Here is a 56,588-nt window from a genome sequence, read left to right as displayed (position 1 = left end):
AATAGGCCCCGTAGGAAGCGAAGAGAGATATGACTTCTGCCGTAGAGACCAAGACCGCCGGTCGCGTGGTTCGCATCACCGGCCCGGTGGTGGATATCGAGTTCCCGCGCGGCTCGGTGCCCGAGCTGTTCAACGCTCTGCACGCCGACATCACCTTCGGTGCGCTGGCAAAGACTCTGACCCTCGAGGTTGCTCAGCACCTCGGTGACAACCTGGTGCGCTGCATCTCGATGCAGCCGACCGACGGCCTGGTGCGTGGCACCGAGGTCCGCGACACCGGCGCCTCCATCTCGGTGCCCGTCGGCGACGGTGTCAAGGGCCACGTGTTCAACGCCCTCGGCGACTGCCTGGACGAGCCCGGCTACGGCAAGGACTTCCAGCACTGGTCCATCCACCGCAAGCCGCCGGCCTTCGCCGACCTGGAGCCCCGCACCGAGATGCTGGAGACCGGTCTGAAGGTCGTCGACCTGCTGACCCCGTACGTGCGTGGTGGCAAGATCGCCCTGTTCGGTGGTGCCGGTGTCGGTAAGACGGTTCTGATCCAGGAAATGATCAACCGTATTGCCCGCAACTTCGGTGGTACCTCGGTGTTCGCCGGCGTCGGTGAGCGCACCCGTGAGGGCAACGACCTGTGGGTCGAGCTCGCGGACGCGAACGTGCTCAAGGACACCGCGCTTGTGTTCGGCCAGATGGACGAGCCGCCAGGCACCCGTATGCGCGTCGCCCTGTCGGCCCTGACCATGGCCGAGTACTTCCGCGACGAGCAGGGCCAGGACGTGCTGCTGTTCATCGACAACATCTTCCGGTTCACCCAGGCCGGTTCCGAGGTCTCGACCCTGCTGGGTCGTATGCCTTCGGCCGTGGGTTACCAGCCGACGCTGGCCGACGAGATGGGTGAGCTCCAGGAGCGCATCACCTCGACCCGTGGTCGTTCCATCACCTCGATGCAGGCCGTGTACGTGCCCGCCGACGACTACACCGACCCGGCCCCGGCCACCACGTTCGCCCACCTGGACGCCACCACCGAGCTTTCTCGTGCGGTGTTCTCCAAGGGCATCTTCCCGGCCGTGGACCCGCTGGCATCGTCCTCGACGATCCTGCACCCCAGCGTCGTCGGTGCCGAGCACTACCGGGTCGCTCAGGAAGTCATCCGAATCCTGCAGCGCTACAAGGACCTTCAGGACATCATCGCCATCCTCGGTATCGACGAACTGTCGGAAGAGGACAAGGTGCTGGTGTACCGCGCCCGTAAGATCGAGCGCTTCCTGAGCCAGAACATGATGGCCGCCGAGCAGTTCACCGGCCAGCCGGGTTCGACGGTGCCGCTGAAGGAGACCATCGAGGCGTTCGACCGCCTCGCCAAGGGCGACTTCGACCACCTGCCCGAGCAGGCGTTCTTCCTCATCGGTGGTCTCGACGACCTGGCGAAGAAGGCCGAAAGCCTCGGCGCCAAGCTGTGACCGTCGTAGTTACTCGAGCACGAAAGGTGGTGTGACATGGCCGAAATGGACGTCGAGATCGTCGCCGTCGAGCGCGCGCTGTGGACAGGTAAGGCCACATTCGTCTTCACTCGCACCACCGCCGGCGAGATCGGCATCCTGCCCCGGCACATCCCGTTGGTCGGCCAGCTGGTCGAGGACGCGATGGTCCGGGTCGAGCGCGAGGGCGAGGATGATCTGCGGATCGCAGTGTCCGGCGGGTTCCTCTCGGTGACCGAGGAGACTGTGCGGATTCTGGTGGAAGACGCGGCGCTGGAGTCGGAGATCGATGCGCATGCGGCCAAGGCCGATGCCGCGTCGGACGACGAGGCGACCGCTGCGTGGGGCCGGGCGCGTCTGCGCGCCGTAGGCCAGCTCGACTGATATCCCGATGAGCGCGTCCATGTTGATGATGGTCGCGCTCGTCGGTGTGTTGGTGCTGGCTGTAGCCGCACTGAGTTATCGGCTGTGGAAGTTGCGTCAGGTTGGCGGTACGGCCGCCATCCTGCGCGACTACCCGGCTGCCGGCGGCCACGGGTGGCGGCATGGAGTCATGCGCTACCGCGGTGGTGAGGCCGGCTTTTATCGTTTGTCGAGTCTGCGCTGGTGGCCCGACCGGACACTGTCCCGTCGTGGCCTGGAAGTCGTCGGGCGCCGTGCCCCACGGGGCGACGAATTCGACATCATGACCATCGAAACGGTCATTCTTGAGCTGCGCGACAACAGTCCCGAACGGCGCAGCGGTTACGAAATTGCTTTGGACCGTGGAGCTTTGACGGCTTTCACGTCGTGGCTGGAGGCCCGGCCGTCGCCGCGGTCGCGGCGCCGCGCGGTCTGATTTCTGCTACTGCATCCCGCCGCCGGGCTGCCACAGCACATCGCCATCCGGGTTCGCGACCCGCGACAGGATGAACAGCAGATCCGACAGCCGATTCAGATATTTGGCCGGCAGGATGCTGATGCCGTCGCCGTGTTCGTCGATCGCCTGCCAGGCAGCTCGCTCGGCCCGCCGCACCACGGTCCGGGCGACGTGCAGGTACGCCGACAGGGGAGTGCCGCCGGGCAGGATGAACGACGTCAGTTTCGGCAGCGGTTCGTTGAACTCGTCACACCACGCTTCGAGCCGATCGATGTACGGCTGGGTGATCCGCAGCGGCGGGTATTCCGGATTCTCGACCACCGGCGTCGAGAGGTCCGCGCCGGCATCGAAGAGATCGTTCTGAATCTGCAGGAGTACCAAGCGAATTCGTTCGTCGGGTGCGCCCGCGGAGACGGCGACGCCGATCGCGGCGTTGGCTTCGTCGCAGTCGGCGTACGCCGCCAGGCGCGAATCGTTCTTCGACACGCGGCTGAAATCGCTGAGTCCGGTCGACCCGTCGTCGCCGGTCCGGGTGTAGATACGGGTCAGGTGAACAGCCATGGTCAAACCGTACTCGCGGAGACTTCTTCGTGGCCTGACACCGGCCGACGCCGCTGTCTACACTTAGCCGCGTGAGCGAGCGTTTCGTGGTGACTGGGGGTAGCCGGTTGTCCGGCGAAGTTGCCGTGGGGGGCGCTAAGAACAGCGTGCTGAAGCTGATGGCCGCGGCACTGTTGGCCGAGGGCACCACCACGATCACCAACTGTCCGGACATCCTGGATGTGCCATTGATGGCCGAGGTACTGCGCGGTCTTGGGGCCACCGTCGAGCTCGAAGGTGACGTGGCCAGAATCACCTCACCTGACGAACCCAAGTACGACGCGGATTTCGCCGCGGTCCGGCAGTTCCGCGCTTCGGTGTGTGTGCTCGGGCCGTTGGTGGGCCGCTGCAAGAAGGCGAAAGTTGCGCTGCCCGGTGGTGACGCGATCGGGTCGCGGCCGCTGGACATGCATCAATCCGGTCTGCGGCAACTCGGTGCGCGATGCAACATCGAGCACGGTTGCGTGGTCGCTGAGGCCGATCACCTGCGTGGGGCCGAGATTCAGCTCGAGTTCCCGTCGGTGGGTGCGACCGAGAACATCCTGATGGCTGCCGTGCTCGCCGAGGGCGTGACGGTCATCCACAACGCGGCGCGTGAGCCGGACATCGTCGACATCTGCGACATGCTGAACCAGATGGGTGCCAAGGTCAGTGGGGGAGGGACCTCGACGCTGACCATCACCGGGGTGGACAAGCTGCATCCGACCGAGCACCGGGTGATCGGTGACCGGATCGTGGCAGCGACCTGGGGAATTGCCGCGGCGATGACGCGGGGCGATGTCGCCGTGACCGGGGTGGACCCGCAGCACCTGCAGCTGGTGCTGCACAAACTTCACGATGCCGGCGCGACCGTGACCCAGCACGACAACGGTTTCCGCGTCGTGCAGTACGAACGGCCGAAGGCCGTCAACGTCGCGACGCTGCCGTATCCCGGATTCCCGACCGACCTGCAGCCGATGGCCATCGGCTTGGCGTGCATCGCCGAAGGCACCTCGATGATCACCGAGAACGTGTTCGAAGCGCGGTTCCGGTTCGTCGAGGAGATGATCCGCCTGGGCGCCGATGCGCGGACCGACGGACACCATGCGGTGGTCCGCGGAATTCCGCTGTTGTCGAGTGCACCGGTATGGGCTTCGGATATTCGCGCCGGCGCCGGTTTGGTGTTGGCGGGATTGGTCGCCGACGGTGACACCGAGGTTCACGACGTTTTCCACATCGACCGGGGGTACCCGTTGTTCGTGGAGAACCTCGTAAGTCTGGGCGCGGAGATCGAACGGGTCAGTTGACGGGGATTGGCGTGTCGCACTGACCGTTCCGACGGACGGCTGTGCAACGCGTTTTCGCCGAAAAACCGCCCGTATGCAGCCGTTTTGTAAAATCAAGATCAGCCCGCTAATGTATTCCAAGTCAGCAGCGAGCGGGGCCGAAAAAGCCCAGAGCAAGAGCTTGACAGCCCGACCAAGAGGTAGTAGGTTGGTGGGGTTGCCCGAAAACGGCGTGTTGTTTGAGAACTCAATAGTGTGTTTGGTGGTTTTTGTTTGTTGTTTTTTGGCCATGCCTCTTGTTTTCCCGTTTGTGGGGTGTGGTTGTTTTTTTGATGCCAGTTTGTTTGGTGTCTTTTGTTTGTGATCGGATTTTTCTGATTCGGATTCCACCTGTCTTTGGATGGGTTGTTTTTGTTTGGAGAGTTTGATCCTGGCTCAGGACGAACGCTGGCGGCGTGCTTAACACATGCAAGTCGAACGGAAAGGCCCTTCGGGGTACTCGAGTGGCGAACGGGTGAGTAACACGTGGGTGATCTGCCCTGCACTTTGGGATAAGCCTGGGAAACTGGGTCTAATACCGAATATGACCGCGCTCTTCATGGGGTGTGGTGGAAAGCTTTTGCGGTGTGGGATGGGCCCGCGGCCTATCAGCTTGTTGGTGGGGTAATGGCCTACCAAGGCGACGACGGGTAGCCGGCCTGAGAGGGTGACCGGCCACACTGGGACTGAGATACGGCCCAGACTCCTACGGGAGGCAGCAGTGGGGAATATTGCACAATGGGCGCAAGCCTGATGCAGCGACGCCGCGTGAGGGATGACGGCCTTCGGGTTGTAAACCTCTTTCACCAGGGACGAAGCGCAAGTGACGGTACCTGGAGAAGAAGCACCGGCCAACTACGTGCCAGCAGCCGCGGTAATACGTAGGGTGCGAGCGTTGTCCGGAATTACTGGGCGTAAAGAGCTCGTAGGTGGTTTGTCGCGTTGTTCGTGAAAACTCACAGCTTAACTGTGGGCGTGCGGGCGATACGGGCAGACTAGAGTACTGCAGGGGAGACTGGAATTCCTGGTGTAGCGGTGGAATGCGCAGATATCAGGAGGAACACCGGTGGCGAAGGCGGGTCTCTGGGCAGTAACTGACGCTGAGGAGCGAAAGCGTGGGGAGCGAACAGGATTAGATACCCTGGTAGTCCACGCCGTAAACGGTGGGTACTAGGTGTGGGTTCCTTCCTTGGGATCCGTGCCGTAGCTAACGCATTAAGTACCCCGCCTGGGGAGTACGGCCGCAAGGCTAAAACTCAAAGGAATTGACGGGGGCCCGCACAAGCGGCGGAGCATGTGGATTAATTCGATGCAACGCGAAGAACCTTACCTGGGTTTGACATGCACAGGACGCTGGTAGAGATATCAGTTCCCTTGTGGCCTGTGTGCAGGTGGTGCATGGCTGTCGTCAGCTCGTGTCGTGAGATGTTGGGTTAAGTCCCGCAACGAGCGCAACCCCTATCTTATGTTGCCAGCGCGTTATGGCGGGGACTCGTAAGAGACTGCCGGGGTCAACTCGGAGGAAGGTGGGGATGACGTCAAGTCATCATGCCCCTTATGTCCAGGGCTTCACACATGCTACAATGGCCGGTACAAAGGGCTGCGAATCCGCGAGGTGGAGCGAATCCCTTGAAAGCCGGTCTCAGTTCGGATCGGGGTCTGCAACTCGACCCCGTGAAGTTGGAGTCGCTAGTAATCGCAGATCAGCAACGCTGCGGTGAATACGTTCCCGGGCCTTGTACACACCGCCCGTCACGTCATGAAAGTCGGTAACACCCGAAGCCGGTGGCCTAACCCCTCGTGGGAGGGAGCCGTCGAAGGTGGGATCGGCGATTGGGACGAAGTCGTAACAAGGTAGCCGTACCGGAAGGTGCGGCTGGATCACCTCCTTTCTAAGGAGCACCATTTATCGATTCCCCCGTGCCGGCAATAGTGTCGGGGTTCATGGTTGGGAGATGGCCGGCGCCTGTAGTGGGTGTGCTGGTGGGTGCATACAACAAACGTTCGTCCCGGTGGAAAGCCTGGGGCGTGAAGAATGGCCAGACACACTGTTGGGTCCTGAGACAACAGGCCCGTTGCTTCCCCCGTGTGGGTGGGAGACACCGCTCCGTTGGGGGTGGTGGGGGTTGTTGTTGCCTCACCGGTTTTGGTGGTGGGGTGTGGTGTTTGACTTGTGGATAGTGGTTGCGAGCATCTAACGCGCAAATGTGCACTCCGAATCTTCGGGTTCGGGGATGTTTTTTGTGTGTTGATGTGCAATTTTGATTCTTGTTTTCAATTGGTTTTTGTGCGTAAGTGTTTAAGGGCGCATGGTGGATGCCTTGGCATCAGAGGCCGATGAAGGACGTAGGAGGCTGCGATAAGCCTCGGGGAGCTGCCAACCGAGCGTTGATCCGAGGATGTCCGAATGGGGAAACCCAGCACGAGTTATGTCGTGTTACCCATGCCTGAATATATAGGGTGTGGGAGGTAACGCGGGGAAGTGAAACATCTCAGTACCCGTAGGAAGAGAAAACAATTGTGATTCCGTGAGTAGTGGCGAGCGAAAGCGGATGAGGCTAAACCGTATGCATGTGATACCGGGTAGGGGTTGTGTGTGCGGGGTTGTGGGACCTATCTTTTCAGCTCTATCCGGCTGGAGGGCAGTAAGAAAATGTCGTGGTTAACGGAAGTGGCTTGGGATGGCCTGCCGTAGAGGGTGAGAGTCCCGTACGTGAAAACCCGATGTCTGCCTTGATGGTGTTCCCGAGTAGCAGCGGGCCCGTGAAATCTGCTGTGAATCTGCCGAGACCACTCGGTAAGCCTAAATACCTTCTGATGACCGATAGCGGATTAGTACCGTGAGGGAATGGTGAAAAGTACCCCGGGAGGGGAGTGAAATAGTACCTGAAACCGTGTGCCTACAATCCGTCAGAGCCCTCCTTTTGGTGGGGTGATGGCGTGCCTTTTGAAGAATGAGCCTGCGAGTCAGGGACATGTCGCGAGGTTAACCCGTGGGGGGTAGCCGTAGCGAAAGCGAGTCTGAATAGGGCGTATCCCGTAAGGGTGTAGTGGCATGTTCTGGACCCGAAGCGGAGTGATCTACCCATGGCCAGGGTGAAGCGCGGGTAAGACCGCGTGGAGGCCCGAACCCACTTAGGTTGAAGACTGAGGGGATGAGTTGTGGGTAGGGGTGAAAGGCCAATCAAACTCCGTGATAGCTGGTTCTCCCCGAAATGCATTTAGGTGCAGCGTTGCGTGTTTCTTGCCGGAGGTAGAGCTACTGGATGGCCGATGGGCCTCACCAGGTTACTGACGTCAGCCAAACTCCGAATGCCGGTAAGACAAAAGCGTGGCAGTGAGACGGCGGGGGATAAGCTCCGTGCGTCGAGAGGGAAACAGCCCAGATCGCCGACTAAGGCCCCTAAGCGTGTGCTAAGTGGAAAAGGATGTGCAGTCGCGAAGACAACCAGGAGGTTGGCTTAGAAGCAGCCACCCTTGAAAGAGTGCGTAATAGCTCACTGGTCAAGTGATTGTGCGCCGATAATGTAGCGGGGCTCAAGCACACCGCCGAAGTCGCGGCATCCGCAAGGATGGGTAGGGGAGCGTCCTGCATCCGGTGAAGCAGCCTAGTGATGGAGCTGTGGAGGGTGTGGGAGTGAGAATGCAGGCATGAGTAGCGAATAGGCAAGTGAGAACCTTGCCCGCCGAAAGACCAAGGGTTCCTGGGGCAGGCCAGTCCGCCCAGGGTGAGTCGGGACCTAAGGCGAGGCCGACAGGCGTAGTCGATGGACAACGGGTTGATATTCCCGTACCCGTGTGTGTGCGTCCGTGATGAATCCATTGTGCTAACCATCCAAATGGCACGTGATGATCCTTTCGGGGATCACGTGTTGCCGGCTGCGTGGGACCCTGGTGGGTAGTAGTCAAGCGACGGGGTGACGCAGGAAGGTAGCCGTACCGGTCAGTGGTAATACCGGGGTAAGCCTGTAGGACGAACGATAGGCAAATCCGTCGTTCATATGTCTGAGAGGTGATGCATAGCCGAGTGAGGCGAATTCGGTGATCCTATGCTGCCAAGAAAAGCCTCTAGCGAGTGCACACATGGCCCGTACCCCAAACCAACACAGGTGGTCAGGTAGAGAATACTAAGGCGTACGAGTTAACTATGGTTAAGGAACTCGGCAAAATACCTCCGTAACTTCGGGAGAAGGAGGACCCCTTACTGTCAACACCCTCGCGGTGGGCAGCGGTGGGGGGTGGCACAAACCAGTGAGAAGCGACTGTTTACTAAAAACACAGGTCCGTGCGAAGTCGCAAGACGATGTATACGGACTGACGCCTGCCCGGTGCTGGAAGGTTAAGAGGACCTGTTAACTCCTTCGGGGGTGAAGCGGAGAATTTAAGCCCCAGTAAACGGCGGTGGTAACTATAACCATCCTAAGGTAGCGAAATTCCTTGTCGGGTAAGTTCCGACCTGCACGAATGGCGTAACGACTTCTCAACTGTCTCAACCATAGACTCGGCGAAATTGCACTACGAGTAAAGATGCTCGTTACGCGCGGCAGGACGAAAAGACCCCGGGACCTTCACTACAACTTGGTATTGGAGTTCGGTACGGTTTGTGTAGGATAGGTGGGAGACTGTGAAGCGCACACGCCAGTGTGTGTGGAGTCGTTGTTGAAATACCACTCTGATCGTATTGGGCTTCTAACTTCGGACCGTATATCCGGTCCAGGGACAGTGCCTGGTGGGTAGTTTAACTGGGGCGGTTGCCTCCTAAAATGTAACGGAGGCGCCCAAAGGTTCCCTCAACCTGGACGGCAATCAGGTGTTGAGTGTAAGTGCACAAGGGAGCTTGACTGCGAGACCTACAAGTCGAGCAGGGACGAAAGTCGGGACTAGTGATCCGGCACCCCCGAGTGGAAGGGGTGTCGCTCAACGGATAAAAGGTACCCCGGGGATAACAGGCTGATCTTCCCCAAGAGTCCATATCGACGGGATGGTTTGGCACCTCGATGTCGGCTCGTCGCATCCTGGGGCTGGAGCAGGTCCCAAGGGTTGGGCTGTTCGCCCATTAAAGCGGCACGCGAGCTGGGTTTAGAACGTCGTGAGACAGTTCGGTCTCTATCCGCCGCGCGCGTCAGAAACTTGAGGAAACCTGTCCCTAGTACGAGAGGACCGGGACGGACGAACCTCTGGTCTACCAGTTGTCCCACCAGGGGCACCGCTGGATAGCTACGTTCGGACAGGATAACCGCTGAAAGCATCTAAGCGGGAAACCTCTTCCAAGACCAGGTTTCTCACCCTTTTAGAGGGATAAGGCCCCCCGCAGACCACGGGATTGATAGGCCAGACCTGCACACCCAGCAATGGGTTCAGGGAACTGGTACTAACCGGCCGAAAACTTACACACACCAAAAAAACTCCAATTGTGTGTAAATCAAGAACATTGCACATCGTGCCCGCAACCACATCCACGACACAAAAGTCGAACAGACCACACCCCACCACCAAATAACACCCCCCCAAGGGTGCCAACAGGCCGGTGGAGGCGTAATTAAATAGAGTTACGGCGGCAACAGCGGCAGGGAAACGCCCGGTCCCATCCCGAACCCGGAAGCTAAGCCTGCCAGCGCCGATGATACTGCCCTGCACGGGCGGAAAAGTAGGACACCGCCGAACACAAATTGACCTCGACCCCCGATGAAAATCGGGGGTCGAGGCATTTTTGCGTTTTGACGCATTTCTATTTCGGCGCCGCGGAATTCCACGGCGCCGGCCGACGTCATCCCATTAATCGAACAGCGTCGGCTCCTCGGCTCCCGAACCGCTTCTCTCGAGATCGAGGAGCAATTTCTTACGATCCAATCCGCCGCCATATCCCGTCAGGCTGCCATTCGCCCCGATCACGCGATGGCAGGGCACGATGATGCCGACCGGATTGTGCCCGTTCGCCAATCCGACGGCCCGTGACGCTCCCGGCGATCCGACCTGCACGGCGATTTCGCCGTAGGAACGCGTTTCGCCGTACGGAATGGTCAACAGCGCACCCCAGACGCGGCGCTGGAACTCGGTGCCGATGAGGTCGAGCTCCAAGTCGAATTCCTGGAGGTCGCCAGCGAAGTACGCGGTTAGTTGGTCGACGGCCTCTGGAAATGCGGTCTCGTCGGGCTCCCAACCGTCATGACTGGGCTCATAGGTCTGATCGTCCATCCGTAGATGTCGTATCCGGCCGTCGTGGCCGGCGAGGGTGATGGTTCCGACCGGACTCTGCATGGTCCGGGTCTGCAAGGTGGCGTTCACGCCTGCTCCTGTCGGGGTGATGGTGTCGTCAGCGGCGGCCATTGGTTGACCGCATGATCCAGTGAGGTCCATAGGTGTTGCGTGGCGTAGGCGCGCCACGGGCGCCACTGCGCACTGTGTTCGATCAATTTGCGTGGATTATCCGGCAGCCCAGCTTGTTTGGCCGCGGCCTGGACCCCGAGATCGCTGGCAGGAAAAGCATCAGGATCACCGAGCCCCCGCATCGCGATCACCTCGGCTGTCCACGGCCCGATCCCGGGGAGTTCGGCCAACTGGGTACGGGCCTGTAGCCAGTCCGATCCGGCATCGAGCTCAAGGGTGCCGGCGGCGAGTGCACCGATCAGTGCGGTAACGGTCCGTCGGCGGGACTCCGGGAAGGCGAGGTGGCTCGGATCGATCTCGGCCAGCTGCGAGACGGAGGGGAAGACATGCGTCAAGCCTCCCTCCGGGTCGTTGATGGTCGAGCCGTAGGCCACCGCCAGCCGGCGGGTATGCGTCGCCGCCGCCTTCATCGACACCTGCTGGCCGATCACCACCCGCAGTGCCAACTCGTTCTCGTCGACCGTCCGGGGGATGCGCTGCCCAGGTGCCTTGGCAACGATGGGTGCAAGGTGTCGGTCGGTGTTGAGGACGTCGATGACGGCCTCGGGGTCGGCATCGAGGTCGAGGAGTCGCCGGCATCGGGCGATGGCGGTGGCCAGGTCGCGGAAGTCGTCGAGGATCAGCGTGCACTGGACGTGGTCGACGCTCGGCGACAGTCCGACGATGCCAGTGCCGTTCGGGAGCCGGAGGGTGCGGCGGAAAGTGCCGTCGCGGACTTCTTCGACGCCAGGTACCGCACCGGCCGCAAGATGGCCGAACACCCCTTCGTAGGCGAATGGCGTCCGAACGGGTAGTCGGACGGAAAGGGTCCCCGTGCCGGGGTTTTCGTTGGTTTGGAACCGGGTTTGAGCTCGTTGACGGAGTTCGGTCGGCGTCAGTGCGCTCACTTCGCGAATGGTGTCGTTGAACTGGCGGATGCTGGAGAAGCCGGCAGCGAACGCGACGTCGCCGAAAGGCAGTTTCGTGGTCTCGATAAGGACGCGGGCGGTCTGGCTCCGTTGGGCGCGGGCGAGTGCCAAGGGGTTTGCGCCGACCTCGGCCTGGAGCAGCCGCTCGAGCTGTCGGGTGGTGTAGCCGAGCCTGGCGGCCAGCCCTGTGACGCCCTCGCGGTCGACGGTGCCGTCGGCGATCAGGCGCATCGCGCGGGCGACCACGTCGGTGCGAATGTTCCACTCCGGCGATCCCGGTGACGCGTCGGGCCGGCAGCGCTTGCAGGCCCGGAAGCCGGCCCGCTGCGCTGCCGCGGCGGTTGGGTAGAAGCGGACATTACGTGCGAATGGTGGCCGGACCGGGCAACTGGGACGGCAGTAAATGCCCGTGGTGAGGACGGCTGTGACGAACCAACCGTCGAACCGGGCGTCCTTGGATTGGACTGCCCGATAGCAGCGGTCGAAGTCGTCGTACATGCCTTCGACAATGGCATGCGCCTCGGCCGAGTACTAGCGGAAAACCGACATCAACGTGGCTCGCGAGACAATTTTAATCATTTGTCTCGTTTTCTGCTGACTTGTGTGTTGGGCTTTGTTATAACTGGAACGCGTTCTAGTCGGGGTCGAGGGGAAGCACATGCCAATGAACAGTCGTGAGCAGTTGCCAACTGGCGCAGCCAGATTCGTCGGCCGGGTTGGTGCATTGGCAGTCGCACTGGGAATCGGCGTGGCCGTGGCAAGTAGCCCAGGCGTGGCGCTTGCGGCCCCGAGCGACGCCGGGGGTTCCTCGTCGGATAGTCATACCAAGGGCGAGAGCCATGCCAAGGGCGAGAGCGACGCCAAGGGTGACGGCGACAAAGCCGACGCGAGCAAGCCGAAAACCGACAAAGGGGAGAAGCGTCCGGGTGTCCTGAATTCGGGGAAGAAGTCGTCGAAGCGGCCGTCGGGGAAGACGGATGTCGCGAAGCCGTCGGCTGCGAAGGATGCCACCGACACAGACAAGGCATCCGGGCCTGACACCAAGCCCACCGCCAAGAAAGCCGCCAACACGCCGACTGTGACCGCGGCCAAGAAGCCCCCGACAGTGCAGGCGACCGTGGCGGCGAAGGAGGACGCGCCCACGCGCTCCGTGCCGCGCGTGCATGCCGTCGTGCCGGTCGCCGCAATCGGTGCGCCGGTCGCTGCGGCTACCGCGGCGGTGTCGCACGCGCTCGCGGCCGTGGGGCTGAACGGGACGGCGAACGCGTCCGGGAATCCGGTGGCACCGCTGCAGAACGCCGCCTTGTCCGCGCTGCTCGGCGCCACCCGTCGCGAGACCGCGTCCTCCTCGGCGACAACGACATTGGCGGCTGCGCCGACGTCGCTGCAGAGCACGCCCACTGTGCTCGGTACGGCACAGCAGCTGGCTGCCGAGAGGAAAGCCAACGCCATCGTGAACACGCTGCCGATGCAGTTCATGAAGGCGATCCTGAGGTTTGCGTTCCAGATGAATGCCAAGCAGCAGTACTCCCAGGTCGGTGGGCCCGACCAGGAGAACCTGGACCAACTGGGCCAGGCGGTCGACGAATACGCCCAACAGGCCGCCATGGAGTACCAGCTGCTCAACCCGATGCGACCGACGGTGCTGGAAATGGTTATGCCGCCGCATAATTGGTTCGGCCAGTCGATCACCGGTACCCGCATCCTGTACGACAACCCGGACACCATCTACCGGATGATGGCGGTCAACTCGACGTCGACGTACGTCATCAGCGGGAAGTTCGGCCCGGGGGAGCGCCCGGCGGAGACCACGTTCAGTGTGTTGACGGGCCTCGGTGGCAAGACCGCCGCGGTGCTCAATGCCAAGGACATGCAGATCAACCCGGACGGCACCTTCACCGTGACGGTGAGTTCCCGCCCGGCCGAAGCAGGACAGACCAACCATCTGCAGATCCCGACCGACACCACTTTGATCGTGGCTCGGAACACGTTGTCGGACTGGAACGCTCAGGAACCCATGAGCTTGTCCATTCAGCGGGTCAGTGGTCCACGGGACAGCCTGTTCGCACAGATCGGTGGCTTCGACATCCCCGGGCTGGGACCGGCCGTGTCCGGCAACCCGTTCCTGACGAACCTGGTCTCGCTCGTCCCGCCGCTGCCGGTGATGCCGCGGTTCCTGCAGGGCCTGGAAGCGTCGGTGATCCTCGCGCTCGGGCTGCGGATGGAACCGCAGTACATGGATGTGGCGACCAAGGATTCGTCGGGAAAGACGAAGGCGGCCAACGTCTTCACGGATCCCGAGAGCAATGCCACGTTCTTGTCGACCCAGTTGCAGAGCGCGGGGTACTTCCAGCTGGCTGACAACGAGGCGCTGGTGCTGACGATCAAGCCCGGCGATGCCGGCTATTTCGTCGTGCCGGTGACCAACGACTGGACCATCACCAAGAACTACTGGGATCAGCAGACGAGCCTGAACATCGCGCAGTCGCAGGTCAACCCGGACGGCAGCTACACCATCGTGGTGTCGCCGACCGATCCTGGTGTGGCCAACTGGGTGTCCACCGGCGGCCTGAACCAGGGCACGATCTCGATCCGTTTCCAGGACATCGACACGGCCGGCACCGATCTGCCGAAGGTGAGTTCACAGGTGGTGGCGCTCAGCGACCTCGGTACGGTCCTGCCGGCCGGGACGACGTATGTCACTGCGGCACAACGGCAAGCGGCCCTCGACGCGCGCAAGGCCGGATTCGACAAGAGGTTCGCGCCCTACCCGCAGGTGTGACTCACCATTCGTGGTTCGGGCATTGGACGTCGACATACACCGTCGCCGCGACCGGCCCGCCCGGTTTGAAGTTGCCGGGGTTGTTCACGCCGGTGACCCAGCAGACGCTGAGCGGCTTGACGTCGAAACCGTTGGTCCAGTTGATCTGCACGAGGTAGCCCTCGGCCTGGAGGTTGTTGATGACGTCGGCTGCCGAACCGCCGGTGTCGAGGGTGGGGTCGGCCGCGGCGAGCGGAGCGAGCGCCAGCGACACGGCGAGTGCGCCGGCGGCAGCAGCCATGACGGTGTGTCGCTTCATGATCACCATGATCCTCCGGATCTGTGTGAAGCAGATGTGAATTTCAGGCCAGGATGGCCAGTTGCGTCGGTTCGGACAGTCCGCGCAGGGTGACGGTGTCGCCCAAAGCCCAGTTCGCTCTTTCCGATTCGCTGACGGCGTCGAGCATGGCCGCGGCGGCGGCCAGATGGCCCGGCACGGACTTGGCGAGTTCGCACAGTCGCGCCGCCGCATTGACGGGCTCGCCGATCACGGTGTACTCGAACCGTTCCTTGGCCCCGACGTTGCCGGCCACCACGGTGCCGGCGGCGACGCCGAGGCCGGCCTTCAGCTCAGGCACCTCGTCGCGCAGCCGCGAGGCGATGGCCCGGGCGGCTGCCAGGGCGTCACCTTCGGTGCACTGCAACGACACCGGCGCCCCGAAGACCGCCAGCACCGCGTCGCCTTCGAATTTGTTGACGAACCCGTGGTGGCGGTCCACCTCGTCGACGATGACGGCGAAGAAGCGGTTCAGCAGGGCGACGACCTCGACGGCCGGGCGGCTGGTCACCAGTTGGGTCGAGCCGATGACATCGACGAAGATCACCGCCGCGTGCCGTTCTTCGCCGCCGAGTTGTGGTTTCTCCTGCTCGGCGAGGGCGGCGACTTCACGCCCCACATGCCGGCCGAAGAGATCGCGTACCCGTTCGCGTTCGCGCAGTCCGTGCACCATCGAGTTGAATCCGCGTTGCAGCTGGCCCAGTTCGGTGCCGTCGAAGACGACCAGATCCGTGGTCAGGTCGCCTTGCTCAACCCGGCTGAGTGCTTGTCGCACAATGCGAATCGGGCTGGCAGTCAGCCACGACACGATCCACATCAACAACGCGCCGAACACCAACGCGAACACCGCCAGGACCAGTACTGCGAAGGCGAACTGGGTTGGGGTGAGCGTGGATTGGGTCAGCGCGAACACCGCGGCCAACAGCACGCCGAGCATCGGCACGCCGGAACCGAACGCCCACACCACCATGGTGCGGCCCATGATTCCGGGTGCCAGCCGTGAGGGCGGTCGTCCGGCCTGGAGCGCGTCGGCGGCGACCGGGCGGAGCGCGAACTCGGTGTACAGGTTGCAACTGGTGGAGACGACGATGCCGGGCAAGGTGACACCCAGCAGCAGTTTGGGAATGAACTGAGTGTCGTGCAGGGCGTAGAGCGTGGTCAGCAATGCGGCGCCGGCGCCCCACAGGCAGAGCAACACGAGAGTGAGCTGGCCCGGCGCCCGGAAGGTGTTGCGCTGGTCCTCGATTGTCGGGGTGCGTCCTTCGATGGCCCATCGCACGCTTTGAATCACCCTGTTGGTCGCCCACACCACGCCGATCAGGAAGGCCAGCAAGATGTATGCGGGCGCCACGATCGTGGTGATCCACCAAACGTCAGCCCTGAAGACGTTTGGAGTCGGGAACAGTACGGTCTCGATGAGAATCGAGACGCCCACACCGATCATGTTGGCGACGATCACGAATGTGGTCAGGATCAGTTGGATGCGGATCCGGCGTCGGCGTTGGGATTCGGAGACGCGCCCCAGAATCCACGATCCATATTCGGGCGTGGTGGTACGGGGGGTTATGGCTTCCCGTATCCGTACCAGGCGCGTCGTCCCGGCTTGGTCCGCAGTCATTGGTCGTCAGCCTAGTTCGTGGGGCGAGTCCGAACGAGGATTCGCTGCCCCTAAGGTGGGTCGGGTGCGTCTCGTGATCGCCCAGTGCACTGTTGACTACGTCGGACGTCTGACCGCACATCTGCCGTCGGCGCGTCGCCTGCTGTTGTTCAAGGCTGACGGGTCGGTGAGCGTGCACGCCGATGACCGCGCCTACAAGCCGCTGAACTGGATGACGCCGCCGTGCTGGATCACCGAGGAGGCTGAAGAGGGTCTCGTCTGGGTCGTCGAGAACAAGGCCGGCGAGCAGCTGCGGATCACCGTCGAGGACATCGAGCACGACTCCAGCCACGAGCTGGGGGTCGATCCTGGTCTGGTGAAGGACGGTGTGGAGGCCCACCTGCAGGAGCTCCTCGCCGAGCACGTGGAGCTGCTCGGGGTCGGCTACACGTTGGTGCGCCGGGAGTACCCGACGCCGATCGGTCCGGTGGACCTGTTGTGCCGGGATGAGACCGGTGGGTCGGTCGCGGTGGAGATCAAGCGGCGCGGCGAGATCGACGGCGTCGAGCAGCTGACGCGCTACCTCGACCTGCTCAACCGCGACAGCGTGCTGGCGCCGGTGGCCGGGGTGTTCGCTGCCCAGCAGATCAAGCCGCAGGCGCGCACGCTCGCTACCGACCGTGGAATCCGTTGCGTGACTTTGGACTACGACAAGATGCGCGGCATGGACAACGACGAGTTCCGGTTGTTCTGATGCCTCGGCGACGTCCGGAGCGGCCTCGGCGGGACCCGCCGCCGCTGCTCGGGCTGTCGTCGCGCCGGGTGGAGATCGGACCTGACGGGTACGACTATGAGGTGCGGCCCGTGGCCGGTCCGCGCGCCGTCAAGACCTATCGGTGCCCGGGATGTGATCACGAAATTCGTCCGGGCACAGCGCATGTGGTGGTGCTACGGGTCGACGATGCCGAAGACCGCCGGCATTGGCACACGCCGTGCTGGGGGAATCGGGGGAACAGAGGACCGACCCGAAGGTGGTCCTAAACGAGGCTCAGTGCGCTGCGTCAGCCGCGGGCTCGACCAGCTCGATCAGCACGCCGCCGGCATCCTTCGGGTGGATGAAGTTGATGCGCGAGTTGGCCGTGCCGCGGCGCGGGGCTTCGTACAGCAGGCGGACGCCGTCGGCGCGCAGGCGCTCGGACAGGGCCTCGATGTCGCTGGTCCGGTAGGCCAGCTGCTGCAGGCCGGGGCCGCGGGTGTCGATGAACTTGGCGATGGTCGACTTCTCGTCGAGGGGCGCCAGCAGCTGAATCTGGGCGCTGCCGACCGCCGCGCCGCGGACCGAGAGCATGGCCTCGCGGACGCCCTGGTCCTCGTTGACCTCTTCGTGCAGGACGATCATGCCGAGATGGTCGTGGTACCAGCGAATGGCGACGTCCAGATCCGGCACGGCGATGCCGACATGATCGATAGCAGTCACCAGGGCGCTGGCCAGCGCGGGACGGGCATCGACGTGTTCGGTGGTCATAACGTAAAGGTAACCTGAGACGACCGAATTTGCGCCTGTGTGATCGGCCACATTAGCCGTTACAGATTTGTTGGAGGATGGAAATGACGACCTCGGTAATTGTTGCCGGAGCCCGCACTCCGGTGGGCAAGCTGATGGGTTCGCTGAAGGATTTCTCGGGTAGCGACCTGGGTGCCGTCGCGATCAAGGGCGCGCTGGCAAAGGCCTTCCCGAATGGTGAGGCCGACGCTTCCATCGTCGACTACGTGATCATGGGCCAGGTCCTGACCGCCGGTGCCGGCCAGATGCCGGCGCGTCAGTCGGCCGTCGGCGCGGGCATCGGCTGGGACGTGCCGGCGCTGACCATCAACAAGATGTGCCTGTCGGGCATCGATGCCATCGCCCTTGCTGACCAGCTGATTCGCGCCGGTGAATTCGAGGTCGTGGTGGCCGGTGGCCAGGAGTCCATGAGCCAGGCCCCGCATCTGCTGCCCAAGAGCCGTGAGGGCTACAAGTACGGCAACGTGACCGCACTCGACCACCTCGCCTACGACGGTCTGCACGACGTGTTCACCGACCAGCCGATGGGTGCCCTGACCGAGCAGCGCAACGATCAGGACAACTTCACCCGCGCCCAGCAGGACGAGTTCGCCGCACAGTCGCACCAGAAGGCCGCGGCTGCGTGGAAGGACGGCGTCTTTGCCGACGAGGTCGTGCCGGTGTCGATCCCGCAGCGCAAGGGCGACCCGATCGAGTTCTCCGAGGACGAGGGCATCCGCGGCAACACCACCGCCGAGTCGCTGGGCGGGCTGAAGCCGGCCTTCCGCAAGGACGGCACCATCACCGCCGGTTCGTCGTCGCAGATCTCGGACGGCGCGTGTGCCGTCGTGGTGATGAGCAAGGCCAAGGCCGAGTCGCTGGGTCTGACCTGGCTGTGTGAGATCGGCGCGCACGGCGTCGTCGCCGGCCCGGATTCGACGCTGCAGAGCCAGCCCGCCAACGCCATCAAGAAGGCCGTCGAGCGTGAGGGCATCACGATCGATCAGCTCGACGTCATCGAGATCAACGAAGCCTTCGCGGCGGTGTCGCTGGCCTCGACCAAGGAACTCGGCGTCGACGGAGCCAAGGTGAACGTCAACGGTGGCGCCATCGCCATCGGCCACCCGATCGGCATGTCCGGTGCCCGGATCACCCTGCATGCGGCGCTGGAACTGGCCCGCAAGGGTTCGGGTTACGCCGTCGCGGCACTTTGCGGCGCCGGTGGTCAGGGCGATGCCCTGATCCTGCGTCGTCCGTAGTGTGAACTACGCCTCGTAGTAGTCAGCCCGTCACTCGGGCACAATGGCGCCATGAACGCTGTTGTGCCCCGGGTGGCGGGCTGGTTTCGTTTGATCGCTCTGGCCGAGGCCCTTAGCTGGGTCGGGCTGCTGACCGGCATGTACTTCAAGTACCTCGGTACGCCCCGCACGGAGATCGGCGTGCAGATCTTCGGCATGGTCCACGGAATCGTGTTCCTGGCGTTCCTGGCCACCGGACTGATCGTCGGCTGGGCGGCGCGTTGGTCGCTGCTGACCTGGGTGTCGGCGGCGCTGGCCGGCATCGTGCCGCTGGCCAGTGTGATCTTCCTGCGCTGGGCCGAGCGCAACGGGGCCCTGGCTGTCGGGGCCGCTGCCGCCGAGGCCGAACCGGAGACGTCGGCCGTCGCGTGACAGACTGGACAGCGTGACTCGTCCGCGTCCTTTTGGTCCCGCGCTGTCTGGTGCGGTCGACCTGTCCGCGCTCAAGAACCGCCCCGCCGAAGGCGCTGCCGCGACTGGTGGCGCACCCGGTGGTGCTCCCGGCGGTATCGAAATCACCGAGGCCAATCTCGAAGCCGAGGTGCTGATCCGCTCCGGCGAGGTGCCCGTCGTCGTGCTGCTGTGGTCGCCGCGCAGCGACTCGAGCGTTCAACTGGGCCAGACGTTGTCCGCGTTGGCCGCCGAGGACGGTGGCACGTGGTCATTCGGCACGGTGAACGTCGACACGGCTCCGCGCATTGCGCAGATGTTCGGCATTCAGGGCGTCCCGACGGTCATCGCCCTGGCCGGGGGGCAGCCGATCACCAGCTTCGAGGGCGGCCAGCCGGCTGACCAGCTGCGGCGCTGGGTGGACTCGCTGTTGCAGGCGACCGCGGGCAAGCTGGGCGGTGGCGCCGAGGGCGAGGAGGAGCAGGTCGACCCCGCGGTCGCGCAGGCTCGAGAGCTCCTCGACAGTGGTGACTTCGACGGCGCCTTGGCCGCGTACCAGACGATCCTCGACGCCGATCCGGCGCACGTCGAGGCCAAGGGCGCCGTCCGGCAGATCGCGTTTCTGCAGCGCGCATCGGCACACCGTCCGGAGGCTGTACGCCTCGCCGACGCCTCACCCGACGACATCGACCTGGCCTTCGCCGCCGCCGACGTACAGCTGTTCCAGCGCGACATCGACGGCGCCTTCAACCGGCTGATCGCGCTCGTCAAGAAGACCGCGGGCGACGACCGCACCCGCGTGCGCACCCGGCTCGTCGAGTTGTTCGAGCTGTTCGACCCCGCCGACCCCGAGGTCATCGCCGGCCGGCGCAACCTCGCCAACGCGCTCTACTGATCTCTCGCGAGCAGACGCGAAAACCCCAAAATCAAGCCATTTTGGGGGTTTTCACGTCTGCTCGCGGAAGAATGCTAGGCGGGCTTGAGCCAGAGGGCCGACATCGGCGGGAGCACCAGGACGGCGGAGGCGGGACGGCCGTGCCAGGGCTCGTCGGTGGCCTCGACCGCGCCCATGTTGCCCGCGCCGGCACCGTTGTACACCGTGGCGTCGGTGTTCAGCAGCTCGTGCCAGGTCCCGGCGTGCGGCAGGCCCAGTCGGTACTGCGCATGCTCGCTGCCGGAGAAATTGAAGATGCAGGCGATGGACGACCCGTCGTCGCCGAACCGCAGGAAGCTCAGCACGTTGTTGTTGGAGTCGTTGGCGTCGATCCACGAATAGCCCTCGGGGCTGCTGTCGCGGGACCACAGCGCGCGGTTCGCGCGGTAGATGCCGTTGATGTCGCGGACCAGCTGTTGCACGCCGGTGGAGAAGCTGTGCTCGCCGAGCTGGAACCAGTCGAGCCCGCGTTCCTCCGACCACTCGGCGCGCTGGCCGAATTCCTGTCCCATGAACAGCAATTGCTTGCCCGGGTGTGCCCACTGATAGGCGAGCAGCTGACGTAGGCCGGCCGCTTTGGCGTGGTCGTCGCCGGGCATCCGGGTCCACAGCGTGCCCTTGCCGTGCACGACTTCGTCGTGGCTGATCGGCAGCACGTAATGCTCGCTGTAGGCGTACAGCATCGAGAACGTCATCTCGTGGTGGTGATAGCTGCGATGCACTGGATCGTGGCTGATGTAGTCCAGGGTGTCGTTCATCCACCCCATGTTCCACTTCATCGAGAAGCCAAGGCCGCCAAGGTTTGTCGGCCGGGTGACGCCGGGCCACGAGGTGGATTCCTCGGCGACGGTGACGATGCCGGGCACCAGCTTGTGGACGGTGGCGTTCATCTCCTGCAGGAACTGCACCGCCTCGAGGTTCTCGCGGCCGCCGTAGATGTTGGGGGTCCAACCGCCTTCGGGGCGGGAGTAGTCGAGGTACAGCATGGAGGCGACGGCGTCGACGCGCAGGCCGTCGATGTGGAACTCTTCGAGCCAGTACAACGCGTTGGCCACCAGGAAGTTGCGGACCTCGTTTCGGCCGAAGTCGAAAACGTAGGTGCCCCAGTCGAGTTGCTCGCCGCGGCGTGGGTCGGCGTGTTCGTACAGCGGGGTGCCGTCGAAGCGGCCCAGCGCCCACGAGTCCTTGGGGAAGTGCGCGGGCACCCAGTCCACGATCACGCCGATGCCGGCCTGGTGCAACGTGTCGACCAGGTACCGGAAGTCGTCGGGCGTGCCGAGCCGTGACGTCGGCGCGTAGTACGACGTCACCTGGTAACCCCAGGAGCCGCCGTACGGGTGCTCGGCCACCGGCAACAGCTCGACGTGCGTGAAGCCCTGCGCCACCACGTACTCGGTGAGCTCGACGGCCAGTTCCCGGTAGCTCAACCCTGGCCGCCAGGACATGAGATGCACCTCGTAGGTGCTCATGGGCTCGACGATCGGGTTGAACGTGGCGCGGGCGGTCATCCAGGCGTCGTCGTGCCAGACATAGGAACTGATAAAGGTTTTCGACGCGGTCAGCGGCGGTACCTCGGTGCTGAAGGCCATCGGGTCGGCGCGATCGGTGACGGCGCCGTTGGTGCCGTTGCCGCCGTGGATCCGGAACTTGTAGAGGCTGTCCGCCTCGAATCCGGGCCAGAACAGCTCCCACACCCCGGACGAGCCCAGTGCCCGCATCGGAGCCTCGCTGCCGTCCCAGTGATTGAAGTCGCCGATCAGGTTGACGCCCTTGGCGTTCGGCGCCCACACCGCGAACGAGAATCCCTCGACCACGCCGTCGGGTGTGGTGAACGAACGAGGTTGTGCGCCAAGGATTTCCCACAGCCGTTCGTGGCGGCCCTCGGCAAGCAGGTGCAGGTCCATGTCGCCGAGCGTCGGCAGGAAGCGGTAGGGGTCGGCCGTGGCATGTACGACGTCGCCCGGGTATTCGACCTCGAAGCGGTAGTCGGCCAACTTGGTGAACGGCACCTCGACCGCGAACAGGCCGCCCTCGATGGCCGTCATCGGATAGCGCTTCTTGCCGACCAGCGCCGTGACTCCGGTGGCGTGCGGCCGCAGCGCCCGGATGACGGTGTTCTTGCCGTACTCATGTGCACCCAGAACCGAATGCGGGTCGTGGTGCTCGCCGGCCAGCAGACGGGCCAGCTCGGCGACGGGTGGCCGGAGATGGCTCGTCACGGTTGCCTCCGCAGGAGGTTCAGCCGTTTGTCGTACGGGATTTGCGGCATGTTCAGTACGTGGGCTACCGCCTTGCCCGGGTCCAGTCGCACGTAATTCGATGCGCCCCATTGGTATTCCTCACCGGTGATCTCGTCGCGTACCCAGAACCGGTCGTGCTCGTCCATGCCGAGGGCGCCCATGTCCAGCCACAGCGTGGCCTGCTCGGGGCCGAATGCGTTGAGCGTCAACACCACAAGGACGGTGTCGCCGGTGACGGGGTCGAACTTGCTGTACGCCAACATCAAGTCGTTGTCGACGTGATGGAACTTGATGGTCCGCAACTGGCTGAGCGCCGGGTGCACCCGCCGGATCTCGTTGAGCCGGGTCAGCAGCGGCTCAAGGGACCGGCCGCCGGCCAGAGCGGCCTCGAATTCGCGTGGCCGCAACTGGTATTTCTCGGAGTCCAGGTACTCCTCGCTGCCCTCGCGAAGTGCCAGGTGCTCGAACAGTTCGTAGCCGGAGTAGACGCCCCAGGACGAGCTCAGGGTGGCGGCCAGCACCGCCCGGATCGCGAACATGCCGGGGCCGCAATGCTGCAGGCCGGCATGCAGGATGTCGGGGGTGTTGACGAACAGATTGGGCCGGTAGAAGTCGGCGTACTCGGCGATCTGCTGGCCGAATTCGGTGATCTCCCACTTGAAGTTGCGCCAGGTGAAGTACGTATACGACTGCGTGAAGCCGAGTTTCGCGAGCCCGTAGAGGCGGGCCGGGCGGGTGAACGCCTCGGACAGGAACAGCACGTCGGGGTCGATGTTCTTGGCTTGGGCGATCAGCCAGGCCCAGAAGTTCGCGGGCTTGGTGTGCGGGTTGTCGACGCGGAAGATCTTGACGCCGTGCGACATCCAGAACTTGACCACGCGCAGCACCTCGTCGTACAGGCCGGCCGGATCATTGTCGAAGTTCAGCGGGTAGATGTCCTGGTACTTCTTCGGCGGATTCTCGGCGTACGCGATGGTGCCGTCGGGCAGTACGGTGAACCACTCCGGGTGGTCCTTGGCCCACGGGTGATCGGGCGCGCATTGCAGCGCCAGGTCGAGCGCCACCTCCAAGCCGTTGTCGCGGGCAGCAGCGACCATGTCGTCGAACTCGGCGATGGTGCCCAGATCCGGGTGCACCGCGTCGTGGCCGCCTTCGTCGCTGCCGATCGCCCAGGGAGAGCCGACGTCGCCGGGCGCCGCGGTCACGTTGTTGTTCGGGCCCTTGCGGTGCACTTTGCCGATCGGGTGCACCGGCGGCAGGTACAGCACGTCGAAACCCATTGCGGCAACCCGTGGAATGGCCTTGGCGGTCGTGGCGAACGTGCCGTGGACGGGCTGACCGTCGGCATCCCAGCCGCCGGTGGAGCGGGGGAAGAGCTCGTACCAGGCACTGAACCGGGCCCGCGGCCGGTCGACCCAGATGCCGTATTGCTCTCCGCGAGTGACCAATTCACGCAATGGGTACTTGCGCAGCAGGTCGGTGACATCTGGTGCAAGGGCCGCTCCGGCGCGGATGAACGGGTCGCCATCCTCCCGGAGCCGACGCGCGGCGGCGAGCAGCGGGGCGCGGTCGTCCTGCGGGACGGCCGTGGCGGCGCGCTCCAGCAGCCCCGCACCGATCAGCAGGTCATTGGACAGCTCGGCCTCACTCTGGCCGGCCTCGAGCTTGGCGGTGATGGCGTGGCGCCACGTCGCGATGGGGTCGCCCCAGCCGTCGACGCGGAACGTCCACAGGCCGACGGCATCGGGCGCGAACTGACCGTGGAACACGTCGGGCGTATAGCCCGGCGCCATGGGCATGCGGGTCGGCTTGACCTTGGCCCGCGGCGGGGCCGGCGCCGGCGTCGCGCCCGGCGGGGTCTCGGCGAGCTGCGGGTAGACCGGGCCGTGGTAGCGCACCACCAGCGTTGCGGCGACGGCGTCGTGGCCTTCGCGCCACACGGTCGCGCTGATCGGAACCACTTCGCCGACCACGGCCTTGGCGGGATATCGACCTGCGGACACCACTGGTGCGACGTCGTCGATCTCGATCCGACCGGCCACCAAATCACTCCTTACCCGGGACTACGGGACTATGCATACCCACCGTAGTAGCCCGTGACACCAGATGGGCAGTGACCAGTTGGATGGGCGTCTGGGCTGTCACCGAACTGACCCTGCACGTGGAAAAAATGTCAGTAAGGTTGGCTCGTGTGAAAGCCCTCCGTCGGTTCACCGTCCGTGCCCACCTGCCCGAACGCCTCGCCGCCCTGGAGCGGTTGTCCATCAACCTGCGCTGGTCCTGGCACACGCCGACTCAGGAGCTGTTCGCGGAGATCGATCCGGCGCTGTGGGAACAGGTCGGCGCCGACCCTGTGGCGTTGCTCGGGGCGGTCAGCCCGGCGCGTCTCGATGAGCTGGCGGCCGACGACGACTTCGTCGGCCGGGTGAACCACCGGGCCACCGATCTGGACAGCTATTTGAGCCGGCCGCTGTGGTACCAGGAGCAGGCCGACAACGCGCTGGACGGCGGTCCTGCGATGCCAAAGGGCATCGCGTACTTCTCCATGGAGTTCGGCGTCGCGGAGGTCCTGCCGAACTACTCGGGCGGTCTGGGCATCCTCGCGGGCGATCACCTCAAGTCGGCGTCGGACCTCGGGCTGCCGCTGATCGCGGTGGGGCTGTACTACCGGTCCGGCTATTTCAAGCAGTCGCTGACGGCCGACGGCTGGCAGAACGAGAACTATCCGTCGTTCGATCCGCAGGGTCTGCCGCTGCGGCTGCTGACGTGGGCCGACGGCCAGCCGGCGCTGGTGTCGCTGAACCTGCCGGAATCGCAGGTGCTGCGGGCTCGGGTATGGGTGGCGCAGGTCGGACGAGTTCCGTTGCTGCTGCTCGATTCTGACATCCCCGAGAACGATCATGAGCTGCGCTCGGTCACCGACCGGCTCTACGGCGGCGACCAGGAACACCGGATCAAGCAGGAGCTGCTCGCCGGCATCGGCGGCATCCGCGCGATCCGGGCGTTCACCGAGATCGAGGGCATCGACGCGCCCGAGGTTTACCACATGAACGAAGGCCACGCGGGTTTCCTTGGCGTGGAACGCATTCGGGAGTACATCAGCGGGTCCGGGCTGGATTTCGAGACCGCGTGGACGGTGGTGCGGTCGTCGACGGTCTTCACTACCCACACCCCGGTGCCGGCCGGTATCGACCGGTTCCCGGTGCAGATGGTGCGCAGGTACTTCGACGACACCGTCGCCTCGCCGCTGCTGCCTGAGGTGCCGCTGTACCGGGTGGTCGCGTTCGGCGCGGAGGACGACCCGGAGAAATTCAACATGGCGCACATGGGTTTACGGCTCGCGCAGCGGGCCAACGGGGTGTCACTGCTGCACGGCAGGGTCAGCCGCGGCATGTTCAACGAGCTGTGGCCGGGCTTCGACCAGTCGGAGGTGCCGATCGGGTCGATCACCAACGGGGTGCATGCGCCGACCTGGGCAGCGCCGCAATGGCTGGAGTTGGGCCGCGAGCTGGTCGGCGTGGAAGGGATGGCGGCGGTTGACCAGGCGGCAGGGGAGCCGCAGTTGTGGCAGCGGTTGCACGACGTCGATCCCGGCCACCTGTGGTGGATCCGGTCCCAGCTGCGCGAGATGCTCGTCGCGGACGTGCGGGCCCGGCTGCGCCGCTCGTGGCTCGAGCGCGGTGCCACCGAGGCCGAACTCGGTTGGATTGCAAACGCTTTCGATCCCTCGGTGTTGACCATCGGCTTCGCCCGCCGGGTGCCCACCTACAAGCGGCTGACGTTGATGCTGCGTGATCCGGAGCGGCTGGAGCGGCTGCTGCTGGACGAGTCGCGGCCGCTGCAGTTGATCGTCGCGGGCAAGTCGCACCCGGCCGACGAGGGCGGCAAGGCGCTGATCCAGCAGGTGGTGAAGTTCGCCGACCGGCCCGAGGTGCGGCACCGCATCGCCTTCCTGCCGGACTACGACATGTCGATGGCGCGGCTGCTGTACTGGGGCTGCGATGTGTGGCTCAACAACCCGCTGCGTCCGCTGGAGGCGTGTGGCACGTCGGGTATGAAGAGCGCGCTCAACGGCGGGCTGAACCTCTCGATCCGTGACGGCTGGTGGGATGAGTGGTACGACGGCGAAAACGGTTGGGAAATCCCGACTGCCGACGGCGTCACCGACGAGACGCGCCGCGACGACCTCGAGGCCGCGGCGTTGTACGACCTGATGCAGAACTCGGTGGCACCCAAGTTCTACGAGCGCGACGAGCACGGCGTGCCGATGCGCTGGGTGGAGATGGTGCGGCACACGCTGCAGTCCCTGGGGCCCAAGGTGCTGGCATCGCGGATGGTGCGCGACTACACCGAGAAGTACTACGCCCCTGCGGCACAGTCGTTCCGGCGCACGGTGGAGCCGGTCGACGGCGTGCCGTACGGTGCGGCCCGCTCGCTGGCGGCCTATCGGCAACGGGTGACGGAGGCCTGGCCGAAGATTCAGATCACCGATGTGGACAGCTACGGGTTGCCCGATACGCCGCTGCTGGGTTCGGAGTTGTCGCTGACTGCCACCGTGCAGCTGGCGGGGCTGCGCACCGATGAGGTTGTGGTGCAAGCGGTTCTGGGTCGGGTCGATGCCGGCGACCAGTTGGTGGACCCGGTGACGGTGCCGATGGCGCACACCAGTTCCGGCGACGGCGGCGTCGAGGTGTTCTCCGCGACCACGCCGCTGCCGGTGGCGGGTCCGGTCGGGTACACCGTGCGAGTGTTGCCGCACAACGCATTACTGGCCGCTGACAACGAGCTCGGGCTGGTCACGCTGGCGTGAGTGCACTGACTGTTGCGGTCGATGGCGGACCGTACGCGCTGGCGGCTGGTCCGGACGGCGCGATGTGGGTGACATTGGTGTCGGCGGGTTCGGTGGCTCGGATCGACGCGCGCGGTGAGGTACGGGTGTTCGAGGTCGGTGCCGACAGCCGGCCGATGCAGATCTGCGCGGGACCCGACGGGGCCATGTGGTTCACCTGCTCCGGCACAGACCAGCTGGGCCGGATCGCTGGGAACGGTGCGCTGACATTCGTCGAATTGGATTCGGGCAGTGCACCGTTCGGTATCGCTGTGGGACCCGACGACGCGGTGTGGTTCACCGCCATGGACGCCGGAACGGTGGGCCGGGTCGGGGCCGACGGCGCGGTCGAGGTGGTTGCCGTGCCCCGCGGGATGCCGTCGATGATCGCTGCCGGCGGTGACGGTGCGCTGTGGTTCACGCTGAATCAGAAGTCCGCCATCGGGCGACTGACGGTCGCCGGTGATCTGTCGATCCGGCCGACACCGACACCGTCGGCGGGGCCGGTCGGCATCTGCGCCACTCACGATGACGCGGTGTGGTTCACCGCAATCGGCGCCGACAAGCTGGGCCGCATCCCGCTCAACGACGCCATCCAGGAACTCGATCTGCCGGGCAAGCCGCACGCGGTGGTCGCCGATGAGGCCGATGGGGTGTGGGTGAGCCTGTGGGGTGCGGACGGTATCGCACGGGTCACCGCCGATGGCGAGGTCTCGACGTTCGATCTGCCGCCGGGCAGCGAGCCGCACGGGTTGGCCGTCGACCGTGATGGCGCGCTGTGGGTGGCGTTGGAGTCGGGGTTCGTGGTGCGGTTGCCGGTCTAGGCGGGTACCGGCTGGACGCTGCTGTCGAAGTCGATGTGGTGACCCTGTAGCCACATCATCGAGCGGCCACCATCTTTCGCGCCCTGCCGGAGTACCACCGGCAGGATCAGGTCACGCAGGAACCGTCCGATCGGCCCCGCCGCCTTGCTGTTGGCCGACCGGTGGCCGTGCCGGACGATCTTCTCCACCCGGTGCCGGCGCAATGATTCGAATGTCGTGAAAGCCGTTGGGATGTCGCGGCAATCGCGCAGGCACTGCGCGAGAATCACGGCGTCCTCGACGGACATCGATGCACCCTGGCCCGCTGACGGTGCGGTGGCGTGGGCGGCGTCGCCGATGATGATCTGATTGCGGTGGTTGTGCCACCGTTTCACCACCGGCAGGTCGTAGGTGGCCCACCCGACCATCGGACCGGGCGCGGCGTCGATGATCTCGTGAGCCGGCCCGACGTCGTCGGACATCAACTGGTGCAGCCAGTTTCGCCAGTCGGCATCGGTCATGCCAGACAGCGCGCCGCGTTCGGGTTCGCGGGCCATCGGCGGATTGGCGAACCAGACAGTGCCGCCGTCCGGGGTGGGGAACCAGGCGAAGAAGCAGCGGGTGCCGAACTGCATCCGGAATTCCTGGGGCGGCACATCGACGGAGAAGTTCGGGATGTAGCCGCCGACGTTGAGTACCGGCACGTAGCGCGGAGCCCGTGCGCTGGGGTCGATCACGCGGCGTACCGCGGAATGCACACCGTCACAGCCGATCAGCAGATCTCCGGATGCGGTACTGCCGTCGGCAAACTGCGCGTGGACGCGGCCGTCGGAAGTTGTTGTTGCGGAGACGAATTCCTTGCCGTAGCTGTACCGGGCACCACGGGCTGTGGCGAGCGTGTTCAGTTCGCGGTAGAGGTCGGCTCGACGCATCATGATCGACAGCTGGCCATCCGGGCGTTGTGCGGCCATCGGGATACGCCCCAGTTTCTTGCCGCTGCCGGTGCTGAAGCTGATGGTGTCGTTCGGGTAGCCCAGGTTCTCGAGCGGCCCTGCGGCATCGACGGCACGCAGGGCGTCCATGCCGTTGGCCTGAAAGTTCAGCCAGGCACCGCGGAGATCGGCGCCGGACGGGGAGCGTTCATAGATGTGGGCATCGATACCGACGCGTTGTAGCGCGATGGCCAGGACGGGGCCGGTCACGCCGGCGCCGATGATGAGCGCTTTGGTCATGCGTGTTCCTTGGTTTGTCGCCAGATGGCTCGACGATCAGATAACTTGATTGTCAAGCAATATCCTGAAAGGTGGATCGCTCGATTGTCAAGCGAAAATCCGATGTCTGACCGTCTTGGCGCGGCGGTGCAGGGCTACCAGGCCGCGGTCGACGACTTCGACCGCGAGGTCGCGCGCCTGCTCGGCATCAACGCGACGGACGCGCGGTGCCTGGAGATTCTGCTCCAGGAAGCCGCCGACGGCGTCACGCCGCGGGAGCTGGCCGACCAGTTGGGCCTCACCACCGGCAGCGCCACGACAATGCTCGACCGGTTGGAGAAGGTCGGCTACGTGACGCGCTCAGCGCATCCCAGTGACCGGCGCAAGCTCCTGGTCCACGCCACCGCTACCGCGCGAGAGCGTGCTTTCGCTCTCATCGGTCCATTGGTGGCCGAGGGGGAACGCACCCTGCTGAGTCGCTACAACGCCAAACAGCTGGAGCTGATCACCGAATTCCTCACGCGGGCAGCCGAACTGCAGCGCGAACATGTCGCGCGGTTGCGCGGGATGTGAACAACGTCGGGCGTGTCGGCTTTCTCCAGGACATGTGTGGCCCGGACCCGTCACCATGCGATGACATTGTCAGCACATGGTGACAATGTCAGCCTCAGCTGACAGCTCCCAGCGCGATGTGGTGGGCAGAGAGCTCCAGCAGCCGCGTCGACGGCGGGCCCGTCAGCTCGACGCCGCCAGCCGCTCCAGCGCGCTGCGCACCCGAACCGGATCGGTGGTCGACCAGTACGGCGGCAGCGACGACTGCAGGAAGCCGCCGTAGCGCGCCGTCGCCATCCGGGAATCCAGGATCGCGATGACCCCGCGGTCGTTGACGCTGCGCAGGAGGCGCCCGGCGCCCTGCGCCAACAACAACGCGGCGTGGGACGCGGCCACCGCCATGAAGCCGTTGCCGCCGCGGGCCGCGATGGCGCGCTGCCGTGCGGTCAGCAGCGGATCGTCGGGGCGGGGGAACGGGATTCGGTCGATGATCACCAGGGACAGTGACGGCCCCGGCACGTCGACGCCCTGCCACAGCGACAGCGTGCCGAACAGTGACGTCTCGGCGTCTTCGGTGAAGCGGCTCACCAGAGTTGACGTGGAGTCCTCGCCCTGGCAGAGCACCGGGGTGTCCAGGCGCTCGCGCATGATCTCGGCGGTGGCCTTGGCAGCCCGCATCGACGAGAACAGTCCGAGGGTGCGGCCGCCGGCCGCGGTGATCAGCTCGTAGATTTCGTCGAGTTGTTCCGGAGCGGCGGCGTCACGGCCGGGCGCCGGTAGATGCTTGGCGACGTACAGAATGCCCGACTTGGCATGGGAGAAGGGCGATCCCACGTCCATGCCCTTCCATTTCGGTGGCGTCGCCGTGCTGTCCTCGGGCACCGACAAGCCCCACTGCCGGGCCATCGACTCGAAGCGCCCGCCGATGGTCAGCGTCGCCGATGTCAGCACCGCCGTCACCTCACCGAAGAGCCGCCCGCGCAGCAGCCCGGCCACTGACAGCGGGGCGACCCGCAGAATGTGTCGCACTGAGCCCCTGGACTCTTCGCGATCCAGCCACACCACGTCATATCGATCGGGGATCGCGGGCACGAACGAATCGATGATGCGGGACGCGGTGTCGCTCAGGTCGGTCAGCGAGGTGACGGCCTCGCTGCGCGCCGCGGCGGCGGTGGGGTCAGACGGTGCGGTATCGATCGCCATCTTGACCTTGTCCGTCGAGTCGCGGACCACCGTCAGGTAGGTGGCCAGCTCGTCGTCGAGTACGTCGATGCGTCCGGCTTCCATGTCGTGGATGGCCGACGACAGCGTGGCGATGGAGGCCTCAAGGCGTTCTGCCAGTTCGGGTTCCACCAGCCGGGCCGCCCGTCGAAGCGTCACGGCCATGGACGTCGCCGACAGTTCGCCGGTGGCCACGCTGGTCACTCGGTCCACCAGCTCGTGGGCTTCGTCGACCACCAGTAGTTGGTGCTCGGGCAGGACGTTGACCTCGGAGATCGCGTCGATGGCCAGCAGCGCGTGGTTGGTGACGATGACGTCGACCGCCCCTGCCTTGGCGCGGGCCTTCTCGGCGAAACAGTCTGTGCCATAAGGGCATCGGGTAGCGCCGATGCATTCGCGCGCGCCCACGCTGACCTGCGACCAGGCTCGGTCCAGCACGCCCGGCACCACCTCATCGCGGTCACCGCTCTCGGTGTCGGACGACCATTCGATGAGCCGCTTGACGTCGCGGCCCAGGGCCGAGGCGGCGACGGGGTTGAACAGTTCCTCCTGCGGGAGATCCTCGTCGGCCTGCGCTCCGCTGTGAACCTTGTTCAGGCACAGGTAGTTTCCGCGGCCTTTGAGCAACGCGAACTCGGGCCGGCGGGGCAGGTGCGGGGCCAGGGCGTCGGCCAGCCGGGGCAGGTCGCGGTCGACGAGCTGGCGTTGCAGGGCGATGGTGGCCGTCGACACCACGACCGGCTGATTCGACGCCACGGCGTGTGCGATCGATGGCACCAGGTACGCCAACGACTTTCCGGTGCCGGTCCCAGCCTGTACCGCCAGGTGCTCGCCCTTGTCGAAGGCGTGGCCGACGGCTTCGGCCATCTCGATCTGCCCACTGCGCTCGGCACCGCCGAGGGCGGATACCGCGATGGACAGCAGGGCGGAAACGTCGGTGGGATCGGTCTTGCGGCTCACGCGCCCACCAGTCTGGTCGGGATGGCCGGCTCGCCGCGGGAGAGCTTGAGCCCGTCCCACGGCAGGCTGTGCAGTCCGGCCGCAACCCTTGCGCGGGCGTCGGCCAGCGACGAGTCGCACACGACGGAGCCTGAACGCACCAGTGGCACCGTCAAGACGCGCCCCTCACCAGTCGGCACCGAACCGGCCGGGTGCACCACCTCTTCGACGATGGTTCCCGACTCCTTCGCCAACCGCAGTGCAGCCTTGCGTCCACCGTGAGATTCCTTGTGGCTGCTGCGTTTTGCCACCGGCATGCCGTCGACCTCGACCAGCTTGTAGACCATCGACGCGGTCGGCGCACCAGAGCCGGTGACCACCGACGTCCCGACGCCGTAGACGTCGACGGGGGCTGCGGCCAGTCCGGAGATCGAGTACTCGTCGAGGTCGCCGGACACCACGATGCGGGTGCCGGTCGCGCCCAACCCGTCGAGCTGATCGCGGACCTGGCGGGCCATCACGCCGAGGTCGCCGGAGTCGATGCGCACCGCGCCGAGTTCCGGCCCGGCGACGGCGATGGCGTTGGCCACGCCCTGGGTGATGTCGTAGGTATCGACGAGCAGCGTCGTCCCGACGCCCAACGCGTCGACCTGGGCCCGGAACGCGGCCACCTCGTCGGGACCGGTGGTCGCGGTGTGCACCAGGGTGAAGGCGTGCGCGCTGGTCCCCAGCGCGGGGACGCCGAACGACCGCTGCGCCTCCAGGTTCGAGGTGCCGGTGAACCCGGCGATGTACGCGGCGCGCGCGGAGGCGACCGCCGCCTGCTCATGAGTGCGCCGCGAGCCCATCTCGATCAGCGGCCGGCCGACCGCCGCGCTGACCATGCGAGCGGCCGCCGAGGCGATCGCGGTGTCGTGATTGAAGATCGAGAGCACCAGCGTCTCGAGGATCACGCACTCGGCGAACGTGCCGTGGATCGACAGCACCGGCGAATCGGGGAAGTACAGCTCGCCCTCGGGGTAGCCGTCGATGTCGCCACGGAACTCGTAGTCGGCCAACCAGCGCAGCGTCTCGGCATCCAGGAAGTCGAGCGAGGCCAGCGCGTCGTCGTCGAACCGGAACTCGGCGAGCGCCGACAGGAACCGGGCGGTGCCGGCGACCACGCCGTACCGGCGCCCGAACGGCAGTCTCCTGGCAAACACCTCGAATGACGCGCGGCGGTGTGCGGTGCCGTCGCGCAGCGCAGCGGCGAGCATGGTGAGCTCGTATTTGTCGGTCAGCAGAGCTGCGGTCACAGAGCTCACCGTACTGGTTCTGCGACTGGCAACCACCCGGCTATTCTGGGCTCATGGTTCTGGGTGCCCCGGTCGCGCGGACAAGCCCGGCGACTGACGTCGAAGAGGCGGCGAGCCTCGACAGTCCGTGGGTGACCATCGTCTGGGACGACCCGGTGAATCTGATGACCTACGTGACCTACGTCTTCCAGAAGCTGTTCGGCTACAGCGAGGTGCGCGCCACCGAGCTGATGATGCAGGTGCACACCGAGGGCAGGGCCGTCGTCTCGGCGGGCAGCCGGGAGTCGATGGAGGTCGACGTCACCAAACTGCACGCGGCCGGACTGTGGGCAACCATGCAGCAGGACCACTGACCGATGCGCAAGTGGAAGCGGGTCAACACGTCGTCGGGTGTGCGCATCAAGTCCGGCCTCGAAGCGCACGAAGTCATGATGCTGCGCAACTTGGTCGGTTCGCTGGTCGAGATGCTCGACGATCGCGAATCCGCTTCACCGCGTGACGAACTCGCCGAGCTGACCGGCATGAAGATCGGGCCGTCGCAAGCTCCCGATGACGACACCATGCGCCGGCTCCTGCCGGACTTCTACCACGATCCGGCCACGCACCCGGATGGCCGCGCCGCCGGTGAGAGCCTCAACGGTGCACTGCGCAGCCTGCACGAGCCGACCATTGTCGACGCCAAACGGCAAGCTGCCCAACGGCTTCTGGATTCGCTGCCGGAACCGGCCGGCAAGTTCGAGCTGACCGAGGAGCAGGCGGAGGGCTGGGCGTCCGCGATCAACGATGTGCGGCTGGCGCTCGGCGCGATGCTCGACATCGGACCCGATGGGCCGCAACGTCTTTCGCCGGACGATCCGATGGCGGGGCATCTGGAGGTGTATCAGTGGCTGACGTATCTGCAGGAGTACCTGGTGCTGAGCCTGCTGGACGAGCGGTGACGGGCTCCATCACCAACGTCGCCGACATCCTGGTCGGCAATCACCACCGCATCGAAGACGCCACCCTGGGCGGCGGCTGGGCCACCGGCACCACCGTCGTGCTGGCCCCACCCGGAACCACCGGCGCAGTCGACGTCCGCGGGGGAGCGCCCGGCACCCGCGAGACCGACCTGCTCGACCCGTCCAACAGCGTGCAGCACGTCGACGCGATCGTGCTCACCGGCGGCAGCGCATACGGGCTCGCCTCGGCCGACGGCGTCATGACCTGGCTCGAAGAACACGACCGCGGAGTGAAGATGCCCGGTGGACGGGTGCCGATCGTGCCGGGCGCGGTGATCTTCGATCTGCCGGTGGGGGCGTGGGCCAACCGGCCGACGGCCGAGTTCGGCTACCAGGCCGTCGCCCAGGCCGGCACCGAGGTGCCGACGGGCAACGTCGGCGCGGGCGCCGGTGCGCGGGCGGGCGCGCTCAAAGGTGGGCTCGGGACGGCGTCGGTGACGCTCGACAACGGCGTCACCGTCGGCGCGCTCGTCATCGTCAATGCGGCCGGCCACGTCGTCGACCCGCAGACGGGACTGCCGTGGTCGGCCGACCAGATCGCCCGGTTCGGGCTGCAGCCTCCGCCGCCCGACCAGATCGAGGCGTACCGCACCCGGGTGAAAGATCCGAAGCCGCTCAACACGACCATCGCCGTCGTCGCGACCGATGCCGCGCTCAGCCCGGCCGGCTGTAAGAAGGTGGCCGTCGCCGCGCACAACGGGCTGGCCCACACCATCCGTCCGGCGCACACCGCCGTCGACGGCGACACCGTCTTCGCGCTCGCGACCGGACGGGTCCATATCGAGCCGGACCCCGCGACACCGGAACAGATGAACCCCGAGACGCGACTCATCTCCGAGATCGGGGCGGCCGCTGCCGATGCGCTCGCCACCGCCGTGATGGTCGGGGTGCTGGCCGCCGAGTCGATCGCCGATATACCGACCTACCGCGACCTGCTGCCAGGAGCCTTCGGCTGAAGCGTTCCGCCGGTAGCCTGGGGGTATGACGTCAGCGAGTAGCGGAGCGGATCGCGCATGACTTCGGACCTGTCGACCACCTCATCCAAGCCGCAGCCGCCTGCGACGTGGAAGGTTGGCGGCGTCACCATCGTCGGCTTCGTCGGGCTGCTCTGGCTCATCGAAGGCTGGGATGCGCTGCATCAGCAGCGGCTGAATCAGGACGGCATCCGGCCGCTGGAGACCGATGGGCTCTGGGGCATCTTGTGGGCGCCGCTGCTGCACGCCGACTGGGCGCACCTGATCGCGAACACCGGCCCGGCCCTGGTGCTCGGGTTCCTGGTGACGCTCGCCGGCATGGGCCGGTTCCTCGGGGCGACGTTGATCATCTGGATTCTCGGCGGATTCGGCACCTGGCTGATCGGCAACATCGGCGCGCCGCGCGGTGTGGAGTCCGTCCACATCGGGGCGTCCGGGCTGATCTTCGGTTGGCTGACGTTCCTCATCGTGTTCGGGTTCTTCACCCGGCACGCGTGGCAGATCATCGTCGGCATCATCGTGTTGTTCGTCTACGGCGGTGTGCTGTGGGGCGCGCTGCCGGGCACATTCGGCGTGTCGTGGCAGGGCCATCTGTGCGGTGGCCTCGCCGGCGTACTTGCTGCGTATTTGCTGAGCAGTCCGGAAAGAGAAGCGCGCGAACGGCGTAAGGGTTCAGCCCTGCCGTCGATTCCGACGTAATTTGCTGAATTTGGAATTCGCCGCGCGCGGTGATGCCCGAAGCGTGATCGGTATCGCTTTCGGGACCAATCGAGAAACTGGCCGCCTAAAGGTGCCGTCTTTTCGTCGCAGGACGTGTTGACGTGGCAAGCTAGGGGTGTGCGCCTCACCATTCTCGGTTGCTCCGGCAGCGTGGGTGGGCCGGATTCTCCGGCCTCGGGCTATCTGCTGACCGCTCCGGACACCACGCCGATGGTTATTGACTTCGGCGGCGGGGTACTCGGAGCACTGCAGCGGCATGCTGATCCGGGCGCCGTAAATATATTGCTGTCACATCTGCATGCCGACCATTGCTTGGACTTGCCCGGGCTGTTCGTCTGGCGTCGGTATCACCCGAATCCTCCCGTTGGTCGCGCCCTGATGTTCGGTCCTGCGGCCACCTGGCACCGGCTCGGTGCGGCGTCGTCGCCCGAGGGCGGCGAGATCGACGACATCACCGACATCTTCGACATCAAGGTCTGGGTCGACGGCGAAGACGTCGAGATCGGCTCGCTGACCGTGACGCCGCGACTGGTGTGCCATCCGACGGAGTCGTACGGCATGCGGTTCACCGATCCGTCCGGCGCGACGCTCGTCTACTCAGCTGACACCGGCTACTGCGACGCCTTGGTTGATCTCGCTCGCGGCGCCGATGTGTTCCTGTGCGAGGCGTCGTGGACCGACTCGCCCGACCGTCCGCCGAAGCTGCACCTGTCCGGCACCGAGGCGGGACGCGCCGCCCGCGAAGCCGGGGTCAAAGAGCTCCTGCTGACCCACATCCCGCCATGGACCTCCCGCGAGGACGTCATCAGCGAGGCCAAGGCCGAGTTCGACGGACCCGTGCACGGCGTCGTGTGCAACGAGTCGTTCGACATCACCCGCCGGTAAGACTTGGGCAAGTCGGGACCCCGCATTCGGCGGCCCGCTAGGGTTGTCGGGTGTCCAGACGAGAAGACGGTCGCCTTGACGACGAGCTCCGCCCGGTAAAGATCACCCGAGGATTCACCAAGCACCCGGCAGGGTCGGTCTTGGTGGAGTTCGGCGAGACGCGGGTCATGTGCACCGCCTCGGTGTCCGAAGGGGTGCCACGCTGGCGCAAGGGTTCCGGGTTGGGCTGGCTGACCGCCGAATACGCGATGCTGCCGGCCGCCACGCATGACCGCTCCGACCGCGAGTCGGTGAAGGGCCGCGTCGGCGGACGGACCCAGGAGATCAGCCGGTTGATCGGCCGCTCGCTGCGCGCGTGCATCGACCTCAGCGCCCTCGGCGAGAACACCATCGCCATCGACTGCGACGTGCTGCAGGCCGACGGTGGCACCCGCACCGCGGCGATCACCGGTGCGTACGTGGCGTTGTCCGACGCCGTCACCTACCTGGCCGCGGCCGGGCGCTTGAAGGATCCGCGCCCGCTGTCGTGTGCGATCGCCGCCGTGTCGGTCGGTGTGGTCGACGGCCGGGTCCGCACGGACCTGCCCTACACCGAGGACTCGCGCGCCGAGGTCGACATGAACGTCGTCGCCACGGACACCGGGACTCTCGTCGAGGTGCAGGGCACCGGCGAGGGTGCGACGTTCCCGCGGTCGACGCTGGACAAGCTGCTTGATGCCGCGCTGGCCGCGTGCGACCAGCTGTTCGCGCTGCAGCGCGAGGCGCTGGAGCTGCCGTACCCGGGCGTGCTGCCGGAGTCGTCCGGCCCGGCCAAGAAGACATTTGGTGCCTGACCTACTCGTTGCTTCCCGCAATGCGAAGAAGCTTGTGGAGTTGCAGCGCGTTCTCGATGCCGCGGGTGTCGTCGGTCTGAGGTTGTTGTCGTTGTCTGATGTGCCCGAGTATCCCGAGGCGCCCGAGACCGGGGCGACGTTCGAAGAGAATGCCTTGGCCAAGGCTCGTGATGGCTTTGCGGCCACCGGAATCGCTTGTATCGCAGATGATTCCGGGGTGTCGGTCGATGCGTTGAACGGCATGCCCGGGGTGCTGTCGGCCCGGTGGGCTGGGCGGCATGGGGATGATGCGGCGAACCTTTCGTTGCTTCTCGGCCAGATTCAGGATGTGCCGGATTCGCGGCGGGGCGCGGCGTTCGTGTCGTGCTGTGCGCTGGTTTCGGCTGCGGGCTCTGTTGTCGTTCGCGGTGAGTGGCCCGGTGCTATCGCGCGGGAGCCGCGGGGTTCGAGCGGGTTCGGGTATGACCCCGTGTTCGTCCCTGCCGGTGGTTCGGTATCCGCGGCGGAGCTGACTGCAGCCGAGAAGGACGCGGCGTCACATCGCGGGCGGGCGCTGGCGCAGTTGGTACCGGCGCTGAGGGAGTTGGCTGGTTCCTGAAGCGGGCTGGCGGTTTCGACCGGCGCACGGGAGGCGCCGTTGACCGCGAAACCAACTGCACGGCGGTTTTCGGGCCGAATTGCCGCCATGCAGTTGGTTTCGGCGGAGTTGTCCACAGCTGCCGGTGAATCAGACTGGCCGTGCCGATGGCTCACTGGGCACACTGCGGTGATGGGGGAGCCATTCATCGGGAGTGAGGCGGTAGCGGCAGGGCGCCTGACTCGTCATCAGCTGCGCGCGAATTTCGTGGCCGTGCACAAGGACGTTTACGTGCCGAGAGGTACCAGGCCGAGCGCGATCATGCGGGCGAAGGCCGCGTGGCTGCGTTCGAAGCGTCGGGGTGTACTCGCGGGCTTTTCGGCTGCGGCGTTGCATGGGGCCCGGTTCATCGGGCCTGAGGTACCCGCCTACGTTGTCGATCGCTATTGCCGACGGGTGCGGGGTGTCGTGGTGTGGGAAGACGCCTTATCTGACGACGAGGTGTGCACCATCGGTGAGATGCGGCTGACCGACCCGCTACGTACCGCTGTTGATCTGGCACGCAAGTTTCCGGAAGACGTCGCTGTTGCTGCAATTGACGCGTTGGCTCGTGCCGCGCGACTGAGGGTGGCTGACATCGAGGCGGCCGCGGAGCGTCAGCGAGGGCAGCGGGGCATTCGTCGGGCCCGGAAGACGATTGCACTTGTTGACCCGAAAGCCGAGTCACCCCGAGAAACGGCATTGCGGCTGTTGATCATTCGGGCTGGGCTGCCAAAGCCGGAGAGTCAGTATCCGATCGACAACGAGTACGGGGTGCTGATCGGAATTGTCGATTTCGCTTGGCCGGAGTTGAAGATTGCCATCGAGTACGAGGGTGCGCACCACACCGACCCGGACATGGTTCGCAAGGACATCGCGAGGATCGAGAGCATGGTTGAGCTGGGTTGGCTCGTTATCCGGGTGACCGCGCGCGACCCCGCTGGGGTGGTGTTGCGTCGGCTCATCAATGGACGCGCATCGCGAGGCGCGGTTGATGACGTTGCCTGGCGTTTCCCGCGGGACGAGGCGGAAAGGCTGTGGCCCACTGCGATGCGAGCGTCGTAACGTGTCGCCGGCGTCATCGAGACCAACTGCATGGCGGTTTTCGGGGCTGTTGACCGCCGCCCAGTTGGTCTCGAGGGTCGAGACCGTCAGCGATAACTCGGGTCGGTCAGGTAGCCGTCGATGAAGGCGTGCAGCGCGGGTGCGAGGTGTGCGACGCCGGAATCGTTGAGCTTGGCCAGCAGGATGACGCCCTGATATTGCGCCAGCAGCGCGTGGGCGAGCTGCTCGGGATCGGTGCCCGGCCGCAGGGTGCCGTCGGCCAGCGCTTCCTGGCAGATGAGTGCCAGGTGGTGCTGCATCGCGGCGAGCGTGTGCGCGAGATGGGCGCGGAGATCGTCGTCGGTGGTGGACAGTTCGGCGGCGAAGTTGCCGAACGGGCAGCCCACCGCCCGGCCGAACTGCGCTTCGAGCGAGGACTGGATGACGCCGATGGCGTCGGGCACGGCGTGCAGCTTTTCGGCGGGCGTCGCGGTGGGGGAGCCGGTCAGCTGACGCTGAAAGGCCTTGGCATGTAAGTCGATAACGGCCTTGCCGAGTTCCGATTTCGACGGAAAGTAGTGGTAGAAGCTGCCCTTCTTGATGTCGGTCGCGCGGCAGAGTTCGTCGACGCCGACGGCCTGGTAGCTGCGCTCGAGGAAGAGTCGGGCGGCGGTCGCCACGAGGCGCTCGCGGGCATCTGAACTTCGGGGCACCTGAGAATCGTAATTAATAGTTGACCGGTCGGTCAACTATGGCTAGCTTGACGACATGACCGCCACTACCACTGAGATTTTCCGCACCCCGGACGAACGCTTCGCGAATCTGCCGGGTTATGACTTCGCGCCGAACTACGTCGATATCGACGGGCTGCGGCTGCACTACCTCGACGAGGGACCGCGCGACGGCAAGCCCATCGTCTGTTTCCACGGCGAACCGACGTGGGCGTTCCTGTACCGCAAGATGATCGGCGCCTTTGTCGACGCCGGGCACCGCGTGATCGTGCCTGACTATGCGGGCTTCGGCCGCTCGGACAAGCCCACTGACCGGCGCTGGTACAGCTACGACCGGCACGTCGACTTGGTGACCCGGCTGCTGGGCAGTCTGGATCTGCACGACGCCACCGCCATCGTGCAGGACTGGGGCGGGCCGATCGGCCTGCGGTGGGCGACGGAGAACGCGGATCAGGTTGGGGCGCTGGCCATTTTCAACACCGGGCTGTTCACCGGCCGGGTATCGAAGGGCTTCATGGCCTGGCGCGCCTTCGCGGAGGCCAATCCGGATCTGCCCGTCGGTTTCGTGATCCAGGGCGCGACGACGACGGAGCTGTCACCCGAGATCGTCGCGGCCTATGACGCGCCGTTCCCCACCGCGGAGTCAAAGGCCGGCGCCGCGCAGTTCCCGCTGCTGGTGCCGATCACCGACGACGCAGTGGGTGCGACGGAGATGCGCGCGGTCACCGACGCACTGTCGCGCTGGGAGAAGCCCGCGCTGGTGGCGTTCTCCGATCAGGACCCGGTGTTCCCGTATCCGCGTGCGGGCGAGGCGTTCGTCGACCTGATCCCGACCGTGTCCGAGCAGGTGCGGATCGAAGGTGCGTCGCACTTCCTGCAGGAGGATCGGGGCGAGCAGCTGGCAGCCGAGGTCATCAAGCACCTCGGCTGAGACCGGTCAGAGGTCGAAGCGCTTCTTGACGTCTTCGGTGCGGAAGTGCTCGACGATGATGCCGAGCAGCGGGACCGTGCCGGCGAAGAGAGTGCCGATGGTCTGGCCCAGCGGCCAGCGGACCTTGACCGCCAGGTTGAACGTGCAGAGCAGGTAGATGAAGTACACCCAGCCGTGCACGATGCCGATCCAGTTCAGGCTCACGTCGTTGAAGACGTAGTGCGCGACCAGCTCGTAGCAGAGGGCGATGAGCCAGATACCGGTCGCCCAGGCCATCACGCGGTAGGCGGTCAGGGCCTTGCGGATGGTGTCTTTCGACAGGGTGGTCGGCTGCGACTCGGTCATGTGGTGGTCCTGTCCTGTTTGTCGTTCTCGGCCAATTCGGCGAGGTAGGCGTTGTATTCGTTGAGGGTCGGGTCCGCGGTGTCTTTGGCGGCTTTGGGGCGCTCGGGGAGCAGACCTTCGGGGATCTCGGTGGGCCCATCGGTCGACAGCGCGACGGGGCCTTCGTCTTCGTAGCGGACGAACTTGTAGTAGCCGTAGAAGCAAAATGCGCCGAACATCGGCCACTGCAGCGCGTAGCCCAGGTTCTGGAAGGTGCCGGCGCTGGACTGGAACCGCGACCACTGCCACCAGGCCAGGGCCATGCAGCCCAGGGCAGCGACGGTCACCAGCACGATGAGCGCCGGCCTCCTACGCCGTGTAGTGGACATAAGGCAACGGTACCGCGCGTGACGTGGGGTTTGCGATTCGCGGCCGGGCTACGACTCCGGGCGTTGGACACACGGCCACGGCACCGGCCGAGACTTTGGGCCGATGAATTCGTCGAGGCGAGCGGTGTCGGCTTTTCGGTAGATCGAGAGTTGCTTTCTCGACGATCGCCGCCAGTGGATGCTGAGTTGGTCGAGCGCGTCGGTAAACAGATTGGCGATGTCCTCGGACATATTCGAGAAGTGGTAGCGGACGCTCTGGACGCCGCGGTCGTTGGCGACGACGCGGCAGCCATCGCTGTGGATCAGGCCCAGGACGAATTCCTCGGTGGCCTGGTCGATGAAATCTCGTTGCCAGGCCTCAAGCGCAATACGACGATCGTGCTTCCTGCCTGGACCATGCTGCGGGAAGAAACACGGCCAATGTTTGGAGTACAAATACACCTCGATGCATCCCTCCTTCTGGACTGTCGCAGCGTGTTGGCCGGGCATCACGGCGTCGATTGCCTCGCGACAGCGCGTGATGATCGTGGGGTACTTCTCGTCGAGAGCGATCCGAAGTCTCCATATCTGTCTCGAGCGAGAGATGCATCCATCGCCGAGGTAGAGGCCCAACAGATATGCGTACGGCGCAGCAGGTAGCAAGACGAAATCGTGAAGAACCCCGCAAGGCGACGAGCGATCGTGTTTGACCAGCGTCGTTGGTGGCCGTAGTCGCCAATCGCGGACGGTTGAACGCGGGACGCCAGCCTCGCGTGAGATCGCGCAGTCGTTCATACCGGACGCGATGAGGGATTGAACGTGATCGAACTCGTCGAGGTTGCGCATCCGGCCTCCATCAATCGTTGGCATCAACATATGACGGCCATCCGACAAGTTCGTGGCTGTGCGGTACCGGTATCCTCGAGGTGCTGCGGGCGTGGCGCAATCGGTTGACGCGCGGGTTTTAGGTGCCCGTGTTCGAAAGAACGTGTGGGTTCGAGTCCCACCGCCCGCACTCTTGTGAGTCGCGCTATAGGCTCGGGCGACCCCGGCGGTTCTCGCCGGGGTCTTCCGTTTCTGCGCTTGACGTACCAGTGGGGCTTGATTTGGACTACCCGCCCGTGGCGGGTCTGCCAAACTCACCACGGGCCGCTACGGGCGACTGGCTCGACTGCCCGGCCACGCAGATGCCGACAACGTGCCGGCCGAGGCGCGGCGGAACTGGGCTAGCGGAATGTCGCCCGCAGCGACCGACCTGTACCAGCGGCCAGCCGCCGAAACCAGTTGGAAAATTGAGAAATTTGCGCAGACAGCTGGACGCCGACGCGGTGCAACTACCGCGTCCGGCGGCCAGGCTGTCGGTGACGCCCGACCAAAAGCGTTGGCCTGCTTTGTTGTTCCCTGTGTCAGCGCTTCTTGGAGTGCAGCACGCCTTCAACCGGTGCCGGGTCTGTCTTGGCGCGCTTTTCCGCGCGTTTCTCTTTGAGCGACTTGCCGGGCTTCTTGGACATACTCTGGCGCGGAGATTTGTCAGACATGACTGGCCCCTTTGTTCGGGGGCCTGGATGGTCCCTATCACCCGACCATACGCGCACCGTTGACAGGCAGGCAATGCACTGGTCAATGCCGTTGACGCCGCCATGTGGCGCGGTTGCGTGCTGGAGCATAGGCTGTTGGGTGACACACACCCTAGGTGGCCAAGACCCGCTGCCGCGCGTAGACGGACCGGGAATTCCTTTGCCTATCAATGATATTGCTGCGTACTCGCGGTTGACCGCAGCGGACGTCGAGGCGTTCGGGGCTGAACTGGACTCCATTCGCGCCGATGTCGAGGAGTCCCTCGGTGCAAAAGATGCGGCCTACATCCGTCGCGTCATCAGATTCCAGCGGATTCTGGACGTCGTGGCTCGGCTCCAGATCGCCCGGAGTCGGTCCAGGGTCGGTTGGGCGGTGGGCTCGGTGGCGTTGGCATACGCGAAAATCGTTGAGAATATGGAGATCGGCCACAACGTCTCGCACGGTCAATGGGACTGGATGAACGATCCGGAAATCCACTCAAGCACCTGGGAATGGGACATGGTGGGGCCGTCGGCGCAGTGGCGCTACTCGCACAACTACCGCCACCATGTGTTCACCAACGTGGTCGGGGTTGATGACGACCTGGGATTCGGGGTACTGCGGGTGACCCGCGATCAACCCTGGAAGCCCGCATATCTGTGGCAGCCGCTGCGAAACATGTTGTTGGCCTTGGTCTTCGAATGGGGCATCGCGCGCCACGGATATCACTCCGAAACGGAACGGGCCGGCACCGAGGACGCGAGGCAGGTGGTGAAGAAGGCGATGCTGATCAAGATCGCCCGGCAGACCGCCAAGGACTACCTGCTCGTGCCCGCGCTCAGTCTGCGCCGCTGGCGCCGAACGCTGGCGGCCAATGCGACCGCCAACCTGCTGCGCAACCTGTGGTCGTACGTGGTGATCTTCTGCGGGCATTTTCCCGATGGCGTGCAGACGTTCGCCCCGGAGGTCCTGCGGTCCGAGACCAGAGCGGAGTGGTATCTGCGTCAGATGCTGGGAGCCGCGGACTTCAAAGCCGGTCGGGTGCTGGCATTTTCGAGCGGAAACCTGTGCTACCAGATCGAACATCACCTGTTTCCGGATCTGCCGAGCAATCGGTTGGCGCAGGTCAGTGTTCGGGTGCGTCAGCTATGTGACAAGTACGACCTGCCCTACACCACCGGCTCGCTGACTCGGCAGTACCTGCAGACCGTGCGGACCATCTGCCGGCTGGCATTCCCGGATGGCGCAACGGCTGTCAGTCACGGATGACCGACGAGGACCGGCAATGCGTCAAACGTCGAAGGCCCGTTGGATTTTGGCCCGCATCTGTCCGGTGTCGGCGGAGGCTTGATGTGCCTGTCCGTCGTCGTACGGTCCGTTGTTGCCGACGCTGAAGCCGAAGTAGCTCTTGGTGGCGTCTGACGCACGTTTTGCTTTGCGGGCCATGGTTTTTGCGAATTTCATGTTCGGTCTTTCTATTGTCAGTTCAGTGCAGCGCGTTGGTCCGCGCTGAGTTTCAGGTCCGGTTTGTCAGGCACAGCCGAATTACGTTGTCGCCATGGGCTACTCGGCGGCAACGGGCTCAGGCGCATTGGCGTAACACGTTGTATGCCTTCGGTTCTGGCATTCGGCCGCCCAGACGGGCATGTCGGCAAGTTGTCGGCCATGGCGATCCGAAGGCATCAAGGGTCACCGATACGTTGGGCTCGAACAACTGGAGTTCTGTCCGCCTATCACACTACACCCGTTTGCTGCCGTGAACTGCAACGACTGGTCAACAGGGCCGCTGCTCGCTCCGCTCGGAGGGGCTCGGGGGTGTAGCGTGGAAGAGGTTGGGAACCCAGTCAGTGCGGGCGTAGTCAGCCTTTTGCCGCTTGCATTCCCCCGAGCAGCCGCTCGCGCCGGACACGCCTCGGTGACAACCACGTGACGGGATCACCATGAAATCGCAAGCCAGTCTTCAATTTTCAGAAACATCGGTACTGAGTCACCAGAGTGCCGGCCTGCCGACCTTCGGGATTCTGAGCACCTATCCACCGACACGATGCGGCCTGGCAACCTTCAGCGCCGCACTGAGCCGCGGGTTGGCCGCCAACGGCGCTGATGTCAGTGTGGTTCGCGTCGCAGACGGGTCATCCACCAGTGACGGTCGTGTCGTCGGCGAACTGACCAACGGATCGGCGGCGTCAGCGGCAGCGGCGGTGGATTTGCTCAGCCAGAGCGATGTCGCGGTGATCCAGCACGAGTACGGCATCTACGGCGGCCCCGACGGCGATGAAGTCGTCGACATCATCGGCGCGCTGCAGGTCCCGTCGATCGTTGTCGCGCATACGATTCCGAAACATCCGACGCGGCACCAGCGTTCGGTGCTCGAGGCCATTGTGACGCTCGCCGACCAGGTGGTGGTGCTGTCCGACGCCGCGAGCGCGCAATTGCGTCACGGGTTCGATGTAGAGCGACGGAAGATCAGCACGATTCCGCACGGTGCGACCGTTCCGGTTCACGGCTACACCAAGCGCGGCGGCCGGCCGACGCTGCTGACCTGGGGCCTGCTGGGGCCGGGCAAAGGGGTCGAGCGCGTCATCGATGCGATGGGCGGGCTACACCAGCTCAACAGCCGGCCGCGTTACGTGGTCGCCGGCGAGACCCATCCAAAGGTGATCGCCGCCGACGGCGAGGCCTACCGCGACGCCCGGATCGAGCAGGCACGGTGCACCGGGGTGGCCGATGCGGTGCACTTCGATGCCGGCTACCGCGACATCCCGTCGTTGATCGCGCTGATGCTGTCCGCAGCAGTGGTTGTGCTGCCGTATGACTCCACCGATCAGACCACGTCCGGCGTCTTGGTCGACACCATCGCCAGTGGTCGGCCGGTTGTCGCCACGGCCTTCCCGCATGCGGTCGAGCTGCTGTCGACCGGCGCCGGCATCGTGGTGGCGCACGACGATCCCGACGCACTCCGCACGGCGCTGCGCACGGTACTGACCGAGCCTCGGTTGGCCGGCGCGATGTCGGCAGAGGCGCGCCGGCTGGCACCGTCGATGGCCTGGCCGATCATCGCCAGGTCGTATCAAGCTCTGGCACAACGGATTCTGAGCAAGCGACCGGAGCGGACGTGGCTGCAATAGTGCCGTCCCCGAAGTTCGACCATCTGCTCGCATTGACCGACCGGCATGGCACCTTCGAGCATGCGTGTGGCGCCGAGCCGCGCCTGGAACACGGTTACTGCACGGACGACATGGCCAGAGTTCTGGTCGTTGCCAGTCGCGAACCTGACGCCGGGGACGCCGTGCATGCACTGGCCAGGTTGGCCGTGAAGTTCCTCAACGAGGCGCAGGCGTTCGCCGGCGGCTGCCGTAACCGGATGGACCGCCACGGTCGCTGGACCGACGACTTCGCGTTCGAGGACTGCTGGGGACGCTGCCTGTGGGGCTTGGGCACGGCCGCCGCGCACAGCGATGTCGGTCTGGTCCGCAGTCTGTCGGTGGTCCAGTTCGAGCGAGCCGCACACGGCCGGTCGGTATGGCCGCGCGCGATGGCGTTCGCGGCGCTGGGCGCCGCCGAGTTACTCAGCGTCGACCCTGACCATGCGGCGGCGCGTCACCTCATCGATGACTACGCCGCGGGTGTGGCCGAGCCGAACGGCGACCGCGATTGGCCATGGCCCGAGGCGCGGCTGTCTTACGCCAACGCGTTGCTGCCCGAGGCGATGATCGCGGCCGGCGTCGCCCGGGACGACTCGGAGCTGTGCCAGCACGGCCTGGACCTGCTGGAATGGCTGATCGATGGCGAGACCGTCGACGGGCACCTGTCGGTGAGCCCGGCCGGGGGCTGGGCGGCAGGCGATCCTCGGCCCGGATTCGACCAGCAACCCATCGAGGTGGCCACGCTGGCCGATGCGTGCGCCCGCGCCTCCGACGTGGATGCCAGCGCGCTCTGGCCGAACACCGTCCGGGCTGCCGCGGCCTGGTTCCAAGGCACCAACGATGTCGGAGCGACGATGTGGAATCCGGCAACCGGCGGCGGATTCGACGGACTGCAGGCCGACGGGGTCAACCTCAACCAGGGCGCCGAGTCGACGCTCGCGGTGCTGTCCACGTTCCAGCAGGCCCGCCGCCTGGTCGCGGTGTCCCAATGACCGCGGTGCGGTCGGGGCTGGTCACACGAAGCAGGCTGCGGTTGACCGCAGACCCGGCACGGGTGATCACCCGGCTATTCGTTCCTGGGCAGGAAGGCTTCGAGCTCCAGGATTCCCGCGCCGGTGCCGTGCTGGAGCGGGTGCTGGCGCTGGACGAGGCCGACGTGCGGGCAGCGCTCGACAGTGTCGTCCGTCGGTTCGACCACCGCCATCGTGATCTGGCGGGCACCTTTCGGCGCCATGCGCGCGAGCTCGCTGATCGACTGGAACCCGGTAGGAAGTTCTCCGAGGCTCGAATGTTGTTGGTGGGTGCGACATTTACCAGTGAGTTCGCGATCGAGGGTGCGGCACTGTGCAATCCGAGCATCGTCGCGCACCCTGATCAGACGGGTGTGGCGGCGGGCAGTCTGCGATTTGTGCTGAGTGTCAGGGGAATCGGGGAGGGGCATCGGTCCTCGATCGGGTTTCGGACGGGCACCGTGGACCATGCGGGCTGCGTCACGATCGACGATCGAGCTCCGGTCGCCACCGTCGGCACCGTGGTACCGACACTGCTCGACGCGGTGGTGTTTCGCAGCGAGCTGGCCCGATTGGACGACGCCGGCGAGGCCGCCGACTATGTGCTCGACGCGCTGGGCGACCAGTTCACCCGCACCGACCTCGATGAACAGTTGGACAAGCTGCTGCTCCACCGCAGCACCCGCAAGCATGCGCCGGCGACCATCGCGCTGATCCGGGATATCGCGGATCGGTCGTATGCTGTTGAATTCTCCTCAGCCACAGACATTTCCGAGCATGTGCTCTGGCCGGCAACTGGTGCCGAGGCGGCCGGCATGGAAGACGCGCGCTTCGTCCGCTTCGTCGACGACGACGGCACCGCCACTTACCACGCCACCTACACGGCGTACAGCGGATCGCAGATCCGCCAGCAGTTGTTGACGACCGATGACTTCCGGTCGTTCACGTCGATGCCGATGGTCGGCGCGGCGGCCGCGAACAAGGGCCTGGCGCTGTTTCCCCGCCGGATATCCGGACGGTTCGCAGCGATGTCCCGGTCGGACCGGGAATCGAACACCGTGGCCTACTCCGACCACCTTTCGGTGTGGAGCGATGCGTCGACCTGCCAACGTCCGGTAGAGGCCTGGGAGACACTGCAATTGGGCAACTGCGGGGCGCCCATCGAGACCGACGCGGGCTGGCTCATGCTCACTCATGGTGTCGGTCCGATGCGGACGTATTCGATCGGCGCGATTCTGCTCGACCTCGATGACCCGACCCGGATCATCGGTCGGTTACCGGAGCCTCTGCTGAGCCCCGAGAGCGACGAGCAGGACGGCTATGTGCCGAACGTGGTGTATTCGTGTGGCGCCGTGGTGCACGGCGACACCCTGGTGCTGCCCTACGGCATCGGCGATGCCGCAATCGGTTTCGCCACCGTGCCGCTGCCGGAGCTGCTCGCGGTGCTGCGCCTCTAGGCGGCCTATTGCGGGACGTGCAGCCGCACCATCCGCGTCGTCGAACTCTCGTCCAGCTCGACGACGTCGGTACGCGAGCGCAGGAAATCGCTGAAAGACCTGAATCCCAAGGACTTTTCGCTGAACGACGGGTCCATCCGCTTCATCTGCGCCTTGACCGCCGAGTTGTGCAGCCACTCGACGTCGTCTTTTTCCAGCCCGATCTGCAGCGCGCGGGTCAGCAGGGCGGTCGCCGAGATCTGGGGGTCCGGGGGTTCGGGCTCGGTGGGCTCAGCGGTGCGGCGGGCGCGTTTCGGCGGCGCTGGTTCAGCGGGCGACTCGAGTGCCGGGACGCCGGGCAGCGCGTCGTAGCTGACGAACTCGTCGCAGGCCGCCGCGAGCGCTCGGCTCGATGACCCGGCCACCCCGATGCCCACCACGTACCGGCCGAGGCGCTTGCAGCGCTGGGCCAGCGGAATGTAGTCGGAATCGCCGGCGGCGATGACGACATGGGTGAGGTCGGGCAGCCGGAACATGTCTTCGACCGTGTCGACGGCCAGCCGGATATCGGCGCCGTTCTTGCCGTATGCCGCGGCGGGGAAGAGCTGCACCAGGTCCACGGCGCGGCCGACGAGCTGCTGCCGGTAACCGGCGTTGACGTCGGCGGACCAGTCCGCGTAGGCGCGGGTGAGCACCAACGTGCCGAACGACGACGCGAAATCCAGCACCGCCCCGACGTCGACGGTGGCCTGGGTCAGCTTGTCCGGTTCGAGGCCCTTGGCCTTGTCCTTCTGAAACGAGTTGCGGCCGTGGACCTGGTCGTACCGCGATATCACGATGTTGTCGAAGTCGAGGTAGACCGCTACGCGGCTGGCAGCGGTATCCGTCATGGGTCCAGTGTGGTCTATCCCGGCGAGTAATCGCTCCGAACCCCACTCGGGCGCCCTTTTTACGCGCGAATGCATAGCCTGTCGGGATGCTCACCGAACTGATTGCCCTCAGCGGCGGGTCGTACCGCATGGGTTCGCAGGACTTCTACCCCGAAGAAGCGCCGGTGCACGACGTGACGGTCGCGCCGTTCTCGATCGAGCGGCACCCGGTCACCAACGGACAGTTCGCCGAGTTCGTCTCCGACACCGGATATGTCACCGTCGCCGAGCAACAACTGGATCCGGCTGCGTTTCCGGGTGTGCCTGCCGAAGACCTCATCCCCGGCGCGCTGGTGTTCCATCCCACCGCGGGCCCGGTGGATCTGCGCAACTGGCGGCAATGGTGGACGTGGGTTCCCGGCGCGTGCTGGAAGCATCCCTTCGGCCCCGAGTCGTCGATCGCCGATCGGCTCGAGCACCCGGTGGTCCAGGTCGCCTACCCGGACGCGGCGGCGTATGCGGCGTGGGCGGGCCGGCGGCTGCCGAGCGAACAGCAGTGGGAGTACGCCGCCCGGGCGGGCGCGACGACGGCCTACGCCTGGGGTGACGACGTGCGGCCCGGCGGGCAGCTGATGGCCAACACCTGGCAGGGGCAGTTTCCGTACCACAACACGGGTGCGCTGGGCTGGGTTGGGACGGCGCCCGTTGGCACATTCCCGCCCAACGGTTTTGGTTTGGTCGACATGATCGGCAACGTGTGGGAGTGGACCACCACCAGGTACGCGCCGCGGCATCAGAACAGTCCCGAGGTTTCGGGGTGCTGCCCGGCGCCGTCCGGCGACCCGGCGATCATGCAAACCCTGAAGGGCGGTTCGCACCTGTGTGCGCCGGAGTACTGCCATCGGTACCGGCCGGCGGCGCGGTCGTCGCAGTCACAGGACAGCGCGACGTCGCATATCGGGTTCCGCTGCATCGCCGATTGAGGTGGCGAAAGCGGTCTTTAAACGCCGCTTTGTAGCCCGTGGCCTAGGGCGTTACGTAGCGACAGGTGGCGTAACACGGCACGTATCGCCACCAGGGGTCGTCGGTGGCACAGTGAGTGCATGACCAGGCGCCCGCACATCCCACCGAAGGACTTCCCACGTCCTGCGGCCAGGGACTACGCGGGCACTCGCGCCGACGCAGCCCGCTGGGCGCGCGACGTACTGCGAGGCCAGATTCTCGACGGTGTCTACGGCGGACTGGCCGCGGCGCGCCCCATGCTGCCGCCGGAGAACGAGTTGGCCGCCGAATTCGGCGTCAGCCGCAACGCCATTCGTGAGGCGCTCGAACTGCTCCGCGGCGAAGGGTTGATCACCCGGGTACAGGGCGCGGGGACGTTCGTCACCGGCGCCAAGCTGAGCCAGCGGATCGACCGGCTCGAGGGTCTTGCGGAATCTCTTGCCGGACATCAGCTTCCGGTGGAGAACACGGTGCTGTCGGCGCGCGAATCGGTCGCCTCCCCGTTCGTCGCGGCCAAACTCCAAGTGGCCGAAGGCGCGCCGATCCTGTTCCTCGAACGGCTGAGAACCGTTGGCGGAGTGCCGTTATCGTTGGACACCACATCACTGCGCATCGGAGCCATACCGGTCGACGCAAACCTCGCCGATCAGGACGTCTTCGCCCTGATCGAAACGGAACTCGGGATGCGTCTGGGCTGGGCCGAGATCACCGTGGAATCGGTCTCGGCCGATGCCGAGACCGCTGAGCTGTTGCAGATACGTGCCGGCGCACCACTGTTGCTGCTACATCGGCTGACCCACCTCGAAGACGGCACGCCGTTCGACCTGGAAACCGTGCGCTATCGCGGCGACCGCTGCTCGTTGACCACCACCGCCACCCGAGATTCCATTCCGCCGTCACCGTAGCCGGCACATCTGTAGTCAATCACTCCATCCCCCTTACCGATTAGTCGTAATCGATAGAGAGGCAGTACAACTATGCCCGGACAACCCAACATCGTCTATTTTCACGTCGACAACCTCGGTATGGGTGAGCTCGGCTGCTACGGCGGCGGCATCCTGCGTGGCGCCGACACCGTCCGGATGGATGCCTTTGCCGCCGAGTCGCTGAAGCTGTCGCACTTCGTCGTCGAACCGCAGTGCACCCCAACACGTTCGGCGCTGATGACCGGCCGGTACCCGATCCGGTCCGGCAACCACACCATCGCCCTCGGCGGCAACGGCGGCGGCATCGTGGCCTGGGAGCGCACCATGGGCGACATTCTGTCCGAAGCCGGCTACGCCACAGCATGTTTCGGCAAGTGGCACATCGGCGCCGAGGACGGCAGGTGGCCGACCGATCACGGCTTCGACGAATGGTACGGGCCCGCGCGCACCTACGACGAGTGCCTGTGGCCCGATGACCCCTGGTACAAGGCCGAGCGCGACGGCTACTCGTACATGTACGACGGCACCAAAGAAGGTGGCGTTCAGACCACCGACCAACAGCTGACCGTCAAGCTCAAGGGCGAGGTCGACGGCGAATATGACCGCCGCGCAAAGGACTTCATGAAGCGCAGCGTCGAGGCAGGAAAGCCGTTTTACCTGTACCACAACCACTCGCTGATGCATTTCCCGATGGAGGTCCGTCCGGAGTTCAAGGGCAAGAGCACCAACGGAAACTGGGGTGATTCGTTGCTCATGCTCGACCACGACTTCGGCAGCATCCTGGACTATCTGACCGAACTCGGCATCGACGACAACACCATCGTCATCATGGCCGGGGACAACGGCGCCGAAGACCACCTGGCCGGCCGCGGCACCGCGGGCTTCTTCGACGGGTCCTACTTCAGCTCTGCCGAAGGTGGTATCCGGACGCCCTGCCTGATCCGCTATCCCGGCCAGGTCCCGGTGCGCGAGAGCAACGAGATGGTGCATGTCACCGACATGTTCCCGACGCTGCTGCGCTGGGCCGGGTGCGAGGTTCCCGACGACCGGATCATCGACGGCATCGACCAGCGTGAATTCTTCGGTGGGGCAGAGGAATCCAAGCGCGAAGGCTGCATGGTCTGGCTCAATGAGGAGCTGCATGCGGTGAAGTGGTCGCAGTTCAAGATCAACTTCAAGCGGCAGCAGCATTTCCATGACCCGGAGATACCGCTGGGCTTCGCCCGCATCACCAACCTCCTGGAGGACCCGAAGGAACGTGAGGCGGTCAACCAGACCTGGGTGCGGTGGTGGGTGATGCAACACGCGTACCGATTCATCCAGGAGTTCGACGCCAGCGTCGAGACCGAACAGCTCATTCCGGCTGGGGCGCCCATCGAGTTCGTCCCGGAGCGCAGCCAGTAGTCGCCAGTAGTACCGAAGCCCTGCCCCGATCGGGGCAGGGCTTCCCTATCAAAGGGTTCTGTATTGTCCGATCAAAGCTATGGCGCCCAATCGATCACGATCCTCGAAGGCCTCGACGTCGTCCGCAAACGGCCCGGGATGTACATCGGGTCGACCAGCGAGCGCGGCCTGCATCACATGGTGTGGGAAGTGGTCGACAACGGCGTCGACGAGGCGATGGCCGGGTACGCCAGCCGTGTCGACGTCACACTGCTCGCCGACGGCGGTGTCGAAGTCACCGACGACGGCCGCGGCATCCCGGTCGCGATGCACCAGACCGGGGTTCCCACCGTTGACGTCGTCATGACCCAGCTGCACGCCGGTGGCAAGTTCGACGGCGATTCCTATCAGGTATCCGGTGGTCTGCACGGTGTCGGCGTCTCGGTGGTCAACGCGTTGTCGACGCGGCTGGAGGTGGCCATCCACCGTGATGGTCACGAATGGTTCCAGCACTACGACCACTCGGTGCCTGGCACTCTCCGGCAGGGTCCACCGTCCAAACGCACCGGCACCACGGTCCGCTTCTGGTCGGACCCAGAGATTTTCGAGACCACCGAATACAGCGCCGAGACCATTGCCCGCCGGCTGCAGGAGATGGCCTTCCTCAACAAGGGGCTTGTCCTGACGCTGACCGATCGCCGCAAGGCCGACGGTGAGACGCGCAGCTTCCATCACCCCGGTGGGCTCATCGACTACGTCCGGCACATCAACCGCGTGAAAGATCCCATCCAGCAGAGCATCATCGCGTTCGACGGTACGGGCGAAGGTCATGAGGTCGAGATCGCGATGCAGTGGAACGCCGGGTATTCCGAGTCGGTGCACACCTTCGCGAACACCATCAATACGCATGAGGGCGGCACGCACGAGGAGGGTTTCCGTGCGGCGTTGACCAGCGTGGTGAACAAGTACGCCAAGGACAAGAAGCTGCTCAGAGACAAGGACCCGAACCTGACCGGTGACGACATCCGGGAAGGTCTGGCGGCAATCATCTCCGTGAAAGTGGCTGAGCCGCAGTTCGAAGGGCAGACCAAGACCAAGCTCGGTAATGCCGCGATCCGGTCGTTTGTGCAGAAGGTCTGTCATGAGGAGCTGACCCACTGGTTCGAGGCGAATCCCGCTGAGGCGAAGGTCATCATCACCAAGGTGGCCTCCTCGGCGCAGGCCCGGGTCGCTGCGCGCAAGGCGCGTGAGCTGGTGCGTCGCAAGAGCGCGACCGATCTCGGTGGTCTGCCTGGCAAGCTGGCGGACTGCCGCTCCACTGACCCGACGAAGTCGGAACTGTATGTGGTGGAGGGCGATTCGGCCGGCGGTTCGGCCAAGAGTGGTCGGGATTCGATGTTCCAGGCGATCCTGCCGCTGCGCGGAAAGATCATCAACGTCGAGAAGGCCCGCATCGACCGGGTGCTGAAGAACAACGAAGTCCAGGCCATCATCACGGCCCTGGGCGCCGGTATTCACGACGAGTTCGACCTGTCGAAGCTGCGGTACCACAAGATCGTGCTGATGGCCGACGCCGACGTCGACGGCCAGCACATCTCGACGTTGCTGCTGACGCTGCTGTTCCGTTTCATGAAGCCGCTGGTGGAAAACGGCCACATCTTCTTGGCCCAGCCGCCGCTGTACAAGCTCAAATGGCAACGCAGCGAACCGGAATTCGCCTACTCGGACCGTCAGCGTGACGCGCTCCTGAACTCCGGGCTACAACAGGGCAAGAGAATCAACAAAGACGACGGCATCCAGCGCTACAAGGGTCTGGGCGAGATGGACGCCAAGGAGCTGTGGGAGACCACCATGGATCCGTCGGTCCGGGTGCTGCGTCAGGTGACCCTCGATGACGCCGCGGCTGCCGACGAACTGTTCTCGATCCTGATGGGCGAGGACGTCGAAGCGCGCCGCAGTTTTATCGTGCGTAACGCCAAGGACATTCGCTTCCTGGATGTGTGATCGCCTAACCGATCCGCATCAGGTACGCCAGGATCAGTGCGCCTTCGGCGACGACCGCCAGACCCACCAGCGGCAGATAGTGCATTGCGAAGTAGTCCCCGCGGGCCAACTGTCGGCGACGATGCACACCGAACCCGCACACTGCTGCGGCGAGCACGGCCACGGCAGCGACGACGGCGACGCGGGTGACGTCATGACTGACGTTGAACGTGTCGGCGTTGCGAAGCAGCACGAGGACTCCTGAGGCGGCGATCGCGAGGCCCGTGCGGTTCCAGGCCAGTGCTGTCCGTTCGGCCTGCAGCCCGCGATCCTGTGCCAGGGCTTGGCGCGTCATCGGACCGTGGCCGCGATCGCCAGGGCGACTGTGATGATGCCGATCATCGCCAGTCCCGTGGTCAGGTAGGTAGGAGCGGAGGCCTGCGGCAGCGGCTCGTCGTTGCGGATCGCTCGATCGACCTGGCTCCAACGACGCAGGCCCGCCATCGCGGTCAGCACCGCCATGCCGGCGACGGCGATCCCCAGGACGTGCCGAAGTCCCGGTATGGCCAGCTCCGGCATGAACTGGACGACAGCGACCGCAGCGGCCATCAGCCCGAGAGAGGTGCGCTGCCATGCCAAGAAGGTTCGTTCATTGGCCAGGGTGAACCGGTAGTCGGGCTCGACCGGGGTACGCGCAGCCGTCGCGCTCGAAATATCCATGGCTACAAGGGTTTCCGATGAGTCTGCGTTCTGCCAGGGGAGCGCCGGTGGCGTAACACACTCGTCACACGCGTCGGTGGCGTCGCGGCGCAATCGGCGCAAAACCGTACCTGAGCAGGGATTTCATCCAGCGTAGATGGCGTAACTACCGCGCAACCTCAGATGACAGCGAGGTAACAGAAACGGTTGACCCTTGTGGACATGGACAAGCAACAGCGCACTGGCAGCCCCCGGCAGGCTCGGTCGGTTGCCCTGCTGACCGCACTTACGGTTGGTGGGACCCAACTGCTGACCGGGTGTGGCCTGCTGTCCGAACCCACTGTCGTCGTCAATGTCGGGTACCAATCCAAGACCATCAACACGGTCAACGCCGGCACCCTGCTGCGCGACCGTGGTGATTTCGAGAACCAGCTCAATGCACTTGGGGCGGCCACCGGCACGAAGTACCGGGTGGTGTGGCAGGACTTCGCGTCCGGCGCTCCGCTCACGGCGCAGATGATCGCCACCCACGTCGACATCGGTTCGATGGGCGACTACCCCTTGTTGACCAATGGCTCCAAGACTCGCAAATACGACGATGCGGCAACGGAATTGGTGGCCACCACGGGCTACAACCTGCGTGGGTCGCTGAATCAGGTGGTGGTGCG

The 56,588-nt window shown here is 65.1% G+C and carries 51 protein-coding genes, 1 tRNA gene, 3 rRNA genes and 1 pseudogene (2 of these 56 running past the window's edge); 36 read left to right on the top strand and 20 right to left on the bottom strand.

All coding sequences use genetic code 11. The features are described 5' to 3' along the window. The 4 genes in view from ACNO8X_RS24190 to ACNO8X_RS24175 are tightly spaced (at most 36 nt apart) and all read left to right on the top strand, a layout consistent with a single transcriptional unit that may run on beyond the window. Window positions 1-5: the 3' end of a F0F1 ATP synthase subunit gamma gene (locus ACNO8X_RS24190; RefSeq protein ID WP_418003058.1), read on the top strand. The gene continues 916 nt to the left of window position 1, outside the view; 5 of the gene's 921 nt are visible here — the last part of the coding sequence; its start codon lies off the left edge, out of view; the stop codon is at window positions 3-5. Between the two features lie 24 nt (window positions 6-29). Further along, window positions 30-1,460: a F0F1 ATP synthase subunit beta gene (gene atpD / locus ACNO8X_RS24185; protein ID WP_043397038.1), complete on the top strand. Its 1,431-nt coding sequence runs from the start codon at window positions 30-32 to the stop codon at window positions 1,458-1,460. 36 nt (window positions 1,461-1,496) lie between these two features. Continuing rightward, window positions 1,497-1,862: a F0F1 ATP synthase subunit epsilon gene (locus ACNO8X_RS24180; RefSeq protein WP_043397041.1), complete on the top strand. Its 366-nt coding sequence runs from the start codon at window positions 1,497-1,499 to the stop codon at window positions 1,860-1,862. A 7-nt stretch (window positions 1,863-1,869) separates the two neighbouring features. Beyond that, window positions 1,870-2,316, top strand: coding sequence for a DUF2550 domain-containing protein (locus ACNO8X_RS24175; protein WP_043397045.1), 447 nt, complete (start codon window positions 1,870-1,872; stop codon window positions 2,314-2,316). 6 nt (window positions 2,317-2,322) lie between these two features. On the opposite strand, the gene ACNO8X_RS24170 is transcribed toward ACNO8X_RS24175, so the two are convergent. Continuing rightward, a complete protein-coding gene (locus ACNO8X_RS24170; RefSeq protein ID WP_418003056.1) occupies window positions 2,323-2,898 on the bottom strand; it encodes a cob(I)yrinic acid a,c-diamide adenosyltransferase in 576 nt (191 codons plus the stop codon). A gap of 71 nt (window positions 2,899-2,969) precedes the next feature. On the opposite strand from ACNO8X_RS24170, the gene murA reads away from it, so the two are divergent. The 4 genes from murA to rrf all read left to right on the top strand — a co-directional run bounded on the left by murA (window position 2,970) and on the right by rrf (window position 9,905). Continuing rightward, window positions 2,970-4,223, top strand: a complete 1,254-nt coding sequence (gene murA, locus ACNO8X_RS24165; RefSeq protein WP_260942256.1) for a UDP-N-acetylglucosamine 1-carboxyvinyltransferase — start codon at window positions 2,970-2,972, stop codon at window positions 4,221-4,223. Between the two features lie 391 nt (window positions 4,224-4,614). Next, a 16S ribosomal RNA gene (locus tag ACNO8X_RS24160) occupies window positions 4,615-6,133 on the top strand. A gap of 397 nt (window positions 6,134-6,530) precedes the next feature. Then, window positions 6,531-9,636 (top strand): 23S ribosomal RNA (locus ACNO8X_RS24155). Window positions 9,637-9,791: 155 nt separating this feature from the next. Continuing rightward, a 5S ribosomal RNA gene (rrf, locus tag ACNO8X_RS24150) occupies window positions 9,792-9,905 on the top strand. Together the 16S, 23S and 5S rRNA genes form the textbook arrangement of a ribosomal RNA operon. A gap of 111 nt (window positions 9,906-10,016) precedes the next feature. On the opposite strand, the gene ACNO8X_RS24145 is transcribed toward rrf, so the two are convergent. Together ACNO8X_RS24145 and ACNO8X_RS24140 are read right to left on the bottom strand one after the other, a co-directional pair. After that, window positions 10,017-10,499 carry a methylated-DNA--[protein]-cysteine S-methyltransferase gene (locus ACNO8X_RS24145; protein ID WP_418006016.1) on the bottom strand — a complete coding sequence of 161 codons (483 nt, stop codon included), beginning with the start codon at window positions 10,497-10,499 and terminating at the stop codon, window positions 10,017-10,019. 23 nt (window positions 10,500-10,522) lie between these two features. Beyond that, window positions 10,523-12,034: a DNA-3-methyladenine glycosylase 2 family protein gene (locus ACNO8X_RS24140; RefSeq protein ID WP_418003054.1), complete on the bottom strand. Its 1,512-nt coding sequence runs from the start codon at window positions 12,032-12,034 to the stop codon at window positions 10,523-10,525. Window positions 12,035-12,308: 274 nt separating this feature from the next. Between ACNO8X_RS24140 and ACNO8X_RS24135 the strand changes: the two genes are divergently transcribed. After that, a complete protein-coding gene (locus ACNO8X_RS24135) occupies window positions 12,309-14,318 on the top strand; it encodes a DUF1214 domain-containing protein (protein ID WP_418003052.1) in 2,010 nt (669 codons plus the stop codon). A gap of 1 nt (window position 14,319) precedes the next feature. On the opposite strand, the gene ACNO8X_RS24130 is transcribed toward ACNO8X_RS24135, so the two are convergent. Next, the gene (locus tag ACNO8X_RS24130; protein WP_131630659.1) at window positions 14,320-14,616 is read right to left on the bottom strand and encodes a hypothetical protein; all 297 of its coding nucleotides are present in this window, start codon (window positions 14,614-14,616) and stop codon (window positions 14,320-14,322) included. 43 nt (window positions 14,617-14,659) lie between these two features. Continuing rightward, window positions 14,660-16,252, bottom strand: a complete 1,593-nt coding sequence (locus ACNO8X_RS24125) for an adenylate/guanylate cyclase domain-containing protein (protein ID WP_418003051.1) — start codon at window positions 16,250-16,252, stop codon at window positions 14,660-14,662. A gap of 64 nt (window positions 16,253-16,316) precedes the next feature. On the opposite strand from ACNO8X_RS24125, the gene nucS reads away from it, so the two are divergent. Further along, window positions 16,317-16,985 carry an endonuclease NucS gene (gene nucS / locus ACNO8X_RS24120; protein WP_418003050.1) on the top strand — a complete coding sequence of 223 codons (669 nt, stop codon included), beginning with the start codon at window positions 16,317-16,319 and terminating at the stop codon, window positions 16,983-16,985. After that, complete coding sequence (locus ACNO8X_RS24115; protein ID WP_418006015.1) at window positions 16,982-17,272, top strand: hypothetical protein; 291 nt, start codon at window positions 16,982-16,984, stop codon at window positions 17,270-17,272. Before nucS ends, ACNO8X_RS24115 begins: the two co-directional genes overlap by 4 nt. A 7-nt stretch (window positions 17,273-17,279) precedes the next feature. Here the strand turns inward: ACNO8X_RS24115 and mce are convergent, their stop codons facing one another. Next, complete coding sequence (gene mce / locus ACNO8X_RS24110; RefSeq protein ID WP_133763856.1) at window positions 17,280-17,756, bottom strand: methylmalonyl-CoA epimerase; 477 nt, start codon at window positions 17,754-17,756, stop codon at window positions 17,280-17,282. 83 nt (window positions 17,757-17,839) lie between these two features. On the opposite strand from mce, the gene ACNO8X_RS24105 reads away from it, so the two are divergent. From ACNO8X_RS24105 to ACNO8X_RS24095, 3 genes are read left to right on the top strand one after another with little or no spacing between them, the layout of a single operon-like run. Further along, complete coding sequence (locus ACNO8X_RS24105; RefSeq protein WP_418003049.1) at window positions 17,840-19,033, top strand: acetyl-CoA C-acetyltransferase; 1,194 nt, start codon at window positions 17,840-17,842, stop codon at window positions 19,031-19,033. Between the two features lie 51 nt (window positions 19,034-19,084). Beyond that, complete coding sequence (locus ACNO8X_RS24100) at window positions 19,085-19,444, top strand: DUF3817 domain-containing protein (RefSeq protein WP_418003048.1); 360 nt, start codon at window positions 19,085-19,087, stop codon at window positions 19,442-19,444. Window positions 19,445-19,457: 13 nt separating this feature from the next. Further along, window positions 19,458-20,357 (top strand): tetratricopeptide repeat protein, encoded by a 900-nt coding sequence (locus tag ACNO8X_RS24095; protein WP_418003047.1) that lies wholly within the window; start codon window positions 19,458-19,460, stop codon window positions 20,355-20,357. A gap of 74 nt (window positions 20,358-20,431) precedes the next feature. Here ACNO8X_RS24095 and glgB read toward each other — a convergent pair whose 3' ends face one another. Beyond that, complete coding sequence (glgB, locus tag ACNO8X_RS24090) at window positions 20,432-22,615, bottom strand: 1,4-alpha-glucan branching protein GlgB (RefSeq protein ID WP_418003046.1); 2,184 nt, start codon at window positions 22,613-22,615, stop codon at window positions 20,432-20,434. After that, complete coding sequence (locus ACNO8X_RS24085) at window positions 22,612-24,678, bottom strand: alpha-1,4-glucan--maltose-1-phosphate maltosyltransferase (RefSeq protein WP_418003045.1); 2,067 nt, start codon at window positions 24,676-24,678, stop codon at window positions 22,612-22,614. The genes glgB and ACNO8X_RS24085 overlap by 4 nt, the downstream gene beginning before the upstream one ends. Before the next feature lie 149 nt (window positions 24,679-24,827). Here ACNO8X_RS24085 and glgP point away from each other — a divergent pair, with 149 nt between their 5' ends. Both glgP and ACNO8X_RS24075 read left to right on the top strand, forming a co-directional pair. Further along, the gene (gene glgP, locus ACNO8X_RS24080) at window positions 24,828-27,446 is read left to right on the top strand and encodes an alpha-glucan family phosphorylase (RefSeq protein WP_418003044.1); all 2,619 of its coding nucleotides are present in this window, start codon (window positions 24,828-24,830) and stop codon (window positions 27,444-27,446) included. Further along, entirely contained in the window at window positions 27,443-28,288 is an 846-nt protein-coding gene (locus tag ACNO8X_RS24075) for a virginiamycin B lyase (RefSeq protein ID WP_418003043.1), read from the top strand. The genes glgP and ACNO8X_RS24075 overlap by 4 nt, the downstream gene beginning before the upstream one ends. Here ACNO8X_RS24075 and ACNO8X_RS24070 read toward each other — a convergent pair. Beyond that, window positions 28,285-29,499: an FAD-dependent oxidoreductase gene (locus ACNO8X_RS24070; RefSeq protein WP_418003042.1), complete on the bottom strand. Its 1,215-nt coding sequence runs from the start codon at window positions 29,497-29,499 to the stop codon at window positions 28,285-28,287. The genes ACNO8X_RS24075 and ACNO8X_RS24070 overlap by 4 nt on opposite strands. A 102-nt stretch (window positions 29,500-29,601) precedes the next feature. Here ACNO8X_RS24070 and ACNO8X_RS24065 point away from each other — a divergent pair, with 102 nt between their 5' ends. Beyond that, window positions 29,602-30,051: a MarR family winged helix-turn-helix transcriptional regulator gene (locus ACNO8X_RS24065; RefSeq protein ID WP_418003041.1), complete on the top strand. Its 450-nt coding sequence runs from the start codon at window positions 29,602-29,604 to the stop codon at window positions 30,049-30,051. Between the two features lie 162 nt (window positions 30,052-30,213). Here ACNO8X_RS24065 and ACNO8X_RS24060 read toward each other — a convergent pair whose 3' ends face one another. Further along, a complete protein-coding gene (locus ACNO8X_RS24060) occupies window positions 30,214-32,211 on the bottom strand; it encodes an ATP-dependent DNA helicase (protein ID WP_418003040.1) in 1,998 nt (665 codons plus the stop codon). Then, window positions 32,208-33,494 carry a nicotinate phosphoribosyltransferase gene (locus ACNO8X_RS24055; RefSeq protein ID WP_418003039.1) on the bottom strand — a complete coding sequence of 429 codons (1,287 nt, stop codon included), beginning with the start codon at window positions 33,492-33,494 and terminating at the stop codon, window positions 32,208-32,210. The genes ACNO8X_RS24060 and ACNO8X_RS24055 overlap by 4 nt, the downstream gene beginning before the upstream one ends. 44 nt (window positions 33,495-33,538) lie before the next feature. On the opposite strand from ACNO8X_RS24055, the gene clpS reads away from it, so the two are divergent. The 8 genes and pseudogenes from clpS to ACNO8X_RS24015 form a co-directional block, all read left to right on the top strand. Next, window positions 33,539-33,838, top strand: a complete 300-nt coding sequence (clpS, locus tag ACNO8X_RS24050; protein WP_043394555.1) for an ATP-dependent Clp protease adapter ClpS — start codon at window positions 33,539-33,541, stop codon at window positions 33,836-33,838. A 3-nt stretch (window positions 33,839-33,841) separates the two neighbouring features. Next, on the top strand, window positions 33,842-34,423 hold the full coding sequence (locus ACNO8X_RS24045; protein WP_418003038.1) for a DUF2017 domain-containing protein: 582 nt from the start codon (window positions 33,842-33,844) through the stop codon (window positions 34,421-34,423). After that, window positions 34,420-35,439, top strand: a complete 1,020-nt coding sequence (locus tag ACNO8X_RS24040) for a P1 family peptidase (RefSeq protein WP_418006014.1) — start codon at window positions 34,420-34,422, stop codon at window positions 35,437-35,439. Before ACNO8X_RS24045 ends, ACNO8X_RS24040 begins: the two co-directional genes overlap by 4 nt. 57 nt (window positions 35,440-35,496) lie before the next feature. After that, window positions 35,497-36,156 (top strand): rhomboid family intramembrane serine protease, encoded by a 660-nt coding sequence (locus ACNO8X_RS24035; RefSeq protein ID WP_043984214.1) that lies wholly within the window; start codon window positions 35,497-35,499, stop codon window positions 36,154-36,156. 138 nt (window positions 36,157-36,294) lie between these two features. Further along, on the top strand, window positions 36,295-37,062 hold the full coding sequence (locus ACNO8X_RS24030) for a cyclic nucleotide-degrading phosphodiesterase (RefSeq protein WP_043394551.1): 768 nt from the start codon (window positions 36,295-36,297) through the stop codon (window positions 37,060-37,062). 50 nt (window positions 37,063-37,112) lie between these two features. Beyond that, on the top strand, window positions 37,113-37,895 hold the full coding sequence (rph, locus tag ACNO8X_RS24025; protein ID WP_418003037.1) for a ribonuclease PH: 783 nt from the start codon (window positions 37,113-37,115) through the stop codon (window positions 37,893-37,895). Continuing rightward, window positions 37,888-38,493 carry an RdgB/HAM1 family non-canonical purine NTP pyrophosphatase gene (rdgB, locus tag ACNO8X_RS24020; RefSeq protein ID WP_418003036.1) on the top strand — a complete coding sequence of 202 codons (606 nt, stop codon included), beginning with the start codon at window positions 37,888-37,890 and terminating at the stop codon, window positions 38,491-38,493. The genes rph and rdgB overlap by 8 nt, the downstream gene beginning before the upstream one ends. Window positions 38,494-38,664: 171 nt before the next feature. Then, window positions 38,665-39,495, top strand: a pseudogene (locus ACNO8X_RS24015) (DUF559 domain-containing protein); the annotation flags it as partial. A 167-nt stretch (window positions 39,496-39,662) separates the two neighbouring features. On the opposite strand, the gene ACNO8X_RS24010 reads toward ACNO8X_RS24015, so the two are convergent. Beyond that, window positions 39,663-40,268, bottom strand: a complete 606-nt coding sequence (locus ACNO8X_RS24010; protein WP_418003035.1) for a TetR/AcrR family transcriptional regulator — start codon at window positions 40,266-40,268, stop codon at window positions 39,663-39,665. 55 nt (window positions 40,269-40,323) lie between these two features. Between ACNO8X_RS24010 and ACNO8X_RS24005 the strand changes: the two genes are divergently transcribed. After that, the gene (locus tag ACNO8X_RS24005; RefSeq protein WP_418003034.1) at window positions 40,324-41,217 is read left to right on the top strand and encodes a haloalkane dehalogenase; all 894 of its coding nucleotides are present in this window, start codon (window positions 40,324-40,326) and stop codon (window positions 41,215-41,217) included. A 6-nt stretch (window positions 41,218-41,223) separates the two neighbouring features. Here the strand turns inward: ACNO8X_RS24005 and ACNO8X_RS24000 are convergent, their stop codons facing one another. Genes ACNO8X_RS24000 through ACNO8X_RS23990 form a run of 3 tightly spaced genes read right to left on the bottom strand, consistent with a single transcriptional unit; the run spans window position 41,224 to window position 42,755 of the window. Further along, entirely contained in the window at window positions 41,224-41,562 is a 339-nt protein-coding gene (locus tag ACNO8X_RS24000; protein ID WP_418003033.1) for a DUF3817 domain-containing protein, read from the bottom strand. Continuing rightward, window positions 41,559-41,930 (bottom strand): hypothetical protein, encoded by a 372-nt coding sequence (locus ACNO8X_RS23995; RefSeq protein ID WP_418003032.1) that lies wholly within the window; start codon window positions 41,928-41,930, stop codon window positions 41,559-41,561. Before ACNO8X_RS23995 ends, ACNO8X_RS24000 begins: the two co-directional genes overlap by 4 nt. A gap of 48 nt (window positions 41,931-41,978) precedes the next feature. Beyond that, window positions 41,979-42,755, bottom strand: coding sequence for a hypothetical protein (locus tag ACNO8X_RS23990; protein WP_418003031.1), 777 nt, complete (start codon window positions 42,753-42,755; stop codon window positions 41,979-41,981). Between the two features lie 85 nt (window positions 42,756-42,840). Between ACNO8X_RS23990 and ACNO8X_RS23985 the strand changes: the two genes are divergently transcribed. Beyond that, window positions 42,841-42,924, top strand: a tRNA-Leu gene (locus tag ACNO8X_RS23985). Window positions 42,925-43,315: 391 nt separating this feature from the next. Here the strand turns inward: ACNO8X_RS23985 and ACNO8X_RS23980 are convergent. Next, window positions 43,316-43,447 carry a hypothetical protein gene (locus ACNO8X_RS23980; protein ID WP_260973477.1) on the bottom strand — a complete coding sequence of 44 codons (132 nt, stop codon included), beginning with the start codon at window positions 43,445-43,447 and terminating at the stop codon, window positions 43,316-43,318. A 199-nt stretch (window positions 43,448-43,646) separates the two neighbouring features. On the opposite strand from ACNO8X_RS23980, the gene ACNO8X_RS23975 reads away from it, so the two are divergent. Next, on the top strand, window positions 43,647-44,735 hold the full coding sequence (locus ACNO8X_RS23975) for a fatty acid desaturase family protein (protein ID WP_418003030.1): 1,089 nt from the start codon (window positions 43,647-43,649) through the stop codon (window positions 44,733-44,735). Between the two features lie 21 nt (window positions 44,736-44,756). Here the strand turns inward: ACNO8X_RS23975 and ACNO8X_RS23970 are convergent, their stop codons facing one another. Then, complete coding sequence (locus ACNO8X_RS23970) at window positions 44,757-44,930, bottom strand: hypothetical protein (protein ID WP_418003029.1); 174 nt, start codon at window positions 44,928-44,930, stop codon at window positions 44,757-44,759. A gap of 476 nt (window positions 44,931-45,406) precedes the next feature. Here ACNO8X_RS23970 and ACNO8X_RS23965 point away from each other — a divergent pair, with 476 nt between their 5' ends. The 3 genes from ACNO8X_RS23965 to ACNO8X_RS23955 are packed head-to-tail and all read left to right on the top strand — an operon-like array spanning window position 45,407 to window position 49,079. Then, entirely contained in the window at window positions 45,407-46,594 is a 1,188-nt protein-coding gene (locus ACNO8X_RS23965; protein WP_418003028.1) for a glycosyltransferase, read from the top strand. Beyond that, window positions 46,582-47,604 (top strand): glycosyltransferase, encoded by a 1,023-nt coding sequence (locus ACNO8X_RS23960; protein WP_418003027.1) that lies wholly within the window; start codon window positions 46,582-46,584, stop codon window positions 47,602-47,604. Before ACNO8X_RS23965 ends, ACNO8X_RS23960 begins: the two co-directional genes overlap by 13 nt. Further along, a complete protein-coding gene (locus ACNO8X_RS23955) occupies window positions 47,601-49,079 on the top strand; it encodes a glycoside hydrolase family 130 protein (RefSeq protein ID WP_418003026.1) in 1,479 nt (492 codons plus the stop codon). The genes ACNO8X_RS23960 and ACNO8X_RS23955 overlap by 4 nt, the downstream gene beginning before the upstream one ends. Before the next feature lie 5 nt (window positions 49,080-49,084). Here ACNO8X_RS23955 and ACNO8X_RS23950 read toward each other — a convergent pair whose 3' ends face one another. Then, complete coding sequence (locus tag ACNO8X_RS23950; RefSeq protein ID WP_418003025.1) at window positions 49,085-49,948, bottom strand: NYN domain-containing protein; 864 nt, start codon at window positions 49,946-49,948, stop codon at window positions 49,085-49,087. Window positions 49,949-50,034: 86 nt separating this feature from the next. Between ACNO8X_RS23950 and ACNO8X_RS23945 the strand changes: the two genes are divergently transcribed. The 4 genes from ACNO8X_RS23945 to gyrB all read left to right on the top strand — a co-directional run bounded on the left by ACNO8X_RS23945 (window position 50,035) and on the right by gyrB (window position 55,242). Beyond that, the gene (locus tag ACNO8X_RS23945; RefSeq protein ID WP_418003024.1) at window positions 50,035-50,910 is read left to right on the top strand and encodes a formylglycine-generating enzyme family protein; all 876 of its coding nucleotides are present in this window, start codon (window positions 50,035-50,037) and stop codon (window positions 50,908-50,910) included. Window positions 50,911-51,030: 120 nt separating this feature from the next. Next, entirely contained in the window at window positions 51,031-51,834 is an 804-nt protein-coding gene (locus tag ACNO8X_RS23940; protein WP_418003023.1) for a GntR family transcriptional regulator, read from the top strand. Between the two features lie 72 nt (window positions 51,835-51,906). Next, window positions 51,907-53,259, top strand: coding sequence for an arylsulfatase (locus ACNO8X_RS23935; protein WP_418003022.1), 1,353 nt, complete (start codon window positions 51,907-51,909; stop codon window positions 53,257-53,259). Window positions 53,260-53,322: 63 nt separating this feature from the next. Then, a complete protein-coding gene (gene gyrB, locus ACNO8X_RS23930) occupies window positions 53,323-55,242 on the top strand; it encodes a DNA topoisomerase (ATP-hydrolyzing) subunit B (protein ID WP_418003021.1) in 1,920 nt (639 codons plus the stop codon). Between the two features lie 4 nt (window positions 55,243-55,246). Here the strand turns inward: gyrB and ACNO8X_RS23925 are convergent, their stop codons facing one another. Together ACNO8X_RS23925 and ACNO8X_RS23920 are read right to left on the bottom strand one after the other, a co-directional pair. Then, window positions 55,247-55,576 (bottom strand): DUF202 domain-containing protein, encoded by a 330-nt coding sequence (locus ACNO8X_RS23925; RefSeq protein WP_418003020.1) that lies wholly within the window; start codon window positions 55,574-55,576, stop codon window positions 55,247-55,249. Next, entirely contained in the window at window positions 55,573-55,941 is a 369-nt protein-coding gene (locus ACNO8X_RS23920) for a YidH family protein (RefSeq protein ID WP_418003019.1), read from the bottom strand. The genes ACNO8X_RS23925 and ACNO8X_RS23920 overlap by 4 nt, the downstream gene beginning before the upstream one ends. A 201-nt stretch (window positions 55,942-56,142) precedes the next feature. Here ACNO8X_RS23920 and ACNO8X_RS23915 point away from each other — a divergent pair, with 201 nt between their 5' ends. Continuing rightward, window positions 56,143-56,588, top strand: partial view of an ABC transporter substrate-binding protein gene (locus tag ACNO8X_RS23915; RefSeq protein ID WP_418003018.1) — the 5' end (the start) only. It continues 1,006 nt past the right edge of the window; the window shows 446 of its 1,452 coding nt (coding positions 1-446); the start codon lies at window positions 56,143-56,145; its stop codon lies off the right edge, out of view.

The organism is Mycobacterium sp. PDNC021 (assembly GCF_048282635.1).
Lineage (GTDB): Bacteria > Actinomycetota > Actinomycetes > Mycobacteriales > Mycobacteriaceae > Mycobacterium > Mycobacterium llatzerense.
Note: the sequence above shows the minus strand (reverse complement) of the source record. Positions and strands in the feature narration are given on the sequence as shown.

What these genes read in the sequence shown, in the direction of transcription:
- atpD (WP_043397038.1), top strand. Translation starts at nt 30, where the DNA reads ATGACTTCTGCCGTAGAGACCAAGACCGCCGGTCGCGTGGTTCGCATC.
- ACNO8X_RS24180 (WP_043397041.1), top strand. Translation starts at nt 1,497, where the DNA reads ATGGCCGAAATGGACGTCGAGATCGTCGCCGTCGAGCGCGCGCTGTGG.
- ACNO8X_RS24175 (WP_043397045.1), top strand. Translation starts at nt 1,870, where the DNA reads ATGAGCGCGTCCATGTTGATGATGGTCGCGCTCGTCGGTGTGTTGGTG.
- ACNO8X_RS24170 (WP_418003056.1), bottom strand. Translation starts at nt 2,898, where the DNA reads ATGGCTGTTCACCTGACCCGTATCTACACCCGGACCGGCGACGACGGG.
- ACNO8X_RS24145 (WP_418006016.1), bottom strand. Translation starts at nt 10,499, where the DNA reads ATGCAGAGTCCGGTCGGAACCATCACCCTCGCCGGCCACGACGGCCGG.
- ACNO8X_RS24140 (WP_418003054.1), bottom strand. Translation starts at nt 12,034, where the DNA reads ATGTACGACGACTTCGACCGCTGCTATCGGGCAGTCCAATCCAAGGAC.
- ACNO8X_RS24130 (WP_131630659.1), bottom strand. Translation starts at nt 14,616, where the DNA reads ATGAAGCGACACACCGTCATGGCTGCTGCCGCCGGCGCACTCGCCGTG.
- ACNO8X_RS24125 (WP_418003051.1), bottom strand. Translation starts at nt 16,252, where the DNA reads ATGACTGCGGACCAAGCCGGGACGACGCGCCTGGTACGGATACGGGAA.
- mce (WP_133763856.1), bottom strand. Translation starts at nt 17,756, where the DNA reads ATGACCACCGAACACGTCGATGCCCGTCCCGCGCTGGCCAGCGCCCTG.
- ACNO8X_RS24105 (WP_418003049.1), top strand. Translation starts at nt 17,840, where the DNA reads ATGACGACCTCGGTAATTGTTGCCGGAGCCCGCACTCCGGTGGGCAAG.
- ACNO8X_RS24100 (WP_418003048.1), top strand. Translation starts at nt 19,085, where the DNA reads ATGAACGCTGTTGTGCCCCGGGTGGCGGGCTGGTTTCGTTTGATCGCT.
- ACNO8X_RS24070 (WP_418003042.1), bottom strand. Translation starts at nt 29,499, where the DNA reads ATGACCAAAGCGCTCATCATCGGCGCCGGCGTGACCGGCCCCGTCCTG.
- ACNO8X_RS24065 (WP_418003041.1), top strand. Translation starts at nt 29,602, where the DNA reads ATGTCTGACCGTCTTGGCGCGGCGGTGCAGGGCTACCAGGCCGCGGTC.
- clpS (WP_043394555.1), top strand. Translation starts at nt 33,539, where the DNA reads ATGGTTCTGGGTGCCCCGGTCGCGCGGACAAGCCCGGCGACTGACGTC.
- ACNO8X_RS24045 (WP_418003038.1), top strand. Translation starts at nt 33,842, where the DNA reads ATGCGCAAGTGGAAGCGGGTCAACACGTCGTCGGGTGTGCGCATCAAG.
- ACNO8X_RS24035 (WP_043984214.1), top strand. Translation starts at nt 35,497, where the DNA reads ATGACTTCGGACCTGTCGACCACCTCATCCAAGCCGCAGCCGCCTGCG.
- ACNO8X_RS24005 (WP_418003034.1), top strand. Translation starts at nt 40,324, where the DNA reads ATGACCGCCACTACCACTGAGATTTTCCGCACCCCGGACGAACGCTTC.
- ACNO8X_RS24000 (WP_418003033.1), bottom strand. Translation starts at nt 41,562, where the DNA reads ATGACCGAGTCGCAGCCGACCACCCTGTCGAAAGACACCATCCGCAAG.
- ACNO8X_RS23995 (WP_418003032.1), bottom strand. Translation starts at nt 41,930, where the DNA reads ATGTCCACTACACGGCGTAGGAGGCCGGCGCTCATCGTGCTGGTGACC.
- ACNO8X_RS23990 (WP_418003031.1), bottom strand. Translation starts at nt 42,755, where the DNA reads ATGCGCAACCTCGACGAGTTCGATCACGTTCAATCCCTCATCGCGTCC.
- ACNO8X_RS23980 (WP_260973477.1), bottom strand. Translation starts at nt 43,447, where the DNA reads ATGTCTGACAAATCTCCGCGCCAGAGTATGTCCAAGAAGCCCGGCAAG.
- ACNO8X_RS23970 (WP_418003029.1), bottom strand. Translation starts at nt 44,930, where the DNA reads ATGAAATTCGCAAAAACCATGGCCCGCAAAGCAAAACGTGCGTCAGAC.
- ACNO8X_RS23965 (WP_418003028.1), top strand. Translation starts at nt 45,407, where the DNA reads ATGAAATCGCAAGCCAGTCTTCAATTTTCAGAAACATCGGTACTGAGT.
- ACNO8X_RS23955 (WP_418003026.1), top strand. Translation starts at nt 47,601, where the DNA reads ATGACCGCGGTGCGGTCGGGGCTGGTCACACGAAGCAGGCTGCGGTTG.
- ACNO8X_RS23950 (WP_418003025.1), bottom strand. Translation starts at nt 49,948, where the DNA reads ATGACGGATACCGCTGCCAGCCGCGTAGCGGTCTACCTCGACTTCGAC.
- ACNO8X_RS23945 (WP_418003024.1), top strand. Translation starts at nt 50,035, where the DNA reads ATGCTCACCGAACTGATTGCCCTCAGCGGCGGGTCGTACCGCATGGGT.
- ACNO8X_RS23940 (WP_418003023.1), top strand. Translation starts at nt 51,031, where the DNA reads ATGACCAGGCGCCCGCACATCCCACCGAAGGACTTCCCACGTCCTGCG.
- ACNO8X_RS23935 (WP_418003022.1), top strand. Translation starts at nt 51,907, where the DNA reads ATGCCCGGACAACCCAACATCGTCTATTTTCACGTCGACAACCTCGGT.
- ACNO8X_RS23925 (WP_418003020.1), bottom strand. Translation starts at nt 55,576, where the DNA reads ATGACGCGCCAAGCCCTGGCACAGGATCGCGGGCTGCAGGCCGAACGG.
- ACNO8X_RS23920 (WP_418003019.1), bottom strand. Translation starts at nt 55,941, where the DNA reads ATGGATATTTCGAGCGCGACGGCTGCGCGTACCCCGGTCGAGCCCGAC.